This window comes from Oceanobacillus senegalensis, assembly GCF_900176885.1.
Classification (GTDB): Bacteria; Bacillota; Bacilli; order Bacillales; family Amphibacillaceae; genus Oceanobacillus; species Oceanobacillus senegalensis.
In genome coordinates, this window is the sequence record NZ_LT839648.1 from 1,922,174 (window position 1) to 1,979,844 (window position 57,671).

The following is a 57,671-nucleotide window of genomic DNA, read 5'->3' on the forward strand; positions in this document are numbered from 1 at the left end:
AATAAAGGTTCTAAGTCAAATGTTGGGGTGGGGCTATTAGCTCCTACCCCTTTAACCTATTGAATTGGCTACGGATTTAAATTGATGGTGTAATAATACCCTTAATCTCAATCGATCATATCTCTTGAATCCAAAGGCATTTCTCTTGATAACCTTTGTTTGATTATTCAATCCTTCAATAAACCCATTACTATACCCAAAGGCAAAGCTGTTCAATATTTCAGGTTGCCAATTTTGTAGCGTCTGTATCGCTTTTTCAAATTCCTCTAAACCCGCATCTTTTACTTGCGTATAAAACTGATACAGCCCTTCTTTAACCTCTTTCATATTATCTTTTCCTATTTTCTTTGCTTCTTCAAACCAAGTTCGATAAGATTCTTTTAACCCATAAGCTGTTCTCAAATCTTCTGATAACCCTAAATATCTTTCTAAGTACCAATGTTGTTTTGCGCTAAGGGCTTCATAATGCTTATAAAATACATGCTTCATTCGCTTGCACTTTTTACGATCATAAGGGTGGAATTCTTTTTGAACTCGTCTTCGCACACGTTCGAGTGCCCAATAAATATAACGACAGAAATGAAATCGATCCGCTATAATAATAGGATTCCCCAATGCTTGTTGAACAGCTGATTTAAAGCTATGACTCATATCCATAATGACTATTTCTACTTTTTCTCCCTTTTCCTGTAGATACTTTTTCACCGTTTTTACGGACCGATCAGGAAGAATATCCAAAGGCTCACCTGTCTCACCATTACCGATAATGGTTTGATATTTACCTTTATTTGTATCGCCCTTATATTCATCGATCGCTATTACCCGTGGCAGAGCTTTAACCTCACGTAATTTACCAGCTGATACGTTATCAAAACGTCGCATAGCTGTATTGGATGACGTATGAAATTGGGCAGCAGTATCCTTGAAATTCTTCCCCTTTATCACTCGAAAACCTAACGCCTGATTCCATTCCACCGTATGTCGCTGATAACGATAGACAATATTATTGTTTTCTACAAACCTCTTTCCACACTCACACCTATAACGACGCTTACGATAAAAAATATAGGTTCTACGTTCAAACAATTTTAAATGCTGAATTTTTTGCACTCGATAATCATGAATACGCTCTGTTATCTCCCCACAAGAAGGGCATTTATGAGGTTTTTTTGGCAACTGAACATGAATATGAAAGGATCCCTCTATCTCCTCTGTTTTCGTTATTTTCATTTCTTCTAATCCAGGTAATTTCATGTTAAAATACATATACACGCAACTCCTATCCACTTGTTTCTCGTCAATTCAAGTTTAAAGGATATAGGAGCTTGCGTGTTTTTTTATGCTTAAATTTTACTAAAACCCCAACATATATTTTAGAGCCATAATAAAGAAGATAACCCAGATGACTCTTGGGTTATCTTCTTAATTTAAATTACATTATATGAATTGGAGAACCTAACGCTACTTCTGCTGCCTCCATTGTAATTTCACCTAATGTTGGATGAGCATGAATAGTAAGTGCTAAGTCTTCTGCAGTCATACCAGCTTCAACAGCTAGTCCAATTTCAGAAATCATATCACTAGCGTTTGGTCCAGCGATTTGACCTCCTAGAATTAATCCATCCTCTTTACGAGTAATAAGTTTTAAGAAACCGTCTGTATTATTTAAGGATAATGCACGGCCATTTGCCGCGAATGGGAACTTACCAACCTTCACGTCATAGCCTTCTTCTTTTGCTTGTGCTTCAGTAAGACCAACCATAGCCAATTCTGGCTCAACGAAAGCAACAGCAGGAATACCAATATAATCAACTTCAGATTTTTCACCGCTAATTGCTTCTGCAGCAATCTTACCTTCATAAGAAGCTTTATGCGCTAATGGAGCACCTGGTACAATATCACCAATAGCATAGATGTTCTTCACAGTTGTACGGGATTGTTTATCAACTTTAATAAGACCTTTTTCATCTAATTCGATACCCACTTGTTCCAAACCAATTTCACTTGTGTTTGGACGACGGCCTACAGTTACTAAGACATAATCCGCCTCAATTATTTCTTCTTTCCCTTTTACTTCATATGAAACTTTTACACCATCTTTTGTTTCTTCCACGCCTTTAGCCATTGCTTCTGTAATCACTGTAGCGCCTTTTTTCTTCAGACCTTTTTTAACTAATTGAGTCATCGATTTTTCAAATCCGCCTAAAATATCTTTTGCACCTTCTAGGAATGTAACCTCTGTACCAAAGTTAGCATAAGCAGTCCCTAGTTCTGTTCCAACATATCCAGCACCAATTACAACTAGTTTTTTAGGAATTTCTTTCAAATTTAATGCTCCAGTCGAGTCTAGAACACGATCAGAGAATTTGAAAGTTGGAATTTCAATCGGTGTAGAACCTGTAGCGATAATACAGTTATTGAATTTATAGGTTTGAGAATTTTTCTCATCCATGATTTTTGCTGTATTGGCATCGACAAAGTATGCTTCACCTTTTACAATGTCAACTTTATTTCCTTTAAGAAGTCCCTCAACACCTGATGTAAGCTTATTAACTACTGAACCTTTCCATGCCTGAACTTTATCAAAGTCCACAGACACTTCTTTGGTTGTAATGCCGATATCTTCACTTCCATGTGCACCCTCAACCATGTGTCCAGCTTGAATTAAAGCTTTTGAAGGAATACATCCAACGTTTAGACATACGCCTCCAAGCGCACCTTTATCGACGATTGTAACTTTTTGTCCCAATTGCGCAGCACGGATTGCAGCAACATAGCCACCAGGTCCTGCTCCAACAACAAGAGTATCTACTTCTACTGGAAAATCTCCTACTACCATTACTTACGCCTCCATCATAATTAATTGTGGATCATTTAATAATCGTTTGATTTGATTTAGAGCCATTTGAGCTGTTGCACCGTCAACAATGCGGTGATCAAAGCTTAATGAAACGGCAAGTACTGGAGCAATCGTTACTTCCCCATCTTTTACAACCGGTTTTTCAGCAATACGACCAATACCTAAGATTGCTGCTTCTGGATGGTTAATGACAGGGGTAAACCATTGTCCGCCAGCAGAGCCGATGTTAGAAATTGTGCATGAAGCTCCTTTCATCTCATCAGGTGCTAGTTTACCATTTCTTGCTTTATCTGCCAATTCATTAATTTCCTGAGAAATTCCAAAAATAGATTTTCTATCCGCATTTTTAACAACAGGAACTAATAATCCTTTATCCGTGTCGGCAGCAATACCAATATTATAGTAATGTTTTTGTACAATCTCATCTGTTGCATCGTCAATAGAACTATTTAGAATTGGATATTGTTTCAATGCAGAAACTAATGCTTTTACAACATAAGGTAAATAAGTCAATTTAATACCTTGATCTAAACCAACTTGTTTAAATTTCTTACGATGTGCTACTAATTCTGTTACATCTACTTCATCCATTAATGTAACGTGAGGAGCTGTTCGTTTCGAATTAACCATCGCATTAGCAATTGCCTTACGAATACCAGACATTTTCTCTCTTGTTTCTGGGAATTCTTCTCCAGCAGGTACATAAGGTTTCTTCGGCTCTTCTTCTTTAATAGCATTTGCGGATTGTGCAGTATCTGCCGCTGAAGCCTGCCCACCATTCACGAAGGCATCAATATCTTCTTTAAGAATACGTCCATTTTTACCTGAGCCACTGACCTCAGTAATATTCACATTATTTTCACGAGCATATTTTCTAACGGATGGCATAGCAATAACTCGTTTACCATTATCCGCTGTATCAGCTGCAGTAGATTCTGTTTTTGCTTCTGATTTATCTGCAACTTCTTCTTTTGGATCCTCTTCTGTAGATTCCGTTTCTTCTGATTCATAACCTTCCGCATCAAATGTTATAAAAACATCACCTACAGTCGCTACTTCCCCTTCTCCTACATGGATTTTTTTAACCGTGCCATCTACTGGTGAAGGTATCTCAACAACTGCTTTATCATTTTGCACTTCACAAAGTACGTCGTCCTCTTTGACTTCGTCTCCTTCTTTATAGAACCATTTTACAATTTCGCCTTCTGCAATTCCTTCCCCGATATCTGGGAATTTAAATTCGAATGCCATTATATTGTACCTCCTAATTTTAGAAATTCATTACTGTGTTTACTTTTTCTACGATGTCTTTATGATTTGGAAGCCAAACTTCTTCAGCATCAGAAAATGCGTATACAGTATCAGGCGCTGTCACGCGCAGTACCGGTGCTTCTAGATGAAGAATAGCTCTTTCTTGAATTTCTGATACAACATTTGCAGCAATACCAGCTTGTTTCTGAGCCTCCTGTACGACAACTGCTCGATTTGTTTTCTTAACAGATTCAATGATTGTGTCTATATCAATCGGAGAAACTGTACGAAGGTCTATTACTTCAGCTGAGATACCATCTTTCTCCATTTCTTCTGCTGCTTTTAGACATGAATGAACCATTGCACCATAAGAAATTAATGTGACATCTGTTCCTTCTCGTTTTACATCAGCTTTTCCTATTTCAACTGTATATTCTTCCTCCGGTACTTCTTCACGGAATGAACGGTAAAGCTTCATATGTTCTAAGAATATAACTGGATCATTATCGCGAATTGCTGAAATTAATAAACCTTTTGCTTCATATGGTGTTGAGGGAATTACCACTTTAAGTCCAGGTTGTTGTGCCACAAGACCTTCTAGTGAATCGGCATGCAATTCTGGTGTATGAACGCCACCACCAAATGGTGAACGTACAGTAATTGGCATATGCCATCTTCCACCTGAACGATAACGCATACGAGCCATTTGTCCACTAATGGAGTCCATTACTTCATATACGAAACCAAAGAATTGAATTTCAGGAACTGGACGAAAGCCTTGAGTTGCTAGACCAATTGATAAACCGCCAATACCAGACTCAGCTAACGGTGTATCAAATACTCGATCCTCACCGAATTCATCTTGTAATCCTTCTGTAGCACGGAATACCCCACCATTTTTACCAACATCTTCACCAAAGACAAGGACATTTTCATCATTTTTTAATTCCGTGCGCATTGCATCCGTAATCGCTTGGATCATTGTCATTTGTGCCATGTTTTATTTCGACTCCTTCTCTTTGTATTCTTCCATTTGCTCCTGTAGGTGACTTGGAAGTTCTTCAAACATATTTCCAATTAAGTCTGTTACTTTTTGTTTTGGATATTTTTCTGCATCTTTAATTGCTTGTTTAATATCTTCTTTTGCTTCTTCAATAACCTGATTCTCTTCTTCTTCTGACCATAATTTCTTACTTTCTAAGAACTTACGGAAACGTACTAATGGGTCTTTTTTCTCCCATTCATTATCCATTTCCTCTGAACGATAGCGAGTTGGATCATCACCAGACATAGTATGTGGTCCATAACGATATGTTAATGTTTCAATTAATGTTGGCCCTTCACCAGCTACCGCACGATCACGAGCATGTTTAGTAGCAGCATATACCGCTAATACGTCCATACCATCTACTTGAATTCCCTCAATACCTGCAGCTACGGCTTTTTGAGCTAATGTTTTTGCATTAGTTTGTAATTCACGTGGTACAGAGATAGCAAAACCATTATTTTGTACAACAAAAATTGCTGGTGCTTTATAAGCTCCTGCAAAGTTAATCCCTTCATAGAAATCACCTTGTGAAGTACCACCATCACCTGTATACGTAACCGCTACAGTTTTCGCTCCACGCTTCTTCATACCTAAAGCAACACCAGCAGTTTGTACGTATTGTGCACCAATAATAATTTGCGGGCTTAATGCCTGTAGGTCTTCAGGCATTTGATTTCCGTGGAAATGACCTTTTGAGAATAAGAATGCTTGATATAGTGGTAGCCCCTGCCAAATTAGCTGAGGAACATCACGGTATCCCGGTAATAGAAAATCATCTTTTTCAAGCGCGAACTGACTTCCAAGCTGAGAAGCTTCTTGTCCTGCTGTTGGCGCATAGAATCCTAAACGGCCTTGACGGTTCAACGCAATGGAACGTTGATCTAATATACGTGTATATACCATACGACGCATTAATTCCTTCAACTGATCATCTGAAAGCTCAGGCATAGCATCTTTATTAACAATTTCCCCATCCTCATTAAGGATTTGGAACGTTTCGAACATACTTTCAACACTTTCTAATACGTGTTTCAAAATAGTTCACCTCTTCCTTTCTTAGCTAAAATTTTATTTTCACTTATTAGCTTTTCCCAAAATCGGAAAAACTGTACTTATAATTTATAATTCTTGTACCCATTTTATTGTAATTCAAACAAAGGAATCATAAATTATGTATCTCTGTTATATTAATTAACACAATTTTTATTGGTACAATCATTAACTAAAAACAATATATACCATTTTAAATTAAAGGTCAATGACTTTGTTTTATTTTATTTCCTTAGTTTAATTGGGTTTCTCTAATCATTACAATCTGTTGTAGTACTACCACCACCATGTATAACACAGAATTATAACAGCGTTTACATATATGTAACAGTAATCGGAAATTTATGAAACATAAAAAAATAAAAAAAGGTCAAATTACATAGGTAATTTGCCTTTTCTCAAATTATTTCATTACTATTTATTAATCTGAAGGAGGGTTTTCATCAAAAGTAACCTCTAACCCTGCGGCCTGATAAAACTCTTTTTTTAATTCGTTATATTCTACCGTATATTGATTAAACTCTTTATTTGCATCTAGTACTTTTTGATAACTATCGTTTATTTTATTAATATGATCTGTTAATTCCTCCTGTTTTAAATCCTCTCTTTGTAACATTTCATATAATTTTTTTCCAATTGTAACGAAGTAACATAAGAATTGTTTAATTTTTCATACGTTGAATACCTATTATTCATAACCCTATACATTTCTTCTACTTTACTGCGAACATTCTTATCTTCAATATTTGTTATAAGTTTTTCTATGTTTTGAAACTCCTCTTTAGATTTAAGAATACTTTCCTTTTCTAGAGCCATTAAATCGGATCGTTCGTCAATTATTTCGATAGCTTGTTCAGATAAATTTACTATTTTTTCAAATTCATCCATCCCTAAGTCAATAATTTGTTTATAAATTTCTTGTTCTTTTATTTCCAATTTAGTAATTTCACTTTGCTGTTCTTCAAAATCCTCTTCTAATTTTACTGCTTTTTCTAAATGCTTATGTATCTTTTCCTCGGTGGTTTCGCCGATACATGCACCTAAATAGGTACACATGCATAAAAATATAAACAATAAAAGTGCCCTTCTTCGAATATACACGTACTTCCCTCCTCTAACCGTACACTATATAGTTAATATCTTTTACATTATCCCATTAATAATACTTTTCTTTCTTAGTATTAGTTTGTCCCAATAACAAATATATGATTTATTTTATGTAGTTATGTTAGAATAATTTATTGATATGATATATGACGATAAATATTTTTATTGTTTTCCAATATTAATTTCTAAATTAAAGGAGTATATAAAATGATTACAATGAAAGATATTGTACGTGAAGGCCATCCTTCTTTAAAGAAGGTAGCAGAAGAAGTTTCCCTTCCTATAAGCGATGAGGAAAAACAGCTCTTAAAAAAAATGCTCACATTTTTAAAAAATAGCCAGGATGAGAAAATGGCTAAAAAATATGGTTTAAGAGCAGGTGTTGGCCTTGCTGCTCCACAGCTTGGAATTGAAAAACGTCTAATTGCTATTCATTTTGAAGATGTTGATGGGAAGCTATATAGCTATGGTTTGGTTAACCCAAAAATCATAAGTCATTCTATTGAGGGGGCCTATTTAGCTGGTGGAGAAGGCTGCTTATCTGTAGACCGTACTGTTGAGGGCTATGTACCACGCCATCGCAGAATTACGGTAAAAGCTACAGATATAGAAGGAAACTCTGTTAAATTACGTCTAAAAGGTTACCCTTCCATCGTTTTTCAACATGAAATAGATCATCTAAATGGAGTTATGTTTTATGATCGTATCAACAAGGAATTTCCATTTAAAGTACCAGAAGATTCGGTTTCTATTGAATAGTTCCCAATTTCAAGTGTCCTATTAGGGCACTTTTTCTTTTTGCTTTGTATTCTTGTTGCATTATTCGTAGATAAATTATTTCACCTTTTCTACTACATATATAAAAATGCATAATTATTGTACCTTTGTAAAACCTAAGAATAGAAAAGAACTCTTAAGTATTAATAACTATTTTTTTCCATAAATAAGAGATTTTTATTTCAATATTTCTAGAAACATACTATACTATAGAATAAGAGGGATTGGAACGGTAGAAGTTTTTAGCGCTTTTCTTGAATCTTTGAAAGGAGATGTGCGTCATTATGCTTAAACGCCTAAAAGAAAAGCTAAAGAAACGTTGGAAAGAATTTTTAGGAAAAGAAGGACGTGTACCTACTACTTTTGAGAAGGACTACCATTAAAACTGACCAATCATAAATGCTATATTTACGCCCATTATACATGGAGAAGCATTTCAGCATTGTAACAGCAGGTTAACCTATAGTCATGGAATTACAGAACGGAAAATTATAATACACATCTTTAAATGTTAATTAGAAATGAATGAAGTAAGGAGAGAATAAAAATGATTTTTAAAATTTTATACCAAGAAATACCAGATGAGATTCCTGTACGCGAGCGGACAAAATGTTTGTACGTAGAAGCAGAAACCGTACGCGAAGTACGTCAAGTTTTAATTGATAAAGGCTATAACATAAATATCGAATACATCCAGCAGTTAGACTCAGCACACTTAGATTACGAAAAACAATCCGAAAAATTTAAAGTGGAGAACGCCTAGCCGATGAAATTTGTAAAAAATGATCAAACTGCAGTATATGCACTAGGCGGATTAGGTGAAATCGGTAAAAATATGTATGCCGTCCAATTCCAGGATGAAATCATTATTATAGATGCTGGAATTAAATTCCCAGAGGATGAACTCCTTGGAATTGACTATGTAATTCCTGATTACACCTACCTCGTTCAAAACCAAGATAAAATAAAAGGATTATTCATAACACATGGACATGAGGATCACATTGGTGGAATACCATATCTCCTACGTGAGATAAACGTACCTATTTATGCTGGGAAATTAGCAATTGGATTAATTCGAAATAAATTAGAAGAACATGGATTATTAAGAAATGCAAAATTAAATATTATTCAAGAAGATGATGTAATAAAATTCCGTAAAACGTCTGTAACATTTTTCCGGACTACTCACAGTATTCCAGATGCATTTGGCATTGTTGTCAAAACACCTCCTGGAAATATTGTTCACACAGGTGATTTTAAATTTGATTTCACACCTGTTGGTGAACCTGCTAATTTAACGAAAATGGCTGAAATCGGTAAGGAAGGTGTACTCTGCTTACTATCTGACAGTACAAATAGTGAGGTCCCAGGGTTTACAATGTCTGAAAGAGTTGTAGGTGACAGTATTAATGAAATCTTTAATCGTGTGGATGGAAGATTAATTTTCGCCACCTTCGCATCTAATATATACCGCCTACAACAAGTAGTTGAAACTGCCGTTAAGCATAATCGGAAAGTTGCAGTATTTGGTCGTAGTATGGAATCAGCAATCAATCTAGGTCAGGAATTGGGTTATATTCAAGTACCGAAAGAAACGTTTATTGAAGCAAACCAAATTAATCGCTTACCAGCAGATGAGGTAACCATCTTATGTACTGGTTCACAAGGAGAGTCAATGGCTGCTCTTTCCCGAATTGCAAATGGTACACATAGACAAATTCAATTAATACCTGGTGACACTGTTGTATTTTCCTCTTCTCCAATCCCTGGAAATACAGTAAGTGTTTCACGAACAATAAATAAACTATATCGTGCCGGAGCAGATGTAATTCATGGTAAATTAAACAATATTCATACATCTGGACATGGTAGTCAAGAAGAACAAAAGCTTATGCTACGTTTGATGAAGCCGAAATATTTCATGCCTATTCATGGTGAATACCGCATGTTAAAAGAACACATTAAACTAGCTACTGCCTGTGATGTTGAATTAGATAATTGTTTCACAATGGACAATGGCGATGTTCTGGCATTGGGCAAAGATAGTGCCTCTGTAGCAGGAAAAATTCCATCTGGCTCGATTTATGTTGATGGAAGTGGAATTGGTGACATCGGAAATATCGTGCTACGAGATAGAAGAATCCTATCTGAAGAAGGACTAGTAATTGTGGTTGTTAGCATAAATATGAAGGAATTCAAAGTTGCTGCAGGTCCAGATATTATCTCTCGAGGCTTCGTATATATGAGAGAATCTGAAGATCTTATAAATGATGCGCAAAAATTAGTTTCCAAACACTTGGAAAAGGTTATGGAGAGAAAAACCAGTCAATGGTCTGAAATTAAGAATGAAATTACGGATACCATTGCACCTTTCTTATATGAAAAAACAAAACGTAGACCAATGGTTCTACCGATTATCATGGAAGTATAATTAAAAGGCATTGTAGATGAAACTACAATGCCTTTTAAATTGCTCTTTATTTGTTCATTCCACGTTGTTAGTAATACGACACAACTTGAGTTCTGAGGTGTTGATTACCGTCCAGCCAGTTACGTGCTATTAGAACAATTATATTATATGTATGGGGATTCTATATTCTACTACACAGGACATCAGCCTTATTTTGCTATATTAGTCATCAATTACTAAACGTTTCTCAAATCGTGATAAATCAATATCTGCTCCAATAACGATTAAAATATCATCTGGTTTTAACGCAATATCCGCCTGTGGCGAAACATTAATATCCTTCCCTTTTTTAATAGCTACCACATTACATCCATAGTTTGCTCGGATATCCAATTCAGCTAATGACTTTCCTATCATCTTGTGACCAACCTTCACTTCAGCAATGCTATGTTCCTCCGATAACTCTAAATAATCTAATATATTATTTGATATAAAGTTATGAGCTAATCTTTTTCCCATATCTCGTTCTGGATGAACAACCTGATCTGCACCAATTTTATTTAATATTTTTTCATGATAATCATTCTGTGCCTTGACTGTAACCGTAGTAACTCCTAAGTCCTTTAATATTACCGTTGTCAGGATACTTGCTTGTATATTTTCCCCAATCGCCACGATGACATGTTCGAAATTAGATATTCCGATTTCCTTTAATGAATCCTCATCCGTAGAATCAAGAATAACCGCATGCGACGCAATGTTTTTAAATTCATTTACCTTATCTTCATCATTATCAATCGCTAATACAGGCATCCCCTCTTCACTCAACTCTTTACAAACACTTCCACCAAAACGCCCCAATCCAATTACGGCAAATTCCTTCTTTTTCATAAAAATTTCCTCCGACAATGATGTAGAATGTTATTACTATGTAAATTATTCTACCATAAACCATTCAGCAAAAAACAGATTCGGTATTCCGAATCTGTTTTAATGCCACTGTTTTAGATATCCTCTTTATGATAATTTATCATTAACCATTTGTACTATATCTTGTGCTTGATAACCACGAGCATTAATGACAGAACCTTCTATAGTTGTATCAGCCATGCCCATTACATCTTTATCCTGTCCGGAAATGATGCAGCAATCACATCCACTAGCATCAGCCTCAGAACGAAGGTCAACAACTTCATGTCCCATTTCCATTAACGCTGCTTTTACATCCGAAAGTGTTCCTTCAACACCAATACGTGCCATACGTATTTCCTCCTCTACATATGAAAATTCTACATATGTAGTTTCACCAGTTTTGTTTAAAATATACAAATTTCCGGACGGAGTACTTTACAATACTTAGCTATAGTAATTTACAAAGTAAACATAAATTGAATCTTCAAATTGTTAGATGAACGAATCGGGCTTTCAGGGGGCAATTTTTGCCCCTCCTAAGGATTCGTTATTCCTCCATTTTTGAGGTGGGGGGTTGAGTGCCCCCTTAACCTGCGATAAACTATTTCTCATTTTGGAGGACCAATTATCTTTTAAATAGCTTTGAGGTATAAATTTCTTTTTTCAACTTTTTTAAAATTGATCTTCTTGTAAGAATTCCATCAAAATAACTTTGTTCGTCAACAACACATACAAAAGCATGGTCAATCATTGCGTTTAACCCATCTAATAAGTTATTTTCCTTTGATAGTCTAGGTATACTAGTATTCATAACATCCTTGACACGTAATTCTGAAAGTTTCTCTGTTTCAAATCGCTCCATACCTAATATTTGATTCAAAATTACTGTTTTCCCAATAATTCCTGCTAATTTATACTCAGAATCTAAAACCGGTACAGCAGCGTAACCTGATTTAACCAGAACTAGTAAAGCATGTTCTAACGGGTTGTTTACTTGAACATGAGCAACTTTTTCAGAGGGAATCATCAACTCATTTACAAGTATCTCTGAAAGGCTTCTTTCTTCTTGAATCATACTCATATTAAACTCCCCTTTTAATCATGATAAACATCTTCAAATGTACACGTTGTCTCTACCTATATATATATTTTATCATAATCTAACAAAAGAAACATTAAGGGTGAATGTAACTCCCTATATAGGCACCCTATAGATTTTAATTGATTAATTAATGCACACTATTGTTATAATACGAACATATGCTAACATATCATTATAGTGTGGACGTATATTGAACCTATTAATAAACAGGTAGTCAAACGTACCGCCACACAGAGAAGATTTTTGACATCAATGAATCATAAGCCTCCATAAAGCTTATCTAAACATGAACCCATACTTAAATGAAATTTTATTAGCGTGTTATGAGATGACACGCTTTCTTTATTCGTATAAAATATAACCATTGCCATTAACATGGCTTATTACATCCTATACAATATATGCAACAAAACAGAAAAGTATGAAAGATTTTATCTAAATATAGATATATAACACTGATTACGGGAAAGGTTTGTTTTTATGAATCGACGCACCTTTTTAAAACAAGGGGTTGGAGGTTTATTAGCTGTCCTGGGGCTAAGTGGTGGTGGATATTATTATGCAAAGGATATCGAACCTTCCATGCTCCACACTCAACAAGAAGTAATTACTTCTAAAAAAATCCCCTCCACCTTTAATAACTTTAAAATTGTTCAATTTTCGGATACACACATTGGTTTTCACTATTCCCTTGAACAACTTCATCAACTAATTAATAAAATCAATGCACTAAACCCTGATCTGATTGTTTTTACCGGAGATCTAATTGATAAACCTAATCAATATAATAATTTGTCCAAAGTTCAGAACAAATTATCATTGTTAAATGCACCGTATGGCAAATACTGGATATATGGTAATCATGATCATGGGGGATATGGAACAGATATCATCCGAAATACAATGGAAAAAGCTGGTTTTGTTTTATTGCAAAATAATCATTCTATTATTGAAAAAGAATCAGGCCGATTTATCCTAGCTGGAATTGATGATGTCATGTTAGGTAAACCAAATTTACAAAAAACATTACATCAGGCGAATAAGGAATTATTTACCATTTTATTAGCTCATGAACCAGATTTTGCAGATGAAACTGTAAACTCTACCGTCGATGTACAATTATCCGGTCACAGTCACGGAGGACAGGTACGTCTTCCCTTGATTGGACACTTGTATACACCAAGTTATGCTGAAAAATATGTTCAGGGAAAATACCAACTACGGAATGAAACCTTTACACTTTATGTAAATAGAGGGATTGGAACAACTCGTCTTCCATACCGTTTCCTTTGTACACCAGAAATCCATGAATATATACTTCAATCGACATGATCGAATAGGTTACCTCCTATAGCCTTTTTTGTTCACAGCAAAGTCAATATTCTTTCATTTCATTCCATACGTAAAATGGTATACTATTATTATACATAGTATCCATAATGAAAGGAGTGATGGAATGAAGTACTTACCACTTATTCTCTTAAGTTTGATTCTTTTTTTAACAGCATGTGGTGGATATCCTATCGATACAACGATGTCAGAAGAAGTTAGTGATTTTACATTTACAACACAGGACAATGAACAATTTAGTCTAAGCGATTTAGAAGGAGAATGGTGGATTGCTGACTTTATCTTCACAAATTGTACAACAGTTTGCCTACCCATGACTTCGAATATGGCAACCTTACAGTCTAAATTGAACGAGGAAAATATAGATGTTCATTTGGTATCATTCTCTGTTGACCCTGAAAATGATACACCTGAAGTATTAAAACAATACGGAGAAAGCTATAATGCAGATTTTTCTAATTGGACTTTTCTAACGGGTTATGACTTTGAAACGATTAAGGAATTGTCAATTAAATCCTTTAAAAACTTCGTTGCCGCAGCACCAGAGGGTGACGATCAGGTATCCCATGGAACAAGTTTCTTTTTAGTAAGTCCTGAAGGTGAAGTTATTAAAAATTATAGTGGAGTTGATTCGAATCAACTCGATTCTATTGTATCCGATTTAAAACAATTGAATTAACTATAACATCGTCCTTCGTCTACATAGATGAAGGGCATTTTTCCTCCTCATTCTAGTATTCTCTATCTCAATTTAACGACATCTATTCTGTTTTTCTCTTGCTTATAGACAAGCTTTACGATACGATAGAATTGATATTACTTCACTTTGATGAAAGGAGGACACTTTTATGGAACAACAGAAAGACTTCATAGCGGACCTTGCTAGAGCCCTATATACGATTAATCGTCACGCTAAAACTGCTCCACAACCTAAACATCTATACTTTATTAAGAAAGAAACCATTAATAAATTATTAAAGGAAAAACGAGCTAAAAAAGTGGGATTACATTTTTCTGATCACCCAAAGTTTAGTAATCAACACTCCACATTATTGGTAAAAGTAGACAAATATTATTTCCATATTCCCCCAACTAAAGAAGACTTCAAAGAACTTGAGCATTTAGGGTCACTTGACCAAAATTATCGGAATCCTCAAACAAAGATGTCTTTATCAAAAGCAAAAAGTATCGTTTACCAATATATTGATTGGAGACCTGAAAAAAAACAAAGCTCCATAAAAAGAAGATATACTTCTAGGTATTACACCCCTTCTTCCCTAGGGAAAATGGAATGGCCGCCAACTCGTAAGTCAAGGAGAAAATATTAATATTTATACCTACTATCATAAAATGAACATTTTTTGGTAAACTTGGATTAAAAAAGCTTAGGCACTGTCTATGCTTTTTTTGTACCAAAGATGATAGACTCCCTCCATCTTTTAGATCTTCCCCATAAACTTACGTACACAATAGTACAATATAAGTATTATACCGAACCATCCTAATACTTGTAACATGGTATCAAGCAAATTAAATAGGATAGATGCGATTCCTTCCATATACATGGCATTAATAAATAAAACAATAATCACAAGCATGCTACTGACTACATAGCTTAATAATTTTGCAGATTTCAATTCTATAAACCAACTGATTACAGGATGAACAATAAGATAAGTAATAATCGCCCCTAAGGAAAACATCAGAAAATAAACCTGCTCAGTTTCTAAACCAAGTGCATTTAAATGGGATACTTTAATAAAACTATAGATGGTATTTTCCATTCTCTCCCCCTCCTTTTCATCTTTACCATCATTTTTACCATCCATCCCCTAATCTATACGATTCTTCTAACAAATATTCTGACATCTATTATAACTTACTTAGAAGAGAGAAAGACAGTTGCAATCATCAAGATGTATGTGCGGTAAAGTGAATCACCTAAATTCCAATAAAAGAGGGAAGCGAAAATAAGAAATTCTTATTTCTGCTTCCCTCTTAAATTAAGTGCACAGATTTATAGATTGTTCCTAGACGTTTAATTTATCAGAATCAGAACGTTTTTTTTGTAGCAAATATTTATTATGTTTCTTTTCTAAACGTAATTCTATTTGCTTTATACTCATTTCATCCTTTAATAATTCTTGCTTATTTTGTTTTACTAATTGTTCGAAATTTAATGTCTTTGGTCTCATAAGTTACACTCCTTATTATGTTCTACTACCATTATACCCTATTTTTCGACTTTTAGACAAAATTATTTGAACATTTTAGTAAAATTCTATAATTCGTAAAAAGGTGGTTATTTCAAAACAATCACGTTATTAAAAAAGGGATAAATAAATCATGCATAATGACATAAATGGTAGGATAAATCCAATTAAAAGTGAATTTTTGTGCATATCATTTATCTACTAAAGAACTATATATGGAGTATGTCAAATGAAAGTGGACAAAATTCATAGAATTTTCCGAATAATAAAACCAAAATGGTAGTATAAAATAGCCCCAATTGGAATTTTTGATAAAGCAAAATAATATATATGTTAATGCATTATTTTAATGCTTTACCAATGGATTTGTTTCATCAGCATTCTACAAAATGGAATGAAAGGATTTTGAAACACCGTTTCCAAATGGGGCTAGTTTTACAATACTAGAGGGAACATTTCTTATTTTTCTTAATTTCCGACATGATTTTACATGGTATAAGGGTTTTAGTTAGAGCATAGTGGAAAAAAACATTAGTTCCTGAAAGACATTCTAACTTTTGGGCAAACCTACATGCGATTATCCTATGCATTTAAATAAATATTCATTTCCGAAGACGAGCTTGATTAGAAGTTAACTAATATCCCATATATTTATTCCAAATCATCTTTACCCTTTAAGCTATCGTAAAGGTTTAATAGTCTATCTAACTCTTGACTAATTGCAACGGATTCTGAATCAGAATACCCTTTCTCCAGAGCAACCTTAGTCATTTTTTTCCGTACTAATTCTATTTTTATCAACAGATTTTCAGAAGCAGTCATTATCTTGTTTTTAAAGCCTCCTTTTTATAAAGGGAATAATGTATTATTTATATGTCACATTCATTATACGCAATTGCCACACGTCTATCTTCAAAAGGTACTTCCATTTTTCAACATTCCTTTAATAATGTAGCATATGGAAAATTCATTGACAAGCTTTTCTATCAATTTAATTTATTCAGTAAATTATTTAAAATTTGATGCGAAAAAATAATGGTCGATTCCTATGACTGACTATGCTACTATAAATATATATTCTTATGGGAAGGGATGTCTTTTTTGGCGGATACAGAAACAAAAAAGAAAAACGAATGGCTAGAATGGGGAAAAGCAATTATTATTGCTATAGTAATTGCATTTTTACTACGAACATTTATCTTTGCCACCTCTATTGTTCAAGGAGAAAGCATGGATCCAACACTTGAAAATGGAGAAAGAGTTATTTTTAATAAATTAGTTTACTTACTTGATGAACCTGAACGTGGTGATATTGTTATCATTCAGAGACCAACCAAAAATTACGTTAAAAGAGTGATTGGTCTTCCTGGAGAAACTATTGAAATTGTAAACGGTGAGTTATTTATAAACGGTGAAAAGTATATTCAAACATTTTTAACAGAGGAAGCTAAATTACAAACTAATAATTTTGGACCTGTTACTGTTCCAGACGAACAATACTTCGTTATGGGAGATAATCGTGCTATAAGCAAAGATAGTAGAAATGGACTTGGTTTAATACAAGAAAGTGAAATTATCGGGAAATCGGAGGTAATTATCTATCCATTAAGTGAATGGGAAAGAACTCAATAAAACAAGGAGGAAAGTCATTGGGCTTCCCCCTTGTTTTATATCCATGAATTACTTCTCACTATCTAATACACTATAGCCAATATTTAATGCTAATATTCCAAAACAAACAATTCCGAATACAACGTCCACTGATGTCACACCCCTTTCAAGAAAACTACAAATAATCTTATCTCCAAATATTCCTCTCTTTTATCATATAACATCCCTACATATAAAAAAAGTATTTATATATCACCACTTGAATAAAGGACCTAAATTTTAGTTGGTTCTATTCATCATGTAAAAATGATAAAAACTAGTGAAAATGTCCAAACACTTTCCAAAATAATACATATTGTATTAGTGAATCCTTTTGGGAGGTGAAATTATGGGCTATTGTGGAGGCTATGGATACGGCGGTGGCTATGGTTATGGCAACAACTTTGCTTTAATCGTAGTACTTTTCATTCTTTTAATCATTGTAGGCGCAGCTTTTTATTGCTAAATAAAGGCAAATAGCTTGTGCTATCGGCTTTGATAGCACAAGCTATTTATTTTCAAAAATTGATTACAAGCGTTTATCCAATAATGATTTTTTCTTTTGGATAATGTACATCTCCACTTTTCTTCTTTCTTTCGAACATTAACAAGAATGTTAAAATCCCTACCCTACCTATAAACATAAGCATCATTAAAATCACCTTGCTTAACGTGGTCAAATCACCAGTTATTCCTAGCGACAACCCTACTGTTCCGAATGCAGACGTTACCTCAAAAAGCACTTCCATAAATGAAAATGGCTCTAACTTAAGGATGACCAATACAGAAAGAAAGATAATAATTCCTGCCATAAATGTGACGGTTACAGCTTTAGCTATATCCCCTTCATATACTTCTCGATTAAAGATACGTATGTTTTTTACTCCACGGGCATAGGAAAGGACATAAATGACAACAAGAGCAAATGTTGTTGTACGAATTCCCCCTCCTGCACTACTTGGGGAAGCCCCAATAAACATTAGGAAGGACATAAATAGATGATTTTCCTCTGTTAGTAAACCAACGTCCATCGTGGAGAGTCCTCCACTTCTCGTAGTAACAGATTGGAATAAAGAATAAAAAAGTGATTCATGCCAGTTTTTTCCAGCAAAAAAGTAGTTAAAATCAAGCAGGTAAATTCCGAAGGCACCTACTACTACTAAAATAAAAAAAGTAAATGTTGTAACCTTCGTAAATAAACTAAATCGCTGTGTATTTCTCTCATCGCTTTTCGCAAATATGTATTCTTTGGCTTCGATTAAAACAGGAAATCCTATTGCACCAAATACGATTAACAAAATATTAATAAATTGTACAAAGTAATCATGATGAAATGGTCTAAGAGAAGATCCTGTAATATCAAATCCCCCATTAGAGATTGCGCTGATAGTTCCAAATAACCCATGTAAATACGCTTCCTCCGCGGTCGGGTAAAACTGTAAAAAATAAGTCCCTAAAACAAGAAATCCAATCAGTTCTATCACTAAAAGGACATAAATAATTTGTTTAACTAGATGAACCATTCCTTGGAAACTGGTTTGGTTTTGATCCGTCATAATTAATCGACGTTCTTTTAAACCAATCTTTTTCCCAATCAAAAGCCATATTAGTGTACCAATAGCCATTATTCCAACTGCACCAATTTGAAGTATTACTGCCAAAATAATATATCCTGTTGTACTTAATGTATCTACAATGGAAACCGTACTTAAGCCCGTTACACTGACTGCACTAACAGCTGTGAATAATATATCAATAAAAGCAAATTCCACTCCATCCTTATGCGAAATTGGTAATGCAAGAAGGATTGTTGCTAAGGCTACGGCTAACATATAAAAGACAATTAAAATTTGAACCGGAGATAGTTTGTTTATCCAATTAATTTTTGAATGGTATAATTTCATATTGTACTCCTAAAGTTAAAAAGTCGATATATAGTATATAATTTTACCATAAGTGCTAAAAATAGATAATTAGATGATTTATTTGGTTATCGAATCATTTCCCCTTTAAATAATACATTAATGTTTTCACCGATATCATTTACACTTATTATATTTGCTCTAAAAACAACAGGTTCATTCTCTACCCTTGTTATCTTTACTAGAAGAGATATTTCCTTTTCTCCCCACTTTTCAAAAAATACCTTATGCTCCTTTTCTAAATATGCTTCTATAGCCCATCGGTTTTGATCCAATTCATCTTCCTGATTTATAATTAGACCATCCAATAAAGGAAAATTTATTTCTTTATCTCCAGCATTCAATACCTTTAATAATTTTAATTTAAATGTTTTCATCCTCTATCCCCCTATTTTCTATTATAGTACCTAGAGTCTACAATAAACCTTACATACTTACAATGAATCGAATATACAAAATACATTAAACCCTTAAAACACAATAACCTAACATAATTTCTGAAATTAATGTATAATCGAAATAAACCTTAAAATTATAAGGAGCGTTCCGGATGACAAAGTATTTCTTTATCTTCTCTTTTCTTTTAGTTATTTCCGTTGGTTGTTCAAACAATTCAAATCAGCCGGTCATTCAGAAAGCCGATAATAATGCTACCTCTTCCAAAGAACCCACTATCCAAGAGGAAACGATAGAAGATGAATATAAAGAATTTATAGAGTTTCAGGTTGAGAAAGATCATGTAAGAGTTGATGTTCAAGCAATACCCATTTTAAGTCAATATCTAACAGCAGTTAAACATCGAAAATCAGCTGTAGAAGAGATGAAACTTGAAAAATTACCAATTACCGAACAACCTATTTACTTATTAGAATTTTCCTGTAAAAAAGAACTATGTTCCTATCTTTTATTAAGTCAAAATAAGGATAAACGTTCCTATCTTGTAGCAGATTTGGCTAGATATGAAAACGTAATTCCATCGCCAGATCAAACAAAATTCATAATCGAATTCAGCAGATCTTCAGACAACCTACAGTCTGGTCATCACCTTATTGCTTTTGATATAAAAGGATGGTCACCACTATTATTACAAACAAACACAGGTAATTCTGATATTTTAAATTATCATTGGCCGTATAAAGAAGTGGAATGGCTGGACGAAAGTAGCTTATCCATTAAGGTTTCAGACACGGATAGTCAGCCTACAAAGGAAAACAAAGATATAGAAAATAAGACGATACAACAAACGACGATTTTACATGTAAAGGAGTAGATTAAATCATGAATCAAACAATAGAAACAATTTTAAACCACCGGTCTATCCGAAAATTTAAAGATAAAAGATTGACAGATGAACAAATACATACGCTAGTAAAAGCAGCACAACAAGCTCCAACTTCTAGTTATGTTATGGCATACACCATTATTGGAGTAAATGAAATCAGAATAAAGGAACAATTAAAGGAAATATCAGGACATCCTCATGTAACAAATAACGGACATTTATTTATTTTTTGTGGAGACCTTCATCGTGTACGTATTATTGCATCTGAAGAAGAAAAACAACAAATGAATGATAGTATTGAAAGCACTGAACAATTCATAGTCGCAACGATTGACGCAGCATTAGCAGCCCAAAACTTAACGATTGCCGCTGAATCAATGGGATTAGGAACCTGCTATCTTGGTAGTATTAGGAATAATATATATAAGGTGAGCGAAATTCTAGAGCTTCCGGACCATGTCATTCCATACTTTGGATTAGCTGTTGGATATCCTGATCAACAACCAAACATTAAACCCCGTTTACCATTTGATGTAATCTATCATAAAAATAAATACGCTAATGATGATAAACAATTACCATTACTGTCGAAATTTGATGAAGAGCTAAAAGAATATTATCAAAGTCGTTCTAGTAATAAACGAATAGATACATGGAAAGAACAAATGATGAGAAAATACACGACATCTCTTCGTATGGACGTTACTCCTTTCGTCCATAGTAAAAATATAAATAAAAGATAAAGTGTATCTGAAACATAGGAACAAGGCTAAAGCCACAACGCCCATTGCAACACTTCCTCTAGACCTATGTCCTGTAGGGCCCGAACGAATCGGGCTTCTAAGGGAAGTTTATACCTCAAGGGTATGAAAAAGGCCCTCCCTCACCTAAAATGATGAATGTTTCCTTCATTTTTAAGGTGGGGGTATAACCCGCGATAAAAAAATCAGAGTACGACACTCTGATTCCTTTAATTAAACATTAAATTTTCAACATGCTGGATATCAACAATCTCACCATTTGCAATAAATCTCGCTTTTATATATAAATTACACTCCCCTCTCTGTTTTCTTGGAAGTGATATCGTATCTTGATAGTAAATATTTCCACGATGAAGCTCTCTAGTGACTAAACTACCAGTAAAGTCATGATTTTGGTTATCTAAGGATACAGAAATTAATGGGGTTTGGTGTTTTATTTCAATTGGGTTTCTCCCAACATATTGAAGGGATTGATGTACATATATTCCACGTGGTGCCTGCTCTACTTTCATATGTAATATAAAGTCTTCAAACTTCTTATCAATTGCTTTTTCTTCCTCTAAAGTTACGCCTTTTCCATAAGTCGAATGAAAAATAAAATAACCAGTGATACCCACACCTAAAATAACAAAAGCGAAAAATAATTGTCTTTTCATTCTAAATTCCTCCCGATAATTCCCCTACTATTAAGACGAAATAGACCCTTGAAATGTTTCAACTATTTCTTCCCTTATTTAACATTTAGATTCTAAGTAATTAATACTAAGGAAAATTATAGAAAGTATATTTCTTCTTCCATCATCAAAAACTTATATAGAAAGTATTTAATTGAAGGAGGAGTTCAGTTTGACTGTTGCTACACAAGTGAAACAAACCATCGCTGGTCTGAAAAGTGCTCAAGCGAGCTTTGAACAATTCGCTCTAGAAACTGAAAACAAACAAGCAAAACAGATGTACCAAAATGCCGCACAACAAGCTCAAGCAATTGTTGATAGTGTTGAACCAAGAATGCAACAAATAGAACAAGAAGAACCTCAATATAAACAGTAAATTTTTTCAACTGAAAAAGTTTCATTCCTAACAAATTGGAGGAGGTTGGAAATCCAACCTCCCATAGTGAATAATGCGACAGTCGTCAAGAAGCAAAATTTTAATGCTTCAACTTTAACCAGATAAACTTATACTTTCTTATGAGTAAGAAGGAAATGAGGGAAATGATGGGGAATAATAAAATTCTTTTCACGATTTTTATTTGTCTGTTTCTTATTGGATGTGGAAATGGAACTGCTACTGAGCAACCGAATGATTCAACCATCGAAGTTAAAAATATATCTGCAAATAAATTAATTGACCAAGAGCCTTCGAATGAAGTGAAAAAAATTTTAAAAAAACATGATGAAATCTTGGGTATTAAAGCAGCAAATACATCAAAAAATATAATCGTTGCAGTAAAGGTTAAACATAACAAACGCTTTCAACTAAAAAAAATTAAAAAGGATTTAACAAAAGAACTTAAGAAGAACTTAAAAAATTTCCATATTGAGTTAACGACTGATAAAAAAATCTATTTAGAACTAGATAAACTGGAGGATAGGATTCAAACTAAATCCATAAAACCAACAAAATTAGGAAAGGAAATTGATCGAATTACAAAATTATCAAAAGATAATGCATAGAACTTTAATCAAATCTTTTATTAATTATTATTTTAAATTAATAAGAAAGAGTGAGCCAGCATGTCAGATGAAAAAAAGAAAAATTTGCCACCTCAAGCACAAGAATATCAAAGCTTTCAACAGCAACGAGAGGTTAAGCGACCGGTATTAAAAAATTGCCTAAAAGCTTTTCTTATTGGTGGTTCCATTTGTTTAATAGGACAGGCAATAACCACCTTCTATATATACTTTTTCAATTTTACAGAACAAACTGCAGGAAACCCTACTGTTGCTACTTTAATATTTTTTACTATGATTTTAACAGGTTTGGGAGTATACGATCACCTTGGGCAATTTGCAGGTGCAGGTACTGCTGTTCCTGTTACAGGATTTGGAAATGCTGTCATTTCTTCTGCAATCGAACACAAGACAGAAGGCTATATTCTTGGTGTTGGGGGCAGTATGTTTAAAGTAGCAGGACCGGTTATTGTTTATGGGGTCTTTTCTGCATTTGTTGTTGCATTAATAAAAACCATTCTGATTCAATGGGGTGGATTATAATGTTACAGGGACATCAAACATGGGTTTTTGACAAAAAGCCAGTAATTCTTTCTACCGGAACTGTAGGTGGTCCATTTGAAGCAAATGGTAATATACCCAGGGATTTTGACATTCTTCATGATGATATGTGGCTTAAACAAGAATCATTTGAAAAAGCGCAACAAATAATGATGGAGGAAGCGTGCCAGGTTGCTGTTAAGAAAAGTCCTATTCAAAAGGAGCAAGTTGATTTTTTCATTAGTGGGGATTTAATCAATCAGATCACCCCAACCACATACGCAGCTAGAACCTTGGGGCTCCCCTATTTTGGGTTATTTAATGCCTGTGCAACATCTATGGAGAGCCTCGCATTATCTGCGGCTATTATTAATGGGAATGGCGCAAATTATATCTTAAGCGGGGCATCCAGTCATAATGCAGCAACTGAAAAGCAATTTCGTTACCCAACTGAATACGGGGGACAAAAACCACCAACTGCTCAATGGACAGTAACTGGTGCTGGCTGTGCATTGGTTGCCAAAGAAGGGGAAGGTCCAATGATAACATCAGCAACGATCGGAAAAGTTGTCGATATGGGAATGACAGACCCATTTAATATGGGTGGAGCAATGGCACCAGCAGCTGTTGATACCATAGAAGCACATTTAAAAGAAAGAAATATTGATCATTCATACTATGATTTGATTATCACCGGTGACCTTGCCCATGTCGGTAGAGAAGTTTCCCTTGACCTTCTTCATAAACGTGGCATTAATATTCCTCCAGATAAATATTTGGATTGTGGTCTAACTATCTATCGGAAAGAACAGCCAGTATTAGCTGGAGCAAGTGGGGCTGCCTGCTCAGCAGTGGTAACATATGGACATTTTCTAAACTTAATGAAACATGGGAAGATTAAACGAATCCTTATTGCTGCAACAGGGTCCCTGCAATCACCGCTTAGTGTCAATCAAGGCGATTCCATTCCAGGTATTGCACATGCAGTATCGATAGAATCAGGAAGTGATAATTGATGATTTTTTTCTGGGCATTTGTTGTAGGTGGGATAATATGTGTTATCGGTCAAATTATGTTTGATGTTTTCAAGCTAAGTCCTGCCCACACTCTAACAACCTTGGTTATTTTAGGTGCCATTTTAGATGGATTTGGCCTATATGAACCTTTAATCGACTTTGCTGGTGCAGGAGCGACTGTCCCCATAACTAGCTTTGGCAATAATTTAGTTCATGGTGCTATGCAGGAAGCGGAGCAGCATGGGATTATTGGTGTTGTAACAGGTATGTTCGAAGTAACCAGTTCAGGTATTTCTGCTGCTATCGTATTTGGTGTTATTGGAGCCCTTCTCTTCAAGCCAAAAGGTTAATTTCTAAATCAAAGGAGAATCGAAATATGACGGTCGGATCTCAAGTAAAAGGCTGTTATGCTTCAATAAAAAATATTGAAGCAAGCCTTGAAACCTTAGGTAACAAGGCTCAGCATGTGAAAGCTCAAGAGGCTTTTAAGGAAGTCCAACAAATCATTGCGGACATAAAAGATGATTTAGGGAAACAAGTCATCTTCCTATCCCGAGAGGAGTCTCAATATAAATAAATTCAAGGAAAGGATATGGATCCTATGCCAGATTGGGTTATAGTGATCATTAAATCACTTGTGCTCATAGTTGTCCTATTTACATTCACCAAAATACTTGGTGCAAAACAACTATCTCAAATGAATGTTTTTGAATACATTACCGGAGTTGTATTAGGGGGAATTGTAGCCATCCATACCTTTGACCCTCAAGCAAATATTTTTCACGGAATTCTAGCTTTGTTTATTTGGTTTATTATTCCATTTATGATTGAAAAAATTAACTTAAAAAGCAAAGTGTTCCGTGATTTTACGGAGGGTAAAAGTACCGTTTTTATTCAAGACGGGAAAGTGATGGAAGATAACCTTAAAAAAGAAGGCTATTCTACGGATGATTTACTTGAAAAATTACGTGAAAAAGATGTTTTCTTAGCATCTGATGTTGAATTTGCCTTACTTGAACCAAATGGTACTCTAACAGTATTACCAAAAAGAGAAAATCGTCCATTAACAGCAAAAGATTTAGGAATCACATTAGCGCCACAAAAAGAACCACAAACAGTCATAATGGATGGCAAGGTCATTCATGAATCATTATCAAACCTAAACTTAAATATAAATTGGCTTGAAACGGAATTAGAAAAACTAAATGTTAGCATAGAAAATGTGTTTCTAGGTCAGGCTGATACAGATGGACAGCTATATGTCGATTTATTTGATGATAGTATTACTGTTCCTTCTCCTACCGAAAAACCACTACTATTAGCAACCATGAAAAAATGCCAGGCAGATCTAGAGTTATTTGCACTGTCGACAGAAAATCAGCAATCCAAAGCTATATATGAAAGAAACAGTAAAAAACTAGAAACCGCTATAAACAAAATTGAAGCATATTTATCTTAGAGGGCAGTCCCGTACCTATATGGACCGCCCCTATTCCAATATATTAATCTTTCCACCACAACGTAGGATAAAATTCTAGAGATAAATTCTCTTAATGATTCCATCCCCTTAGTATTTTTTCTTTCCCTAATTTCTTTTTTTAATGTAATATAGTGTCATTACATACTTAGGTAGAGGAATGACGCAGTATGAAAGAAAAACTGAAAGCATACCGGTTTCCGATTCTTCTTCTTTTCTCAATCATTATAGGAGCAATCATTGGGATTATCTTCGGACAGGATGCAACGTTAATCAAACCCCTAGGAGATATTTTCATAAATCTGCTATTTATGATTGTCGTTCCACTTGTCTTTTTCACCATATCTTCAGCGATTTCTAATATGGATAGTATGAAGAGGTTGGGTAAAATTATGGGTTCTATGATTACTATTTTTGTTGTGACCGGTATTATTGCATCCATCATTATGCTAATTACAACCGTTATATTTGACCCGGGCTCAGGTACAAATATAAGTTTAGAACAACCGGAAAAATATGGAAGAGGTTTCTGTGGGAGAACAATTAGTCAGTACGTTAACAGTCCCTGACTTCTTAAATATACTCTCAAGAGAAAATATGTTGGCTTTAATTATTTTTTCGATTCTTGTAGGAGTCGCAACAGGACTAACAGGAGAACAAGGTAAACCATTTAGTCGATTCTTAAACAGTGCTTCTGAAGTATTTATGAAGCTCATTCAACTTATCATGTATTACGCACCTATTGGATTAGCTGCCTATTTTGCAGCATTAATTGGACAATTCGGTGCAGACATAATTGGAGATTATGCCAAAGCAATCATTATCTATTATCCTGTTTCCGTACTATACTTCTTTATCAGCTTTACATTATATGCATTTATAGCTGGAGGAAAAACAGGAGTTATACGTTTTTGGAAAAACATCCTTGCACCAGCTGTTACATCATTGGGAACGGGTAGTAGTGTCGCATCTATTCCCGTTAATCTTGAAGCCTCACGGAAAATCGGTATACCAAAAGACATTAGGGAAACCGTCATACCATTAGGAGCACAGATTCATATGGATGGTTCCTGTTTATCTGCGATGCTTAAAATTGCATTTGTCTTTGGTGTCTTTAATATGGACTTCTCTGGAATTAATACATTCCTTACTGCTATCGGTATTTGTTTACTTTCCGGTATTGTTATGAGTGGAATTCCCGGTGGTGGCTTTATTGGTGAAATGATGATTATAACACTATACGGTTTACCAATCGAAGCTCTTCCAATTATTTCAGCCATTGGCGTGGTTGTTGATGCACCTGCAACAATGGTAAATTCAACAGGTGATACCGTATCAAGTATGCTTGTTGCAAGACAATTAGAAGGTAAAGACTGGATGAAAAATACAGAAGCTCATGCATAAATAATGTTAAAAAGTAGAGGTTGTCTAATTGCCATCCTCTACTTTTATGTTCATTCATTAAGATTTTTCGATTATTTTAATACAAAATTGAAAGAAAATACTTGCTGACAATGTTAATTAATGATATATAAAGCTAGTTTTCCAAATTGGTTTCCTTCACTTAAATAATCCAGTGCTGTTTGTGCTTCAGAAAGATTAAATGTTTGGTCAACAACAGGATGAATTCCATTTTTCTCAACAAATTGGAGCATTTCCCTTAACTCCTCTCTACTCCCCATTGTTGTACCAAATAAATGATATTGACCATAAAAGAAGCTTCTTAAATTAAAATGAATTTCATCATTTGTCGATGATCCAAATGTAACAATTCGTCCACCTTTTTTTAATACTTCTAATGAACGATTAAAGGTTGCTCCTCCAACACTTTCTATTACTAAATCAATCGTCTCGTTAACTAGCTTCTCTTTCCAATCACTGTTTGTATCTAAAACCAAATCCGCACCAATTTCTTTAGCTTTTTGGCGTTTTTCTTCACTTCTAGAAGTAACTATTACTTTTGCACCTAAAGCCTTAGCAAATTGGATAAGATAGGTAACAACTCCACCACCTGCACCAGGAATAAATACTGTATCAGTTGATTGAATTTGTCCCTTCGTAAACAATGCACGATAACCAGTTAAGCCAGCTAATGCTAATACACCAGCCTCTTCCCATGTTAAATGCTTTGGCTTTCTCTCCAATTGTTCCTCAGAAATGACAATCTTTTCTGCAAATGTTCCGTGATCAGGCATCCCTAAAATATCAAATTCTTTTGGTGGAGCATCTGTCTTTTCATACCATCTAAGAGATGGATTGATGATTACTTCATCCCCTACTTGAAATCTCGTTACATTCTCCCCGATTGATTCTACAACTCCCGCACCATCTGAACCAATGATTAATGCTTCCTTGTCATTTCCTCTTCGTCCGGATATGTAGGTATCACGTCGGTTTAACCCTGCTGTTTTTAAGGAGATTAAAACGTCTCCTTTTTCAACAACTGGATTTTCCATCTCTTTTATTTTTTGTTCTCCATATTCTATTACAAAGGCTTTCAAGTATATTCTTCCTTTCTATAAATCATTATTTTTTCTATTTATCCTTCGCAATATTATTATCTCTAGAATAATAATAGAAGATTATGCTCGAAAATAGCGGAGGAAATGCACGGAGACTCCAGTGGGATGAAAAGCCTAGGTGAGACTTCGGAGAGCGTTAGCTCGGAGAAGGCTCAGCAGCGCCCACGGAAAGCGTAGTGTATTTCCGTAGCGGTATTAATGCACCGATTATCTTTATCTGGTTACTGCGCATTCTATAGATAATATGTACTAATCCATTCTAATTGTTCTTCACTTGTAATATCTTGTGCAAATAATGGGACGTATATTAACTCTTGGTGTTTAAATGTGTCTTCAATCATTTCTACATATTGACTCTCATATGCTTTCCGTTGCTGTAAAAACTTCCCATCTACATCGTCCGGAAGAAGTTTATTAACGATTAATGTTTTTACATGAAGATGATACTTATCTAATAATTCAATAGCTTTTCTTGTTTCCAGAATAGGCAAGCGCTCAGCATTTAACACAAATATAAAACCTGTTCGATCATGATCTAGCAACACTTCACGCGCCTTATGAAAACGGTCTTTTCTCTCTTTCAAGACATCATAAATTGGGTCCTCAATAGGTTCTCCGTCATTTAACAATTGCGTGTAGTTGTCATTTGTTTTCTTTCTTCGTTTTAACAATCCTTCAATCCAAACTCCCATTAATTCCGGTAGAGATAATAGTCGTATTGTATGACCTGTAGGTGCCGTATCAAAAACGAGTTTATCAAAATGCTCTCTTTCTTCAAGAATAACGGAAATCAATTTATCAAATAATGCCGCTTCATCTGCCCCTGGTGATGCTTTTGCTGTATCTAATTGGCGATGAACTTCCTCCATCATTCTAGTATTAACCGTTCCCTTTATGTTTTCTTTTACACTATTAATGTATTTTTTTGTTTCTATTTCAGAGTCAATCTCTAATGCAAATAGATTTTCAGTGAGCTTTATTGTTTGTCCGCCTATACTTTGAGAAAAAATATCACCTAAATTATGCGCAGGATCAGTAGACACAAGTAATGTTTTTTCTCCGGCCTTTGCAGATTTCCATGCAATTGCAGCTGCAGATGTAGATTTACCAACCCCGCCTTTCCCACCGACAAAGATAATCTGTTTACCTAATTCTTGCATTATGTATCCCCCTCCCCTCTTTATATTAACAACAACGGATTCCTGTTAGTGGGGATTTATCCATACCCATCCTTAAATGCCAGTCATGGAACTCTTCAATCATATAAGGGTAGAGCTCAAGTGTATAGTAATAGACAGGATTAGGTATTCCAATCATTTCGGAGTAAAGCAAAAGAAGAAATAAATCATCTTCATTTCTAAGTTCCCTTGCTATTTCTGTTCGGTGTGGCATACTTATTACTTCTTCATAATAGTTAATGAGCTTTTTTAGTTTATCCAACAATTGGAACGCCACCTTTTAAATTGGTTGGTATGTAGAAAAAGGGGCCATATCCTATGACCCCCACCTATACTTATTTTATTATTAGTTTACAACGCTTTCAATCTATTTTATCCTACCTTATTCTTATCAATTGGATTATCGTATTTTCCAGTTAGAACGGAATACGAAGTTAGTGCAATCCAAAATGCAAAGACAAAAATAATTGCCCCAAGAACAAATAATAATGTACTAGAGTCTGTTCCCCACCAAGCCCATTCTAAGAAGACCTGCTGGAACAAAGCTACCATTGTCATGATCATTAGGAAAATCATTGGAATCAATGTAACTGCGTAATTTCGACCTAGTCGTTTTAGCCAAATGGATATCAACATTAAACTGATTCCTGCAAGTAGCTGATTGGATGTACCAAATAAAGGCCAAATCAAATATCCACCGGAACCAAAGCCATTTGGTCCTTCCGGGATTAAAACTAATGCAGCACTTGAAAGTACTGCTACAGATGTAGCAACATGTGTTTTCGTTAATGCCGGAATTTTATATTCCTCACCTAATTCTGCAATAATATAACGCATTAGTCGTACTGCAGTATCAAGCGTTGTAGCTGCAAAACTTACTACAATGACGGAAACAATTGTTGCTGCAATATGTGCTGGTATACCTAGTCCACCCGCTAAAACTGCAGCACCTTCTACGAATACACCTAAACCAGCACCATTTGCGGCTGTAAAGCTATTATACGTAGCAAAGAAATCATCTGTCGTTGCAAAGAATGTAGCAACCGTAAGAATAGAGATTAATGCTAAAATCCCTTCCCCTACCGCTCCAAAATAACCAACAAATCTAGCATCCGTTTCTTTATTCAACTGTTTTGAAGATGTACCCGAAGAAACAAGACCATGAAACCCTGAAATAGCACCACAGGCTACAGTAATAAATAATAATGGCAACCAGCTTCTGTCTGGATTCTCATTATAAACCGGTGCCGTCATTTCTGGATTGGTAAAAAGTAATCCAAGATATAAAATACCTAGTCCTACAACTAATTGGTGGGAATTAATAAAATCTCTTGGTTGTAATAATTTCCATACCGGAAGTGTTGAGGCTATATAACAATACACCATCAAAAACGCAATCCAGATCATAAATGCTGTGGAAACTGCTCCAAGACCAAATAACCCAGCACCATCTTCCCCACCCATATAGCTTACTAAATCAATTTGTAGTACCTCATATTGAGCAGCAATAACCGCTGAGAAGTACATGATAGCAAGTACAATAAGCGATGGAACTAGCATTCTAACATTCTTTTTATACACAAGATAACCAATCGCAATCGCTAAAGGAATTTGAAGCAGTACTGGAAGTACACTTGATGGATAACTAATAAATAGATTGGCAATTACCCAAGCAAATACTGCGTTTACCATTAGTACTAAGATTAATATAATAAATAAAAACAATACTTTACCTTTTTTTCCAATTAATTTATCTGCAATGGTACCGATTGACTGCCCCTTATTTCGTACCGATATAGCCAATGTTCCAAAGTCGTGCACACCTGCTGCTAATATTGTACCGAAGACCACCCATATAAAGGCGGGTAGCCACCCCCAATAAAGAGCAATTGCTGGTCCAAGTATTGGAGCTGCACCAGCAACCGATGTAAAATGGTGCCCCCATAATACAAATTTGTTTGTCGGTACAAAGTCCACTCCATCTTTATATTTATGGGCTGGTGTTTCATAGTTTGGATCTAATTTAAAAATCTTCTCTGCTACAAACTTAGAATAATAACGATAACCCAGTGCAAACATAACAAGACCAAAAATAGCAACTAAAACAGCATTCAACTTTTCCAACCTCCCTTTATATTTATCTAGCTCCTCTGAAATTGATGTCTTAAGTACTTTCACTTATTCTATAACAGTTTTATACAATTGTAAATATCTGAATAATCAATAATAATTATTTTTTCTAATTACTTTTTTGTATAAAAAAAGTCAAACCCCTTTTGGGTCTGACTTTTTGACAATCCCACCATATACAATCTTCTAATAAAGTTTGCCCTGTTTAAATAAAACGGTTGATAATTTCATTACGGCATGAATATAACAATTTTCTCTTAGTGAAAAAGGGTCACTAAAATATGGTGGATATACAACTTCAAATGTGTGCTTCATTTTTTCGTAAAGCCGATAATTTACTTCCTTCTCTGTATAAAATTGGGTATCCTTTCCTTGAAGCCATTCTAAGTAAGATACAATTACACCACCTGCATTTGCTAGTATATCAGGAATGATAATCTTACCTTTATCCTTCAAATAATCATCTGCTAACCCTGTAATTGGTGCATTTGCACCTTCAACGATAACCGTAGCATTTATATTTTGCATATTTTTTTGATGAATTTGGTCTTCCAAGGCCGCTAAGAACAAAACATCAGTATCTAAGGTCAACAATTTTTCACGTTCTAATGGTGTTGCATCCAACCCGGCAGCATCGATTTCCTTTTTATTTTTCGGTAAATCTCCTCCATTACTTTTGGTATATTCCATTAATTTCGGAATATTTAATCCTTCAGAATGATATAACGTTATATTATGATCACTTACCGCTATTACTTTATTATTTATTTTACTACAAGAGAAAGCCTCTAAAGCAACAATAGAACCAACATTTCCAAAACCTTGAATAGCCATTGTTAAAGGCTTCTCGTAATTTCCCAATAGGTTTTTAGCATACATATTACCACTTTTTTCTAGCCAGGTTTTATTCGCTAGCAGAAAGTCATGGAACATATAACGAAATGAATAATAGACTCCTTTTCCTGTCGCAGTACGTCTCCCATACGATCCACCATTTATAATACTCTTTCCCGTAAAACTACCTAAATAACTTTGTCCGGGGTGTATACTTTTATATTCCCCCATCATCCAATCCATCTCTCTTTCACTTGTTCCCATGTCCGGTGCTGGTATATCCTTATCAGGTCCAATAATACCACTAAAATACTGTACATATTTTTTACAAATTATATGAAGTTCTCTAACCGTATAATTCCTTGGGCTAAGGATCACCCCACCTTTTGCTCCACCAAACGGAACGTCATGTAAAGCATTTTTTAATGTCATTAATGTTGCAAGGTTGACAACCTCATTTTCATTCACTGATTCATGGAACCGAATTCCCCCTTTATACGCTCCTAGTATATTATTGTGCTGAACACGAAATGCAGGTATTCTAACTACTTCACCATTCTCCAAAGGAACGCGTAAAAAGGATTTATGAACCTGGTTCGGTGTTGAAAGAATAGAACGCAAAGAACGCAAAGCCTTTTCCCTCGTTTCATCTTGTAATTCGGGTAAAAATCTGGAATCATTAAATAAAGCGTCAAGGGAAGCTTGAACGATTGCCCCAGTATTTTTTGCCATTCATTAACCTCCTAAATACCTCTATACCTATAAATATGCAACAAGGGAAAAAGCTAGCATAGATTCGTTAAAACTACGAAACATTGGATAATTTTAAAACAAATATTTCTTTACCGTTCATAACTTTATAAAATAAATACAGCAACCAATGCGGTGACAAATAAGCCGGCTATGACGGGAATGAAATTCTTACGTACAAGTTCCATAACCGATACTCCACACAAACCAGCAATGGCAATCAATGATGACCATGCAACAAGTGTACCTCCACCAGTCCAAATCGCACCTAACTGTCCAAGTGCTGCTAGTGTTGATACATCAATCGAGGAGGTTTCTAATGTCGCAGCTAGTGCACCAGTTAATGGTAGCCCTGAGAAACCTGATCCATCCAGCCCAGTGATAATACCAATGATCAATATACTAAATGCTGCAAATAAAGCACTCTCTGGCAGGTATTCCTGTACAGATTCTATCAACCCGAACAATAAAGATGGGCCATTTTCTACTCCAAGAATAGAGCTGGAAAAATCCGGACTACCTAAAAAGAAAAATCCTGCAATTGGAATGACGGGACCCATTGCTTTAAATGCAAACACAAATCCATCTGTAATATGATTACTTATATAATTAAGTGCATGGTGTTTTCCAAACGCTACCGTTGAAAGTAATAAGAGAATAGCGGCAACACCACCAACAAATGCTGCACCATCGCCACCTACCAATCCTCCACTACGAGTGAAAAGTTTACCGTAAAGCATGACGACTACTACGGCTAGAAGAGATAAGGGAACTAATATAGAAAAAACCTTACTCCAAGTTGTTAAATTCGCAGTTTGTGCTTTATTCTCTGTCTTTTCAGAGCTATCAATATTTGCTAATTCTTCCTCATTCAAACTATCTCCTCTAGAACGAATCGTATTTCTATAAAGGAAATACGCCAGCCCAATTGCGACTGCACCAGCGACAAGCGAAAGAATAAGAGCCTTATCTGCTACCAAAGAGCCATCTATTCCGGCTGCTGTACCAGATAAACTCGGTGCAACTTGAACAATATAATCTGAGGACAGCGCCATCCCTTGCCCTGCTAAAGCAATCGCAACCGCAGCTGTCATTGCCGGTAGTCCGGCACGTATTGCAGCAGGAACAAGTAAAGCACAAATTAATGGAACGGCAGGTGTCGGCCAGAAAAATAAGGAAATAACATAAGTTACGATAACGAGGACAAAAAAGGATACATGACCATTCACCATAAACTTTTGAATGGGCTGAATCATCCTTCGATCAGCACCTAAATCACGCAAAGAATTTAGTAATGCCAACATAAACATGATAATAAGAAAAATATTGAATAGCTCTTGGGCGGCGACCAAATTTGCATTAAATATTGCCATAAATCCATCAATTATATTACCAGTGTAAACCCACCCAATAATAAACGTTCCAAGGATGGTCGGTAATACAACTCCCTTACGAAAAATCATTGTTACGATAATAACCATCGTAAACAAACCATATAGCAAATGGGATAATGTTAATTCCATTTAATCCCCTTCCTTTCATAAATTGTGCTATAGCCTATGCAAGGAAAGGTAAAAGCGCTACATGATATAAAGAACTAACTATATTATGAACGATGAGTAAATACAAACTAAACATATTAAAAAGCTTCTTGAGGGGGACATAAGAAGATAGTTTTCAAAATGGTTTATATGTAAAAATAGATGCAAATCCTGTTAACAGGACTGCATCCATTTTCCTTTTATCTAGGCTGGCATTCATTTTCCTTTTTTTCTTCAGCACATGGACGGCATAATAAATTTCCATTTATCTGTTCTCCATCAAAAAAACCACTTTCACAATAGACATCTTTGCCACAATTAGTGCATGAACCAATTATTTCTCGCAAAAAATCCCTCCTAAAAAAGTAATCCCTAAATTAGAGATTACTTGATTATGTGTAGAGTACTATCCATTAAGTTGTACCATTTAACAACGTTCTAGGTTGTTTGTGAAATAGAAAGGAAACAATAACCGTACTTAAAATAAAGGATGGAACCATATATGAACCATTATAAATAAGTGAATATAACCAAGCAGGTTGGCCCTCAACTGCGGAACCAAAGAAGATTATTCCAGCAATATAATGAGCAAAAAATCTTAGTGCAGAACCTAGTAATACACCTAGGCTAATATATGTTAGGTACACGGATGTTTTTCCTTCTTTAACATTTCGTTGAATCTGCTTCGCAAATACGCCAGCGAAGCCCAGTACAGTAAAGGCTAGTGCATAATCAATCAATCCTTGAATAGGATGCATAATCCACGCTGTTCCTGTAGCTATTTGTAACACACCCCAGAGGAAACCAGAAAGTAAGCCTCCCTTTAATCCCCAACGAAATGCGACAATAAAAATGGGAATCATTGCAAAGGATACAGATCCACCCTGAGCCCATATTTTAAATGATATCGGTAGAATATCCAGTACTAATGCAAACGCAGTAAAGATAGCTACCTCTATTAAGAATAAAGTACGCTTTGATTTCAATTCATTCTCCCCCTATTTTAGCTATCTTAAGCAACAAAAAAAGCAATGCCTAGGGGGAGCTTTCTGATGGGACCTGTTGAAAACAGGCCTACTCCGCTGCGCATTGCAAAACTTTTATCCATCAAAAAAACCACCAATCCCTACACTAGTATTAGCTAGCAGGTTCAAAGGGTCTGAAAATAATAGAGAAATATTTATCTATATTTTCACTCTCAGCCTATTGGCTCCCCCAGTTGGCTTTTATTTAAATGCTTTATTTTCATTTTACGATTTTTCGTATGCAATTACAAGCCATAAACATATAATATCACTTGTTCTAAAAAGATTTAGTTTGCTTTTTTCTAAAGTAACTGAAGAACTAACAATTTGTGAACTAATAAACCATTACAGTTGATATAACCTTTGAATGAATGAGTAAAGACTCGATGAATGGTAATATGGAGACAGGATTCAGTCGATAAGAAAAAAATAAAACCTGTGATAAACACATGATAAGACCCTAGTTCCCAGTGAAGTGTTCAGCTGTCTCCGCTGTATAAATTTGAACTATCATTTTCCCATGTTCTGCTCTTGCTCGAATTAAAATAGGCTCATTATATAAATTTTTAAAGACAAAATCAGGTCCCCACCAACTTACTGTTGCATCACGCCCCGAAGGAACATAAGGTACATTTCTACTATGAGCATAGCGCTCAATAATTTGGATTCCTTGAAGGTCCACTGCATTAAATAGGGTGGATGATACTTGACATATACCACCACCGATATCTTCAGCTAATTCTCCTTTCACAATGACTGGTGCCTGTTTATATCCTTTTTCTTTTGTACGCTCACCAACTACCTCATTAAATGAAAATCGTTCACCTGGAAATATGACTGTATTATCAATTGCTTCCGCGGCTAGTTCAATATTGTTAGACCTTTCCTTGTTTGATTGCCGAAAGAATGTTGCATAACTTCCGAGTTGCCTGGTACTAATCTCCTTTAATAATCCACTATCCACTTTAGGATAAACCCCTGTTACAGGAACTCTTAGTTTTTTGGATGAATGGTTATAAAAGCGCTTACGAAACTCGATTTGAAATTTATTTCTGTCTAATGTAACCCCAGGCTTTCCTGGTACTATTGTGTTCGTTTCATCAAATTTAGCATTCACTGGTGGTTGATATAATTCTTCTTCCAAATCATTCATGAGTAAATCCAACTTTTGCTCATCAATAAAAATCTGATCAAAATATGATAAATAATATTGATCAATTTCCACTTTTTCTAATTTAATTTTATAATCATCCTCTATTTGGAATACTTCTGTGTCTATGGAGGAAATAGAAAATAGCAGTGATAATAACACAGTAAACATTACATTCACCTCACTCCAACCATAGTATGGGATAAACGAGTAAAAACATGTACTAGTTCATGTTTTTATATCAATTTTGCTCATTGAATAAAGCTTTTATACCTAAAATAAAAACCATCTACGTCCACAAGAACTAGATGGTTTAAATCATGTTTATACAAATATTAATGGAAATCTCTCGTATCTTCTAAATACTCACTAGCAACCCTATACCCAACTAATGCAGCTAGGACAAACAACAAACCATATAAGAAATTTTTCATTAATAATTACCTCCTCAATTTGCTAGAAATTTATCGAGTAATGAATCACATCCAGCTTTAGCATCCATCGACTAACGCGACTTCCCTTCACCTATAAAAGGACTTGCCGATCGTAAAACCAGAGGATTAGTCGCACGTATAGCCTTGTAGTGAAAGGCAACATCGACTTAAGAAAGGCCAACTAAAAACGGGTTAACACTTAGGCATCAGAATCCCCTTTGAAGGGCATGTTTGCTTTTCGCTCTTCTAGCATAAGATTCACTATGATTTTTACATCCGCAAAAATCAAGTTTATCTAACCTCTTAAGGCTAAATGTCCATTCGTGATGAAATGGGGACTGCTGCTTTTAATGTTAAAACGGACGGAATTTACCTTTTTTAATAACTGTTTTTGGTCCACCAACTAAGAATAGTGTACGATCATCTACTACTTTCTTCATTGCTGCAGCTGATTTGCCTTTTAGTTTTGTTCCTTGGAAAATATTACCTATACCATCAGTTACACCTAGTGACGCTACCGTACCTTTGTCACTGAATACAAATTCTTTTAATGGCTCATTGCGGATTAGAGATTTAATATTTTCCGCCGCGATTACACCTTCTTGAGTAGCCAGTTGTCCTGTTGGAGGGTATGGTCTACCAGCTTCTTTATCCATTACCCAAGAGCAATCTCCCAATGCAAAGATATTTTCTTCACCTTGCATTCTTAGGTCAGCATCTGCATTTACCTTTCCTTTTACAAGTTCGAATCCAGATTCACTAAGTACAGGATTTCCTTTTACTCCACCAGTCCAAACCACTGTTCCACCTTTAATAAGTTCTTTATCGTCTCCAACGACAAAGCCTTCTGGTGTACATTCTGAAATGGCTGCACCCATACGGAACTCTACCCCACGTGCTTCTAGTGACTGAATGGCATAAGATACTAAGTCCTTATCAAACATTGGTAAAATAGATGGTGCCGCTTCCACATTAATAATGCGTACTTTATTACGTGGAATATCATATTTTTTACACAGTCTAGGTACTTCTTCAACAAGCTCACCAACGAATTCAATACCTGTGAAACCACCACCGCCAACTACAATATTAAGAGCGTCGTCATCCGTAATTTCACCAGCACTATATTTAGCAAATTGATACTCAATATGTTCTGCAATCAAACGGCTTGAGTCAATATCTTGAATGAAGAACGCATTTTCTTCCATCCCTTTTATACCAAATGTATTTGTAACGAATCCTAATGCAATAACTAGGTAATCATAGGAAACTTCACTATTTTCTAGTACTACACGTTGCTCATCTTTATTAATTTTAACTACTGAATCATAGATAAGACGTACACGGTTTGGATTGACAACGTCACTAATCATGAAACGTGCTTGGTTAGGTTCAAGCGTACCAGCAGCTACTTCATGTAACCAAGTACTTTCGTAATGATAATTGTGTTTATTAATGAGCACAATTTCCGCTTCTTCTTGTGATAATTTTTTTGTTAAATGTCTGGTTGTTACTAATCCAGCGTAACCAGCGCCAAGTACAACAACTTTTGGCTTACTCATGAAACATCCACCTTTCATCTTCTTTATGTACTTAACATAGTTATTATATGTATAAGCATTCACACAATAGTTTACAAATTAATTAAAGCGCTTATACGAATAAATGTAAAGTATATTTAAATTACATTAATATAATAACAAAAATTTCACAAATAGGCTAATAAATCTCATACCATAACGAAAATACTAATTTTCGCAAAAATAAATGTGTAAACGTGTTACTTTCATCCTTTTTTTCACAAAGTGATGCGAGAAGTAAAAAAAAAAAGTCTTAATAGGTATTCCCCTACTAAGACATTGGTTTAAAACATATCGCCTCGTTCTTGTTTTCTCTGACGCATTTCCTCTTTCCATTTATCTACTTGTTCCCTAATTTCCTCTGCATCTTTATCGATTTCCTCTAGTTTTTCTGAACGGAATTCACTCATCAAATCTAGTTTGACACGAAATTCATCCGTGACAATTTCGGCTACATCATCAATCACATCCCGATCAACTAGTTCTTCTACTTTCATAATTTGTAATGCTTGATCGAAACGAGACTTTTCCGATTTTATAATTTCCCTCACCCTATTTAAGTCTTCATCAAACCGATCATATTCATCCAATATTTCCCAAGGACCGGGAGCTTTCGTATGCGCCCAAGCTAAGTCTGTATAGGATGGCAACCATTCATCCTCCATAGTAGAGTTTAACTCATCCGCATTATCAGCTGAATAAAAGGAGCCATTTCCAGCTTCGGATACTTGTTTTAATTGTGTTTCAGCATCTTTATCCACATGAAAGCCAATTATATTGACTTCTCTTTCTTGACTTTCTTGCACAAATGCTTCTGCAGCTTTCACAGGATTTCCGTCACATGTTTCTACCCCATCACTTACAATATAGACGGTAACAGGTTCTGTGAATTCCTCACTCATCTCTTTCGCCTTGTTAATGGCACCAGCTAATGGTGTATACCCTTTACTATTAAAGGTTTCTAAGGAAGCTTCAAATTTCTCTTTGTTATATTCCCCTAAAGGATAGACTTCCTCAATTCCGTTACAGGATAGTTCTTTATCGGATTCCGATTCCGAACCCTTATGACCATAAACAACTAAGGAAACATCATTATTTTGACCAATAACTTCCCCGAATTGTTTTACTGCCTCTTTTGCAATATCCATTTTCACCCGTCCATCTACTGGTAAAAGCATGCTTGAACTAGCATCAAGTAAAATAATAGATTTTCCCCTTTGTGCCTCTGTAGCTGTATCTGTGTCATCTTCAGAAATATCCGTATAAGGCAATTCAGGTTCTTCAAAGCTAGATTCAAACTGTTCAGCCTTTTCAATAGTTTCTTTATAATGTGGAGACCCTAACAAGTATACAAAACCTTTATAAAGCATAGGAGGGTCCTGTGTATGGTTAATTAGATTTTCTAATTCTTCCTTAATATCTTGAGTTTTCAAAGAATCTAAAGATGTACTTTCCTCATGTGAAATTTCTTCTTCTATGGTGATATTCTCAACCAGTATTCCACCTTGCTGTTCCTTCAAGGTTTCTCGAGAATCAATGAGAGAGATACTATCCAATTCACTGATATACCCTTCCACTTCTTCATCTTCAAGTGACCTTTCAGGTTTCTCTTCCACCTCTGGATTAACTTCTTCGTCATCTTTATTACCTACCGAAGTAGCATTTTCATTATTACAAGCTACCAAAACTAATACGAATAGAAAACAAATAATTGCTAATATTTTTTTAATCACTCTTCCCTCCAATCTTAATCATCATCCAAAAGATTGAATAAACATACTTTCTTGTCAATATTACAAAACTACCATTGATGATGCAACTTTAGTTCGCAGGAAAACGAGCAGAGAGAATCATATCTTTTGGCAAATTAGTCCAAATATTTGTTACGAAGTATATTCTTAAAATAGCAACTTTAATATTCTATTATAAGAAAATAAAACATGCAATATGATTAGAAATGGTAAATCTTAAAATCAACTTTATTTATTTTTAAATTCCATTTTCCAGCTGTAATAATTTTTTTCTTGATCTTTTACATAGCTTAAATATGCATTAAATTTCTTTCCATTCTTACTTGTTAACCCTTTAACATATGCCTGATTATTTTTCAGTAACTGTCTTACCATTGTTTTGGTAGCCTTTTTCTTCATTGCCTTTAAATACTTATCGTTTTTCCAAATCGTAAATCTACAACCGTTTTTCCAATTCTTACATCCAAATGCTTTGTATCCCTCTATAATATCATTTCCACATTCTGGGCACTGACCTAGCACCTCATTGGAGGATTTATTCGCAGTTATATGGTTAATGATAATATCTTCAGCCTGTTTAATGGTTTTTACAGATTGGTCTGTATATTGAAAAATCATTCTTAAAAATTCCTGCTTATTTGCCTCTCCTTTTTGGATATCGGATAATACCTTTTCTAACCTTCCAGTGAATTCCAAATCAAATAGACTTCGAACTGGAAATATCTCTACTAACTTACTGCCCAAACCTGTACAAAATAAATGTTTCCCTTTACTAGCGATATAACCAACATCTTTTAGTTTCTTTATCGTATCTGCTCTTGTTGCTGGAGTACCTATGCTAAATCCCTTTAAAATATTACCCAGACCTTCGTCATCTTCCTCCTGATAACTTTTCCCACATGTTTCCATTACACGGAGTAGTGTTTTTTCGGTATGTGGTTTTGGAGGAGTCGTAACATGACTGGTGACTTCCGTCTTTTCAATATCAACCGTTTCCCCCGAAGAAACGAAAGGTAAAAGTATATCCTTTGATTGAATCTTTTCTACCTTTTTCCACCCATCAATAAGCTGCACTTTTCCCTTGGAATGGAATACACCCTTAATTTGTTCATTATCAACCTTCGTTATTAATTTTGTTTCCTCATATTCAGCAATTGGCATAAATTGCATAATAAAACGATTTTTTATGGCGTTGTAGACAATTTCTTCTTCTTTCGTTAAACGTTTCGGTTTTAAGTAGGTCGGAATAATTGCACTATGACTGTCTACTTTTGCATTATTAAACACCCGTTTTGTCTTCATGAATTTAATTTCATTCTTATAGGGTAGATCCTCCGAATGTGTTTTTAAAACATGCGCTGTTTTCCCTACTAAACTCTCATCAAGGGCGACACTGGATGTTCTTGGATAAGTTATAAGTTTTTTTTCATAGAGTGACTGAGCAATCTTCAATACTTTTTGAGATGTCCAACCTTGATATTTATTTGTTATATATCCTTGAAGGTTCGATAAATTGAATAGAAATGGGGGGAACTCTTTCTTCTTCTTCATTTGTTTATCCATAATCTTCCCTTGTTTATTTTTCATGAACCTACGAATCTCTTCTAAATAATCCTTTTGTTTAAATTTCTCGTTATTCACCTCGGTATATATACCATCATATTTTTTGCCATCCTCTGTATGAAAGACAGCTTTTAGTTTGAAATAATCCTCTGGAACAAAATTTTCTATTTCTTTATCACGGTCATATATGATTTTTAAAGTAGGTAGTAACACTCGTCCAATATTTAGAGCTTTTCCTTTTCCTTGTTGATATTTTAAGGTAGCGACAGAGGTAAGATTAATTCCAATAACCCAATCCGCCCATTGTCTACTAATTCCGGCATCTCTTAATGGCTTCATAGATTGATTTGGCTTTATATTTTCTAGCCCCCGCTTCACTTCCTCGGGCGTCCATTCATTCAGCAATAAACGATAGACCGGTTTTGCCTGTCTTCCACCACGATAAATGATGCTATCCCCTATCAGCTGTCCCTCCCTATCATAATCACACGCTGATATAATTGTATCAACATCCTGACGTTTAATTAAATGATGGATAATTTTCAGTTGTTTGGCTGCACCACCATCAGCCTGTTGTCTATTTCTTGGGTTACTTTTTATTTTGTATTTAAACTCCGATGGAATAAATGGGAAATTTTCCATTTTCCATCTGGCCATTTTACTGTCGTAATCCTTCGCATCATAAAGTTCTACTAAATGGCCAAACGCCCATGTTACAATATAGTCATTCCCTTCAAAATAACCATCTTTTTTCGTTTTTATTTTTAAGGCATCGGCAATATTTTTTGCAACTGAAGGTTTTTCAGCGAGAACTAATTTCAATATTATCACCTATTCTATCGTTTAATTCGGATATATTTTCTGTGAGGAAAAAACGTAGAAACTATTCGAGATTTTATATTATTCTATCACACCTTTTAATTATTATAATAGAAGAACGTAGATTATCAGGTTCAAATCGACTCTTTAAATCCACCTCATAATCTAAAAATACACACGCTACTTCCAATGAAGAAGACGTGTGCATTTTATTTCACTATTTATACCCCCACGAACACAATTATCTCATATTTTCTTAACTTGATTCATTATAAACCTACTCTTTGGCAGACTCGGCATTCGTGTCATACTATAACGTAACTCCTGCTTAGGTATGTCGTAATCCATATGATTAACAAGTAAATCAAGGCTAGCTTTCATAATCTCAACTGTCAACCATTCTCCTGGACACCGATGCCCCTTACCATAATCTCCACCACCTTGTGGAATAAAATCATATGGATTCTCTTCTCTATCTAGAAAACGTTCAGGGTTAAATTGATCAGGGTTATCCCATAAATCAGGATGATGGTTCGTTCCATAAATATCTAATAAAACAAGATTCCCCTTTTTAAAATCATGCCCTTTCCAAAGAAAATCATCACGTACTCTTGCAGTTGCAAATGGAAAAAAGGGATAATAACGACGCACTTCTTGAATAAACATTTCATAACCATCTGCTTCAGCATTTACAAACTTTTCCTTTTCATTTGGATTTTCAAATAATGCTAATGCAATAAAGACAATATATACGGATATAGCCACTATAGGACGTATAATATTCAAAACCTCTACTGCAGTTACATGGGCATTTAAAAGTATGCCATCTGAATCTCGATACCAAGCCATCTGATGTAGTGCTGTTTCCTCTGGAATTTTCAATTTACCACTTCGAACATCATCAATGATTTTTTGGAGCCACCATTCTAGAGCATTACGAGCTTGTCTTCCTTTCCAATGCCGTGGACCAACAGCTGCAGCGGAATCAAATAAAGCCTCTAATTGACCTGCTCTTACGTTCACACCGTTTTGATTTAATGGTACACCCGCCCATTTACAAGCAGTGACAGTTAATATCTTAATCATCTCATCATATAAAATGACTTCATCCTTATTCTCCCATTTATCAATAGCTGATAGGCCTTCCTTTTTAAAAATCTCTACACAATCTTGTAGTCGTTTTTCCGTCATCAACGACATAAATAATTGTTTTCTATGTTTATGATTGGCATCATCCATAGTTTGTATCGCTTTTTCACCGAATAATGTTTGCCTGACCCTTTTTGGTGCTACACCATTTCTCATAAATTTTGACTCATCATAAAAAACCTCAGCAGCCTCTTCGCCAGCGATACAAATTGCTTTTTGGCCACCTAAAACCCGCGTTTCAAATATATCGCGACCAAAACGTTTCCGTCGATTCGATATGTACAAATAGCCTTCACTCAACATTGCTAAGCTATTATCCAAGCCTTTATCAATTGGAATTTGTTCTCTATATGGCATCATTACTCACTCCGTCTTGTGTTTTACTTTCATTGTTAGGATTCGTTTAAACATCTTGAAGTATTCAACTTAAAGTAAATCCCTTTTACTTTTGCTGAAAGTCTAGGTGGCGTGGAAAGCTTTATAACCAATCTATCCACACAAACACATGCGGAAATTCCGAAAGTGGAAAGAGAAAAACGTGGAGTTAATGACAAGCTCTTACGTTTCTCTGTTAGGGATTGAAAAATCGGAGGATTTAAAAGAAGATGTAGAGCTAACATTTGATAATCTGCATGAATAGACTCTTATAATAGTTGTAATCTTTTCCATTCTTACTCCTGTAAAAAGCGAGAAAATCTACTACTTTCTCGCTTTTTATCTCCACCTCACTGAAATTTGTAATTGACAACACTCATCGCCATCTACCTGTGACTTGAATTCCATCCGAATATTATCCGGATTAAAACTTATGTCTACATCTGAAGATATACCTGTTGACTGAATTAGGCGCTTTACTTCTTCCTCATTGGATTCTTGTGCAGCACTCATAACTGCTTCTCCAAATTCTACTGAATCCGCTAATTGATTTAAGACGATACTTGCATCATTCATTAATTTTCTCATTTCATTTGATGATTTATGGAACAGTTCCGGATTTACTGGCGGATACTGCCGAACTGGAAAATAAGACGGATATGGAACTGGGTTATAGTACACCGGATAATGATAATAGTAATAATACATACCAAATCCCCTTCCTATTAACATACATATTATCCTATGAAAGAATGCCTGATTTGGATAATGGATATATTTCGTTTTGTTAAGATTTTTCAATTAGTTTGTTTTTACAGAATTATGATGTTGTATTATGATATTCATATGACAACTGAAGGAGTGAACATAGATGCATCAAACTATAGAAGAAATTGCAACAAAACTTATGAAAGCCTATGAATCAAAAACACCGATTGCGTTCATTCGTAACGACTATTCCCTTGATGAACATACTGCATACGCTGTACAGGATGAATTAATTAAAAAGCTATGTGCTCAGAATAAAGAGGATTTTATTGGATATAAAATTAGTATGACGAGTACTGAAACACAAGCTATTGCTAGTACCCATGAACCAGCATATGGTACATTATTAAATTCCAATCTTGTAAAAAGTAATGAAAGCATTACATTATCTAGCCTTTTTTCTCCTTTAGTAGAACCAGAGCTAATGTTTATTTTGACAGATGATCTTTCACCTGATGCAACAGAAGAGGAAATCCTACATAAATCAAAAATTGCTGCAGGAATGGAAATCCCTGATTCTAGATATGTAGATTGGTTCCCCAATTTCTCTTTAGCTGACCTACTTTGTGACAATACAGCTACAGGTCTAGTTATCGTTTCTGAAGCAGTCACTCCTCCATCCTTTGAGGAATTAGCCAATATAAGAATGGAACTCGTTCATAATGGAGAAAAAGTTAGTGAGGGTGTATCGTCAGCAGTTTTAGATAACCCTGTTTCTTCGGTAGCTTGGCTTGTTAAAAAGCTTTCTAGTCACAATAAAACATTAAAAAAGGGAATGGTTATTTCATCTGGTACTTTTATTTCTCCTTTACCAGTTAAACCGGGGAAGTATGAGGTTACTTATTCTAATATCGGAAAAGTGGAAGCTACTTTTGTTGAATAATTTGTTTGAAGATGCTCTTTCGTATTTAGAGCATCTTTTTCTATGCCTATATATGGAAGTATCTTTTTTATTCATGCCACTTCTATGAACTTTTAATTTTTTCTTCTCTCCTAGTTTGTAGCCCTTCCTTAGCTATCCTAATTCCATATACTATTACTAAATGAAAAGGAGGTGTAACTATGAGCTTTGATGGCGGAAACAGCTTTGCGTTAATTGTAGTTCTCTTCATCTTATTGATTATTGTAGGAAGTGCTTATGTTGGCGGTGGCTACGGCGGTTATTAATCCAAAAATTTAGTTTCACAAGCTTACCTTCCTCCTCTTACGATGTCGGAAAATATTTTAGGGGATGCATGATGCATCCCCTAATTTTTTATGTTCCTATATGTTTATGCTTGAGGTGAAGACGGTGTAGAAATACTGGACAATGCTTGTTCAGCTTCATTCGCATATTGGTTTTGTACAGCAAGGTCTCCTAATGCAACCATTCCTACTAATTGTCCATTTTCAACAACGGGTAAACGACGGATTTGTTGCTGAGCCATTAAATTAGCCGCTTGATGTACATCCATATCAGGTGTCCCTTCGACCATTTTTTGTCCAGTCATAACCTGAGATACTGGAGTCCCAGCATTTTGTCCTTGTGCGGTAGTACGTAACGTAATATCACGATCTGTTACGATTCCCACCATTTGTCCACTATTATTTACAACTGGGACAGCACCAACATTATATTGACTCATTATACCTGCTGCTTCTTGTACAGACTGTGTTTCATTCACCGTCATAACATTCTGTGACATGATATCTCTTAAGTATTGTGACATTTAAGCAACATCCTCCTTGTTTTTTGTTTCACTTTTAGGTTGCCTACTTTTTCCGTTGTTATGCATTGTTCTTCCTTTACTTTTTAGTTACTTTGTTCACCTCGGAATAAATTCCCATTGATATTTTTATCCATACTACCTATAATAAGAACAAATGTTCCTGTGGATATAAATAAGATACTGCTTTTCGCAGGTCTTTCATTAGGTGGTGAACTATATTGGATTATTCCTCCTATCCTAGAAATGATGTACTTTGTATTGATATGCGTTCTTTTTACGCAAGTGTAGAAGCAATAAAATTAGGTCTAGACCCGATGCAAACATTACTGGCGGTTGTTGGTGATCCAAATCGTTCGGGCAGTATTGTCTTAGCTGCCTCGCCAGCATTAAAAAGGAAGCATGGTATCAGTAATGTTAGTCGTTTTTTCGAATTACCAAACGATCCTGAAATTCATATCGTTCCGGCACATATGGCTGACTACATACAAGTATCCTTAGAAATCACCAAATTAATAAATCAATACGTACCAAAGGAAGCCATTCATCAGTATTCAGTCGATGAGGTTTGGGTTACTGTAAATGGACTAAAAAAGCTATTTGGAAATCGGTGGGATGTAGCTAAGAAAATAAAGCAAGATATTCTAAACAACTTTGGTATAACCGCATCAGTTGGAATTGGTGACAATAAATTTCTTGCAAAAGTTGTTATGGATCTCCACGGCAAAAAACTTGGTATTGCTGAGTGCAAATATGAAGATGTGGAAAGGAAACTATGGCCTTTTCCTATTGAACAAATTTGGGGAATTGGCAGTAGAATGAAGCGAAATCTCAATCGAATGGGCATTGTCAATTTAGGGCAACTTGCCAATTATGACTTGGAGCATTTGAAAAAGCGTTTTGGGATTATGGGAGAGCAAATGTATTGGCACGCCTGGGGAATTGATTTAAGTCCTGTGTATGGAAACTTTACAAAGACGGAACAAAAGGGGTTTGGACATGGAATAGCTTTATTACGTGACTATACGAAAGAAGAAATCGCAACCTGCATACTCGACCTCTGTGAAGAAGTATGTAGGAGAACACGAACAGCAGGGAAAATAGGGAAAACAATACATCTTGGCATTGCTTATTCTAAAGAAACCGGTGGCGGCTTCTCTCGTTCAAAATCAGTAGAAATTCCTACAAATGTAACAATGGATGTTTACCATGTTTGTATGCAGTTATTTAACCAGTTTTATGATGGAGAAAGTAATATTCGGCATGTTTATGTGACACTAGATAACTTATTTGATAAAGCAGAAACACAATTGGACCTATTTGAAGACCGTACTAAAAAAACAGATATTGGTTATGTAATGGATGCCATTCGGGATAAATATGGATCAACAGCCATTCTTCGTGCTTCCAGTTATACAGACGCAGGTATAACCCTGGAACGCAGCAAGAAAATCGGTGGTCATTTTGCATAAAGTGAAATTTCAATCAATGGGGTTTTACTTTCCTTTAGCCTGCGATAAATCCTTCCTATACGAGTAATATTTTTTCTGCCCCTGCTTCATAAGCATGAGGCTTTCACTTTAGCAAGTCAGTTAATAAGGATGAAATTCCAAAATTATACCAAGTATTGAAGTTTAATCGGTAATTTTAAAATCCTTATAAATATGCTTCACCTTTAGTAGGGTTTTTCAAGAAAGGCTAATTTTCGTTTGTATTTTGCAACAGGGGATCAAAAGAGAGATGAACGATACATGAGTTTAGGAAACATAAAGCAGGAAAGCTGTGTCTATGATGGTAACAGTGAATCAATCCATACAATTCTTACAAGAAACGTCCCCAAATCCAAATCAAGTCCTAGATAAAGTTATTAAACCTAGAAAATAACGAATACTAAGTCCAACTAATTGAATTTACCCCTCTCTTCATGTAAGCTGTATGGAGAATATTAAAGAAAGCGTGTTTATTATGGGTATAATCATAATAGAAGTATGTGACTATAATTTACTATCATCGGAAGAATTAGAAGAAGTATTCAATCGTCCCGAAGTAGCTGTGATGAGTTACGAATGCATGAACTATTGCGGAATGTGTGCCATGCGTCCATACGCCATGGTAAATGGAAACCGCATTTTTGGAAAAAACAGAGAAGAATGTATAGAAAAAATAAAAATAGCAGTAGAGAAGGAACTAGAAGAAATAGAAAATTTTTAAATAAAAGCTATTGGCATAACTGATCGACAATTAAAGGATTACTCGATTGATGAGTAATCTTTTTTAATTCCCCACTGTATGATTGCTAGTATTCTTCAAATCAACTAAACCACAACAGAATAGTGTTTTCTATATTGCAAAATAGCATAAACACCTAAAAAATTTTCCTAATACAGTTTTTTGAGATTGGTTATTTCATAATTAAAAAGAATCCATTTTGAGAAATGATTGAACAAAATGGATTCTTCCCCAATCAGATTCGATTTTTTCATATGATAGAGGTGACCCTAACAGATGGATAACCTCAAGTGGCCGTTCCCAGATAATGATGCTCTATCCTTTCATATCTAATTCCATTGGTGGCTTTCCTTTTTTATTCATTAATCGTATACTAATTGGATGAACCTCCAATAGTATGTAATTCGAATCTTCCGGACCATCGAAATATAGTTTCATGTCGTCATGCCAAAATTCCTTTTTCAATTCTTCTGATTCATTAAAAGTAACCTTACCTTGATATTCGACGTATGCATCACCAAATCCATCACCATCATATCCAATAATAATATGTGTATATGGATTAGCATTAATTTCCTCTGTTTTATCTGTATTCCTATCTGTCGGAGTATACAGGGTTAAGTCTCTATGGAAAAAGGTCATATATCTAGAATGAGGTTTATTATTTTTTACTGTTGCCATTGTTCCAGTATGACTTTCATTCAATATTTTACCAATGCTATCTCTGATTTCAGTTTGACTCACCTACAACCACTCCTATTTTAATGATAGTAATAGTATTTGTACGTATGTTTAAAAATATATATGGCTAACTAATTTTTTTGGTCATATTAGAAAAATTCATCTAAGAGATCTTTCTAAGTGAGAATTTGCAAGTCATTCATCGAACGTAAAACACGATGGACCTGTTGTTCACCTGCTTCCACCCACCTGCTTTTATCCAATATCTTTCCATCTTTATCAACAGGATTCTGGAATTGATTAAATCCCGTTGTAGTTAATAACGAATTTTCATCCCAATCCAGTCCTATATTCACGACATGTTTTATGACATATGGTTTTCCAAATTGAATATATGCACCAGGTCGATCCAGTTCCCCTTCCAAAACATCAAAGGGGATTCTTATGTAGATTGTCTCTCCACCCTCTTGGCATAATTTCATATCAAATTTTCCATGGTCGTATTCATAGTTACTGCAAAAGGTAAACCCATTAGCCTTAAATACTTTATACACCTCACCAAAGTATACCTTTATCCCTTCAATATCAGTCTGTAATTTCAGCATAGTATTCACTCCTTTGATAGCCAGTATTAACTTATTGAAGAAAAGAATACATGTGAGACAATCAGAATCCAGTAATTTTTTATGCAATTCTCTCTACCTAGACGTTTTTACTTTTATTAGATATAATTTACTAAAGTAGGAATTTTGTAAATAATTGAGATACTTAAGAATAGGGGAGAATTTTATGAAAATAGCTGTTGAAAATGTCGTTACAGAATTAAAATCGTTTCTTCATAACGACCAAGTTAGTACAAATCAAACCATCCTAGAACAGCATAGTAAAGATGAATCCTACCACACGCCTAGTCTTCCAGATATAGTGGTTTATCCAAAAAATACCGAAGAAGTCAGTGATATTGTAAAAATAGCTAGAAAACATGAAATACATATTACACCATTTGGTCTAGGTTCTTGCTTAGAGGGACATGTTATCCCTTATGAACATGGTATTACCATTGATTTTTCATTAATGAATAAAGTATTAGAAGTAAAAGAAAAGGATTTTATTGTAAAAGTACAACCAGGAGTTACTCGTAAACAATTAAATAGTGAACTAAAAAAATATGGATTGTTTTTCCCCGTCGATCCTGGTGCAAATGCAACGATTGGTGGGATGACGGCTACAAACGCAAGTGGTACGATGTCTGTTAAATACGGAATTATGCGTGATAACGTTCGAGATCTAGAAGTAGTGCTTGCTGATGGATCTATCATACATACTGGTAATATAGCAGCAAAATCTTCTTCAGGACTTCACTTGAATGGGTTATTTGTTGGCTCAGAAGGTACACTTGGGTGTTTTACGGAAATCACTTTACAAGTTTATGGTATACCAGAGTTCATAACCGCCACACGTGCTTCATTCCCAACTATTGAAGACGCCGTAGAATCTGTTGTTGCAATCCGTCAAGCTGGAATTCCTCTAGCAAGAATGGAACTTATAGATGAACAGTCTATCGTCCAAGTAAATATGCATTCTGATACAGACTATAAGGAAGTCCCGACCCTTTTCCTGGAATTCCATGGAAATGAAGCTGGACTAAAGCAAGACGTGGAATTTACAAAAGAAATTGTAGAGGATTTCCATTGCACGGAAATTCAATTTGAAACAGACAATGCTGCAAGAAATAAATTATGGGAAGCACGGCACAATTTAGCCTATGCATACATCCATGCTAACCCTGGAAGAAAATTAATGGTTACTGATGTTTGTCTCCCAATCTCAGAGTTGGCTGGAGCAATCCGTCATGCTAGAGAAGCTTTAAATAAGGTGGGATTACCTGGAGGAATTGTTGGTCATGTTGGTGATGGTAACTACCACGCACTTATCATGGTAGATACAGACAATAAGGAGGACATTAAAAAAGCAGAGGAATTCAATGCTCAACTTGTAGAATATTCTTTATCCCGCGGAGGAACATGTACAGGAGAACACGGTGTTGGAGTAGGTAAAACGAAATACCAGAAACAGGAACACGGTGAAGCCCTTCAACTAATGACTGGACTTAAGAAAACCATGGACCCAACAGGATTATTTAATCCCGGAAAGATATTTTCAGACTAATATTTATTGTCCCTTTTACTAACGAACATATTAAATAGGGATCCTATCCTACAATGATTAGATCTCTATTCTTTTTGTATTAGTGAATAGATATATGAGACCTATTTTTTTATCATTTTCTAAAGCCGAGGAAATTCTATTTCTTCCAGTCTTGGAAGAGATTTTTGGATTCATTAATTGGAACGCGAATGGCCAATACGGAAATCAACAGGCACATAATTACTGTACATTTTCCTACAACTGCATACTTAAAAAAACAGCAATATCTATGAAAAAAGCCAAACAGAAAAAGCAGACGTATTTTTGCGTCTGCTTTTCAGTCACTTCTATTCCGTTAATAATGGATAGTATCCTTCTTCATTGTGTGTTTCTTTACCAACTAGTGGTGGATTAAACACGCAAATCATTTGCATTGTTTTTCGAACACGTACTTTATGTTTGTCATTGTCATTTAGTAGATACATTGTATGTGGTTTTAATTGCCAAACCTCACCTGTTTCTACCTTTTCAATTTCACCTTCACCTTCTATAAGGTAAACTGCTTCGATATGGTTTTTATACCAGAAATAATTTTCTGTTCCCGCTTCGATTGTTGTATTCGTTACACTAAAGCCTACACCGTCTTTTTTTAAGACAAATCTACGGCTTGCCCAAGTTTCTCCTTTTGTTTCATCTTCTGTACCAATAATATCTTCTAAAGATTTTACAATCATGTTAATATCCCCTTTAGTAGTTAGATTTTTTCTGTATTTTTAGCTTTATCTATTTAGAAAGAACCTTAGCGATACTTTCATCAAGGATGTCAAAACCTTTATTTAAACCATCTTCATCAATAATTAATGGTGGTAAGAATTTTACAACTTCATCCTTAGGTCCGGACGTTTCGATAATTAAGCCACGATCAAAGGCTTCTGCACAAATTTCTCCTGTAAGTCCATCGACATCTATAGCAATACCTTGCATTAAACCTCTTCCACGTGCTTCTCCATTTAATTCCGGATATTTAGCAATAATGGCTTCAATACGATCTTTTACTAGGTTTGCTTTTTGTTTTATTTCTCTTGAGAAGTCATCTGTTTTCCAGAAATTTAATGCTTCTTTAGCGGCAATAAATGCTAAGTTGTTACCACGGAATGTGCCATTATGCTCACCTGGTCCCCATTGGTCATACTCCGGTTTTATAAGAGTTAATGCCATTGGTAAACCAGCACCACCAATTGATTTAGATAGGCATACAATATCAGGATTAATACCAGCAGGTTCGAAACTGAAGAATGTACCAGTTCTACCACAGCCAGCTTGAATATCATCAACAATTAATAGGATATCCCAGCGACGGCAAATACTTTCAATCTTCTTCAACCATTCCATACGAGCAGCATTAATACCACCTTCACCTTGAACCGTTTCCAAGATGATAGCTGCTGGTAATGCTACTCCACTACCATTATCTTCTAAGAATCTTTCTATATATGCAATGGAATCCTGATCTTCTACATAGTCATCAAAAGGCATAGCAACTGAATGATGTAGTGGTACTCCAGCTCCATGTCGTTTAAATGAATTACCTGTTACAGATAAAGATCCAATTGTCATTCCATGAAAGGCATTTGTAAAGCTAATTACGGTATCGCGTCCAGTTACTTTTCTAGCAATCTTTAATGCACTTTCTACTGAATTCGTTCCTGTAGGTCCGGGAAACATTACTTTATAGTCGAGGTTTCGAGGTGTTAGTATGACTTCTTGGAACGCTTCTAGAAATTCCTTTCTCGAAGTTGTTCCCATGTCGAGGCTATGAAGAATCCCATCCTTTTGAATATATTCTATTAATCTTTCTTGCATTGACGAATTATTATGTCCATAGTTTAATGTGCCTGCCCCAGCAAAAAAATCAATATATTCTTTTCCATCTACATCCCATAGTTTATATCCTTTTGATTTTTCAAAAACAGTAGGCCATCCACGACTGTAACTTCTAACCGCAGATTCTAGTTCTTCAAAAGTTTTCATTCTATCATTGCTTATCACAGCAGTAGTCATCATCTCATCCTTTAATTAATTATTTTTCAAACGGTCCAATCTTAAACAACAGTTCATCCTCATGTCCTGATTCAGGAAAATCTTCAGCAGTAAAATAGTCGCTAATTTTCCAATTCGTTTCAAACTTACGAGCAAGACCTAAAAACAAACGTTTAGACGGCGTGTTTGATGGTGATACGGTTGCTTCTACGAACTCAACATCATTACAAGCGGACCGATCTAATAATTGAAGCAACATTTTCGTTGCTAATCCATTTCCTCTTGCCGATTCATGAACTGCTACCTGCCAAATAAACAACGTATCTGGCTTTTCTGGATGAATAAATCCAGAAATAAAACCAACCACTTTTTGTGTATCCTTTCTTACAACAACAATGGATGTATCAGAAAACATTTCACACCACATTAAGTAGCTATAAGAAGAATTTAAATCAAGATTCCCCGTATGTTTAACAAGCTCCCACGCAGAAGCTCCATCTTCTTTATTTGGCTTACGGAAATGAAATTCCGTTGTCGTTATTTGCAACTTATCAACAACTTCCGAAATATTAATGCTTTCACCTCCTGGATTTCTTGGTCAAAATTGATTACGTGTATTAGCTTATATTCATTTATATGAATCGTCAAAATGGATTAAACGTGATTTATCGGCTTTAATTCCGATTGAATGGGATTAAGTAATATTAAGTGCCAAAGCCTATAAAATACTACCACATAGTATCAAATAATAATCATTTCAAAGAATTCTGTAAAGTCAAAAACCAGCAATCCCTTTCATATCAAGGGATTGCCAGCCTTTTATAAAATAGAGGAAAATTATTGAAAAAATTGAGTGACATCGCTTACATATGCATAAATTAAACTTATCTTAGATTTTTCACCTATATTCGACATAACATTTATCACTAAATATACAAAAGAGTTCTGTACCGCTAAGCCTCTATTGGATGATTCCATTTATCATCATTTTAATAAGTTCTTGTAATAAATAAGGTGTTTCTTCTAAAGCATTTTGTAAATGCAAACGCTCTGTTCGCTTATGTGGATCTTTTCCATATGGACCAATATTTAAAACAGGCGCTTTTAGTTGTTGCATTTCGTCAAACGGTATAGTATACGTATCGTTCCAAACTGGAGTATTTTCCTCAAAAGCACCCCATCCAACTTTTGATCCCTGATAATTTACATAGCTTAAATCACATATTCCATTAAAGTAGTGAATTTGCTTGATTGGAAGCTTAAACTTGTCCATTGCCTGTTTTTTTAAAGAAGGTACAATTTTTTCTATCCATTTATCTTTAGATGAGTTGACAGATGGATAGAATGGTGGTGCGAGCAGAATAATAATTGCTGGAGCTAATTCCTGGCAATATATCATTAATTTATCTGTTATTCGCAACGACTTTTCCCTATCGTCCCAATCATCACGAGAAATAATATCTGCCTTGATTTCTTTAACTTTCTCCTCGCCTAATTTATCGATTGCATAATGAAGGAGGTCCTTATATTTAATAACTTTTATCTCTCCTATTGGATTTGTATGATGTTTCTTACAGATATTTTTATAGTCATTATTACATTTCTCAGCAGCCTGTTTGGCAACCTTTTCAAATAGTTGAAACACATCTGTTATGTTTCGCTTAAAAGTAAAAATATTATATAGTGCAGTGGAACGATATGGAGTTTGGGTGGAATACTCAGGGTTTAGATCTGTTTGCAGTAATGTAAGAGGCAACGGGGTTTTCTCCCCATATACGTTTTCCTGAAAATCATCATTCCATTCCATTTCTCTAGTCAAATAAGAGCTAATAAAAGGAGAGGTTATTCCTCTTAACGGTTCTCCAGCATGTGTTTCCTTTCCATAGAATAATGAAGCTGCCAATACCTTTCCAATAGTACCGGTATATATATAATAATCATCGTTATTTGGTTCCAGTGAAAAAACTGGTTCACTATTTAAAAATAGTTTATAACGAAGGTCATGCTTTTGTGCTAACTTTAGTAAAGTAGGGACTGCAAATCGCATTCCAGCTGAATTCACTTCTTCATCTGGTACAGTTAATAACAATATATTGATTGGCCAATTCTCAGTACTAGCTTTTTCAAGTAGGCTCAAATGTAGGACTAATCCCATCTTCATATCCATGGTTCCTCGACCGAATAGGTAATCACCAGAATATAAATCTTCTATGACATCATTAGATAATTCATTTTCCTTCACCCTCAAAGCCTTAGTAAGTTCCTCGGCCTGTGTTGATAAGTGCTCCAAGTCACCAAACTCCTCTGTATTCACCGTATCAAAATGACTAATTAAACAAACTGTATCCCTGGCATTGGGATGGTTATAAAGAGCAGTTAGAAACTTTCTTCCTCTTTCGGTATCATAAATTTGGAAGTAACCAGGGTGCTTTTGGAAATATGCAAGCTCCTGTAGCTTCTCTTGTAAATTTAATGGAAACTGTCGCTCCCCTTCAGATAATGTAATACTTTTCCAACTGACAAGCTCCACTAATAAGGACCTTAGTTGTTCAGGGGTCTGCCATCGTAAGTTCTCCATTTGCTGATCCTCCCTCTTAACACGGATACTATACCTTAGCATTTTTCCATAATATACTATGCACCCTACAATAACTTTCCACTATATAGAAGAATATTTTAACTAAAAACACTACCTTGATTTCTAGAAGTGCCAATTGCTCAATCTTTACATGATATATATTTTATCCAATAGCAACGATCTTAGAAATCAGCCACAAAAAAGAAAAGATATCCGCTAAATCCAACAGCGGATACCTTCTTTATTTACTATGCTTTATTTACCTTGTAGTCTTTAACAACGGCTTTTGCGGAATTTTGTTTTCGTACAAAATGAT

58 protein-coding genes, 3 pseudogenes and 1 riboswitch (1 of these 62 cut by a window edge) are annotated in these 57,671 nt (G+C 35.1%); of the genes and pseudogenes, 24 read left to right on the forward strand and 37 right to left on the reverse strand.

Annotated elements, in window-relative coordinates; translation table 11 throughout:
- Nucleotides 1–51 precede the first annotated feature (51 nt).
- The 6 genes and pseudogenes from CAO17_RS09145 to CAO17_RS09170 all read right to left on the reverse strand — a co-directional run bounded on the left by CAO17_RS09145 (nucleotide 52) and on the right by CAO17_RS09170 (nucleotide 7,265).
- Entirely contained in the window at nucleotides 52–1,272 is a 1,221-nt protein-coding gene (locus CAO17_RS09145; RefSeq protein WP_085991018.1) for an ISL3 family transposase, read from the reverse strand.
- Between the two features lie 160 nt (nucleotides 1,273–1,432).
- The gene (lpdA, locus tag CAO17_RS09150) at nucleotides 1,433–2,839 is read right to left on the reverse strand and encodes a dihydrolipoyl dehydrogenase (RefSeq protein ID WP_085992520.1); all 1,407 of its coding nucleotides are present in this window, start codon (nucleotides 2,837–2,839) and stop codon (nucleotides 1,433–1,435) included.
- A 3-nt stretch (nucleotides 2,840–2,842) separates the two neighbouring features.
- Nucleotides 2,843–4,111 (reverse strand): dihydrolipoamide acetyltransferase family protein, encoded by a 1,269-nt coding sequence (locus CAO17_RS09155; RefSeq protein WP_085992521.1) that lies wholly within the window; start codon nucleotides 4,109–4,111, stop codon nucleotides 2,843–2,845.
- Between the two features lie 19 nt (nucleotides 4,112–4,130).
- Entirely contained in the window at nucleotides 4,131–5,108 is a 978-nt protein-coding gene (locus CAO17_RS09160; RefSeq protein WP_085992522.1) for an alpha-ketoacid dehydrogenase subunit beta, read from the reverse strand.
- A 3-nt stretch (nucleotides 5,109–5,111) separates the two neighbouring features.
- Entirely contained in the window at nucleotides 5,112–6,164 is a 1,053-nt protein-coding gene (gene pdhA, locus CAO17_RS09165; protein WP_179152021.1) for a pyruvate dehydrogenase (acetyl-transferring) E1 component subunit alpha, read from the reverse strand.
- Nucleotides 6,165–6,630: 466 nt separating this feature from the next.
- Nucleotides 6,631–7,265: pseudogene (locus CAO17_RS09170) on the reverse strand (YkyA family protein).
- A gap of 258 nt (nucleotides 7,266–7,523) precedes the next feature.
- On the opposite strand from CAO17_RS09170, the gene def reads away from it, so the two are divergent.
- The 3 genes from def to rnjA all read left to right on the forward strand — a co-directional run bounded on the left by def (nucleotide 7,524) and on the right by rnjA (nucleotide 10,527).
- Nucleotides 7,524–8,075, forward strand: a complete 552-nt coding sequence (def, locus tag CAO17_RS09175) for a peptide deformylase (RefSeq protein WP_085992524.1) — start codon at nucleotides 7,524–7,526, stop codon at nucleotides 8,073–8,075.
- A gap of 565 nt (nucleotides 8,076–8,640) precedes the next feature.
- Nucleotides 8,641–8,856, forward strand: coding sequence for a DNA-dependent RNA polymerase subunit epsilon (locus CAO17_RS09180; protein ID WP_085992525.1), 216 nt, complete (start codon nucleotides 8,641–8,643; stop codon nucleotides 8,854–8,856).
- Nucleotides 8,857–8,859: 3 nt separating this feature from the next.
- The gene (gene rnjA, locus CAO17_RS09185) at nucleotides 8,860–10,527 is read left to right on the forward strand and encodes a ribonuclease J1 (protein ID WP_085992526.1); all 1,668 of its coding nucleotides are present in this window, start codon (nucleotides 8,860–8,862) and stop codon (nucleotides 10,525–10,527) included.
- A gap of 201 nt (nucleotides 10,528–10,728) precedes the next feature.
- Here the strand turns inward: rnjA and CAO17_RS09190 are convergent, their stop codons facing one another.
- The 3 genes from CAO17_RS09190 to cbpB form a co-directional block, all read right to left on the reverse strand.
- On the reverse strand, nucleotides 10,729–11,397 hold the full coding sequence (locus CAO17_RS09190) for a potassium channel family protein (protein ID WP_085992527.1): 669 nt from the start codon (nucleotides 11,395–11,397) through the stop codon (nucleotides 10,729–10,731).
- A gap of 126 nt (nucleotides 11,398–11,523) precedes the next feature.
- On the reverse strand, nucleotides 11,524–11,766 hold the full coding sequence (locus CAO17_RS09195; RefSeq protein WP_085992528.1) for a YkuS family protein: 243 nt from the start codon (nucleotides 11,764–11,766) through the stop codon (nucleotides 11,524–11,526).
- A gap of 277 nt (nucleotides 11,767–12,043) precedes the next feature.
- Nucleotides 12,044–12,499, reverse strand: coding sequence for a cyclic-di-AMP-binding protein CbpB (cbpB, locus tag CAO17_RS09200; RefSeq protein ID WP_085992529.1), 456 nt, complete (start codon nucleotides 12,497–12,499; stop codon nucleotides 12,044–12,046).
- A gap of 501 nt (nucleotides 12,500–13,000) precedes the next feature.
- Here cbpB and CAO17_RS09205 point away from each other — a divergent pair.
- The 3 genes from CAO17_RS09205 (at nucleotide 13,001) to CAO17_RS09215 (ending at nucleotide 15,198) form a co-directional block, all read left to right on the forward strand.
- The gene (locus CAO17_RS09205; RefSeq protein WP_085992530.1) at nucleotides 13,001–13,852 is read left to right on the forward strand and encodes a metallophosphoesterase; all 852 of its coding nucleotides are present in this window, start codon (nucleotides 13,001–13,003) and stop codon (nucleotides 13,850–13,852) included.
- A 124-nt stretch (nucleotides 13,853–13,976) separates the two neighbouring features.
- Nucleotides 13,977–14,549 carry an SCO family protein gene (locus CAO17_RS09210; RefSeq protein WP_085992531.1) on the forward strand — a complete coding sequence of 191 codons (573 nt, stop codon included), beginning with the start codon at nucleotides 13,977–13,979 and terminating at the stop codon, nucleotides 14,547–14,549.
- Nucleotides 14,550–14,718: 169 nt separating this feature from the next.
- Nucleotides 14,719–15,198 (forward strand): YkyB family protein, encoded by a 480-nt coding sequence (locus tag CAO17_RS09215; protein ID WP_085992532.1) that lies wholly within the window; start codon nucleotides 14,719–14,721, stop codon nucleotides 15,196–15,198.
- A gap of 111 nt (nucleotides 15,199–15,309) precedes the next feature.
- Here the strand turns inward: CAO17_RS09215 and CAO17_RS09220 are convergent, their stop codons facing one another.
- The 3 genes from CAO17_RS09220 to CAO17_RS09230 form a co-directional block, all read right to left on the reverse strand.
- A complete protein-coding gene (locus CAO17_RS09220; RefSeq protein ID WP_085992533.1) occupies nucleotides 15,310–15,654 on the reverse strand; it encodes a hypothetical protein in 345 nt (114 codons plus the stop codon).
- 246 nt (nucleotides 15,655–15,900) lie between these two features.
- Nucleotides 15,901–16,065, reverse strand: a complete 165-nt coding sequence (locus CAO17_RS09225) for an FbpB family small basic protein (protein ID WP_085992534.1) — start codon at nucleotides 16,063–16,065, stop codon at nucleotides 15,901–15,903.
- 669 nt (nucleotides 16,066–16,734) lie between these two features.
- The gene (locus CAO17_RS09230; protein WP_085992535.1) at nucleotides 16,735–16,905 is read right to left on the reverse strand and encodes an aspartyl-phosphate phosphatase Spo0E family protein; all 171 of its coding nucleotides are present in this window, start codon (nucleotides 16,903–16,905) and stop codon (nucleotides 16,735–16,737) included.
- A 270-nt stretch (nucleotides 16,906–17,175) separates the two neighbouring features.
- Between CAO17_RS09230 and lepB the strand changes: the two genes are divergently transcribed.
- Both lepB and CAO17_RS09240 read left to right on the forward strand, forming a co-directional pair.
- The gene (lepB, locus tag CAO17_RS09235; RefSeq protein WP_085992536.1) at nucleotides 17,176–17,715 is read left to right on the forward strand and encodes a signal peptidase I; all 540 of its coding nucleotides are present in this window, start codon (nucleotides 17,176–17,178) and stop codon (nucleotides 17,713–17,715) included.
- Between the two features lie 367 nt (nucleotides 17,716–18,082).
- Nucleotides 18,083–18,199: a YjcZ family sporulation protein gene (locus tag CAO17_RS09240; protein ID WP_085992537.1), complete on the forward strand. Its 117-nt coding sequence runs from the start codon at nucleotides 18,083–18,085 to the stop codon at nucleotides 18,197–18,199.
- 73 nt (nucleotides 18,200–18,272) lie between these two features.
- On the opposite strand, the gene CAO17_RS09245 is transcribed toward CAO17_RS09240, so the two are convergent.
- Nucleotides 18,273–19,637: a TrkH family potassium uptake protein gene (locus CAO17_RS09245; protein WP_085992538.1), complete on the reverse strand. Its 1,365-nt coding sequence runs from the start codon at nucleotides 19,635–19,637 to the stop codon at nucleotides 18,273–18,275.
- An 86-nt stretch (nucleotides 19,638–19,723) separates the two neighbouring features.
- Nucleotides 19,724–20,032, reverse strand: a complete 309-nt coding sequence (locus CAO17_RS09250) for a YwpF family protein (RefSeq protein ID WP_085992539.1) — start codon at nucleotides 20,030–20,032, stop codon at nucleotides 19,724–19,726.
- A gap of 173 nt (nucleotides 20,033–20,205) precedes the next feature.
- On the opposite strand from CAO17_RS09250, the gene CAO17_RS09255 reads away from it, so the two are divergent.
- Both CAO17_RS09255 and nfsA read left to right on the forward strand, forming a co-directional pair.
- On the forward strand, nucleotides 20,206–20,925 hold the full coding sequence (locus tag CAO17_RS09255; RefSeq protein WP_085992540.1) for a hypothetical protein: 720 nt from the start codon (nucleotides 20,206–20,208) through the stop codon (nucleotides 20,923–20,925).
- 8 nt (nucleotides 20,926–20,933) lie between these two features.
- The gene (gene nfsA / locus CAO17_RS09260; RefSeq protein ID WP_085992541.1) at nucleotides 20,934–21,680 is read left to right on the forward strand and encodes an oxygen-insensitive NADPH nitroreductase; all 747 of its coding nucleotides are present in this window, start codon (nucleotides 20,934–20,936) and stop codon (nucleotides 21,678–21,680) included.
- 227 nt (nucleotides 21,681–21,907) lie between these two features.
- Here the strand turns inward: nfsA and CAO17_RS09265 are convergent, their stop codons facing one another.
- The gene (locus CAO17_RS09265) at nucleotides 21,908–22,354 is read right to left on the reverse strand and encodes a hypothetical protein (protein ID WP_085992542.1); all 447 of its coding nucleotides are present in this window, start codon (nucleotides 22,352–22,354) and stop codon (nucleotides 21,908–21,910) included.
- Between the two features lie 190 nt (nucleotides 22,355–22,544).
- On the opposite strand from CAO17_RS09265, the gene CAO17_RS09270 reads away from it, so the two are divergent.
- From CAO17_RS09270 to CAO17_RS09305, 8 genes and pseudogenes are all read left to right on the forward strand, one after another.
- Nucleotides 22,545–22,748 carry a DUF1657 domain-containing protein gene (locus CAO17_RS09270; protein WP_085992543.1) on the forward strand — a complete coding sequence of 68 codons (204 nt, stop codon included), beginning with the start codon at nucleotides 22,545–22,547 and terminating at the stop codon, nucleotides 22,746–22,748.
- Between the two features lie 140 nt (nucleotides 22,749–22,888).
- Nucleotides 22,889–23,374: a hypothetical protein gene (locus CAO17_RS09275; protein WP_218775551.1), complete on the forward strand. Its 486-nt coding sequence runs from the start codon at nucleotides 22,889–22,891 to the stop codon at nucleotides 23,372–23,374.
- A gap of 60 nt (nucleotides 23,375–23,434) precedes the next feature.
- Nucleotides 23,435–23,914, forward strand: coding sequence for a stage V sporulation protein AC (spoVAC, locus tag CAO17_RS09280; RefSeq protein ID WP_085992545.1), 480 nt, complete (start codon nucleotides 23,435–23,437; stop codon nucleotides 23,912–23,914).
- Nucleotides 23,914–24,927 (forward strand): stage V sporulation protein AD, encoded by a 1,014-nt coding sequence (gene spoVAD / locus CAO17_RS09285; protein WP_085992546.1) that lies wholly within the window; start codon nucleotides 23,914–23,916, stop codon nucleotides 24,925–24,927. Before spoVAC ends, spoVAD begins: the two co-directional genes overlap by 1 nt.
- A complete protein-coding gene (gene spoVAE / locus CAO17_RS09290; RefSeq protein WP_085992547.1) occupies nucleotides 24,927–25,277 on the forward strand; it encodes a stage V sporulation protein AE in 351 nt (116 codons plus the stop codon). The genes spoVAD and spoVAE overlap by 1 nt, the downstream gene beginning before the upstream one ends.
- Before the next feature lie 26 nt (nucleotides 25,278–25,303).
- Nucleotides 25,304–25,504 carry a DUF1657 domain-containing protein gene (locus CAO17_RS09295; RefSeq protein WP_085992548.1) on the forward strand — a complete coding sequence of 67 codons (201 nt, stop codon included), beginning with the start codon at nucleotides 25,304–25,306 and terminating at the stop codon, nucleotides 25,502–25,504.
- A gap of 24 nt (nucleotides 25,505–25,528) precedes the next feature.
- Nucleotides 25,529–26,386: a DUF421 domain-containing protein gene (locus tag CAO17_RS09300; RefSeq protein WP_085994446.1), complete on the forward strand. Its 858-nt coding sequence runs from the start codon at nucleotides 25,529–25,531 to the stop codon at nucleotides 26,384–26,386.
- A gap of 188 nt (nucleotides 26,387–26,574) precedes the next feature.
- Nucleotides 26,575–27,808, forward strand: a pseudogene (locus CAO17_RS09305) (dicarboxylate/amino acid:cation symporter).
- A 113-nt stretch (nucleotides 27,809–27,921) separates the two neighbouring features.
- Here CAO17_RS09305 and CAO17_RS09310 read toward each other — a convergent pair.
- The 13 genes from CAO17_RS09310 to cypC form a co-directional block, all read right to left on the reverse strand.
- Nucleotides 27,922–28,905, reverse strand: coding sequence for a zinc-binding dehydrogenase (locus CAO17_RS09310; protein WP_085992549.1), 984 nt, complete (start codon nucleotides 28,903–28,905; stop codon nucleotides 27,922–27,924).
- A gap of 254 nt (nucleotides 28,906–29,159) precedes the next feature.
- Nucleotides 29,160–30,086: an ArsA family ATPase gene (locus CAO17_RS09315; protein WP_085992550.1), complete on the reverse strand. Its 927-nt coding sequence runs from the start codon at nucleotides 30,084–30,086 to the stop codon at nucleotides 29,160–29,162.
- A 25-nt stretch (nucleotides 30,087–30,111) separates the two neighbouring features.
- Entirely contained in the window at nucleotides 30,112–30,369 is a 258-nt protein-coding gene (locus tag CAO17_RS09320; RefSeq protein ID WP_085992551.1) for a cory-CC-star protein, read from the reverse strand.
- A gap of 107 nt (nucleotides 30,370–30,476) precedes the next feature.
- A complete protein-coding gene (locus CAO17_RS09325) occupies nucleotides 30,477–32,219 on the reverse strand; it encodes a carbon starvation CstA family protein (protein ID WP_085992552.1) in 1,743 nt (580 codons plus the stop codon).
- A gap of 201 nt (nucleotides 32,220–32,420) precedes the next feature.
- On the reverse strand, nucleotides 32,421–33,800 hold the full coding sequence (locus CAO17_RS09330; RefSeq protein WP_085992553.1) for a Glu/Leu/Phe/Val family dehydrogenase: 1,380 nt from the start codon (nucleotides 33,798–33,800) through the stop codon (nucleotides 32,421–32,423).
- Between the two features lie 125 nt (nucleotides 33,801–33,925).
- Nucleotides 33,926–35,341: a hypothetical protein gene (locus CAO17_RS09335; protein ID WP_085992554.1), complete on the reverse strand. Its 1,416-nt coding sequence runs from the start codon at nucleotides 35,339–35,341 to the stop codon at nucleotides 33,926–33,928.
- A 154-nt stretch (nucleotides 35,342–35,495) separates the two neighbouring features.
- Nucleotides 35,496–35,624: a hypothetical protein gene (locus CAO17_RS21880; protein WP_281252931.1), complete on the reverse strand. Its 129-nt coding sequence runs from the start codon at nucleotides 35,622–35,624 to the stop codon at nucleotides 35,496–35,498.
- 148 nt (nucleotides 35,625–35,772) lie between these two features.
- Nucleotides 35,773–36,345: an energy-coupled thiamine transporter ThiT gene (thiT, locus tag CAO17_RS09340; RefSeq protein WP_085992555.1), complete on the reverse strand. Its 573-nt coding sequence runs from the start codon at nucleotides 36,343–36,345 to the stop codon at nucleotides 35,773–35,775.
- 119 nt (nucleotides 36,346–36,464) lie between these two features.
- Nucleotides 36,465–36,586, reverse strand: a riboswitch (TPP riboswitch).
- A 258-nt stretch (nucleotides 36,587–36,844) separates the two neighbouring features.
- The gene (locus tag CAO17_RS09345; RefSeq protein WP_085992556.1) at nucleotides 36,845–37,705 is read right to left on the reverse strand and encodes a VanW family protein; all 861 of its coding nucleotides are present in this window, start codon (nucleotides 37,703–37,705) and stop codon (nucleotides 36,845–36,847) included.
- A 616-nt stretch (nucleotides 37,706–38,321) separates the two neighbouring features.
- Complete coding sequence (locus CAO17_RS09350) at nucleotides 38,322–39,530, reverse strand: NAD(P)/FAD-dependent oxidoreductase (RefSeq protein WP_085992557.1); 1,209 nt, start codon at nucleotides 39,528–39,530, stop codon at nucleotides 38,322–38,324.
- Nucleotides 39,531–39,832: 302 nt separating this feature from the next.
- The gene (locus CAO17_RS09355; RefSeq protein ID WP_085992558.1) at nucleotides 39,833–41,281 is read right to left on the reverse strand and encodes a vWA domain-containing protein; all 1,449 of its coding nucleotides are present in this window, start codon (nucleotides 41,279–41,281) and stop codon (nucleotides 39,833–39,835) included.
- 246 nt (nucleotides 41,282–41,527) lie between these two features.
- A complete protein-coding gene (locus tag CAO17_RS09360) occupies nucleotides 41,528–43,684 on the reverse strand; it encodes a type IA DNA topoisomerase (protein WP_085992559.1) in 2,157 nt (718 codons plus the stop codon).
- A 243-nt stretch (nucleotides 43,685–43,927) separates the two neighbouring features.
- Complete coding sequence (gene cypC / locus CAO17_RS09365) at nucleotides 43,928–45,187, reverse strand: CYP152 family fatty-acid peroxygenase CypC (protein WP_085992560.1); 1,260 nt, start codon at nucleotides 45,185–45,187, stop codon at nucleotides 43,928–43,930.
- Nucleotides 45,188–45,274: 87 nt separating this feature from the next.
- Here cypC and CAO17_RS09370 point away from each other — a divergent pair.
- Nucleotides 45,275–45,470 (forward strand): annotated as a pseudogene (locus tag CAO17_RS09370) (PLP-dependent transferase); the annotation flags it as partial.
- 74 nt (nucleotides 45,471–45,544) lie between these two features.
- Here the strand turns inward: CAO17_RS09370 and CAO17_RS09375 are convergent.
- Nucleotides 45,545–45,913 carry a YuzC family spore coat inner layer protein gene (locus tag CAO17_RS09375; RefSeq protein WP_143833739.1) on the reverse strand — a complete coding sequence of 123 codons (369 nt, stop codon included), beginning with the start codon at nucleotides 45,911–45,913 and terminating at the stop codon, nucleotides 45,545–45,547.
- 163 nt (nucleotides 45,914–46,076) lie between these two features.
- Between CAO17_RS09375 and CAO17_RS09380 the strand changes: the two genes are divergently transcribed.
- Both CAO17_RS09380 and CAO17_RS09385 read left to right on the forward strand, forming a co-directional pair.
- Complete coding sequence (locus CAO17_RS09380) at nucleotides 46,077–46,856, forward strand: 2-keto-4-pentenoate hydratase (RefSeq protein ID WP_085992561.1); 780 nt, start codon at nucleotides 46,077–46,079, stop codon at nucleotides 46,854–46,856.
- Nucleotides 46,857–47,035: 179 nt separating this feature from the next.
- Entirely contained in the window at nucleotides 47,036–47,140 is a 105-nt protein-coding gene (locus tag CAO17_RS09385) for a YjcZ family sporulation protein (protein ID WP_085992562.1), read from the forward strand.
- A gap of 104 nt (nucleotides 47,141–47,244) precedes the next feature.
- Here CAO17_RS09385 and CAO17_RS09390 read toward each other — a convergent pair whose 3' ends face one another.
- Nucleotides 47,245–47,682: a CBS domain-containing protein gene (locus tag CAO17_RS09390; RefSeq protein WP_085992563.1), complete on the reverse strand. Its 438-nt coding sequence runs from the start codon at nucleotides 47,680–47,682 to the stop codon at nucleotides 47,245–47,247.
- Nucleotides 47,683–47,900: 218 nt separating this feature from the next.
- On the opposite strand from CAO17_RS09390, the gene CAO17_RS09395 reads away from it, so the two are divergent.
- Nucleotides 47,901–49,151, forward strand: coding sequence for a DNA polymerase IV (locus CAO17_RS09395; protein WP_085992564.1), 1,251 nt, complete (start codon nucleotides 47,901–47,903; stop codon nucleotides 49,149–49,151).
- 493 nt (nucleotides 49,152–49,644) lie between these two features.
- Nucleotides 49,645–49,890: a YuzB family protein gene (locus tag CAO17_RS09400; RefSeq protein ID WP_085992565.1), complete on the forward strand. Its 246-nt coding sequence runs from the start codon at nucleotides 49,645–49,647 to the stop codon at nucleotides 49,888–49,890.
- Between the two features lie 333 nt (nucleotides 49,891–50,223).
- On the opposite strand, the gene CAO17_RS09405 is transcribed toward CAO17_RS09400, so the two are convergent.
- Together CAO17_RS09405 and CAO17_RS09410 are read right to left on the reverse strand one after the other, a co-directional pair.
- A complete protein-coding gene (locus CAO17_RS09405) occupies nucleotides 50,224–50,652 on the reverse strand; it encodes a pyridoxamine 5'-phosphate oxidase family protein (protein WP_085992566.1) in 429 nt (142 codons plus the stop codon).
- 113 nt (nucleotides 50,653–50,765) lie between these two features.
- The gene (locus tag CAO17_RS09410; RefSeq protein WP_085992567.1) at nucleotides 50,766–51,194 is read right to left on the reverse strand and encodes a YugN family protein; all 429 of its coding nucleotides are present in this window, start codon (nucleotides 51,192–51,194) and stop codon (nucleotides 50,766–50,768) included.
- 184 nt (nucleotides 51,195–51,378) lie between these two features.
- Between CAO17_RS09410 and CAO17_RS09415 the strand changes: the two genes are divergently transcribed.
- The gene (locus CAO17_RS09415) at nucleotides 51,379–52,758 is read left to right on the forward strand and encodes an FAD-binding oxidoreductase (protein ID WP_085992568.1); all 1,380 of its coding nucleotides are present in this window, start codon (nucleotides 51,379–51,381) and stop codon (nucleotides 52,756–52,758) included.
- Nucleotides 52,759–53,084: 326 nt separating this feature from the next.
- Here the strand turns inward: CAO17_RS09415 and CAO17_RS09420 are convergent, their stop codons facing one another.
- From CAO17_RS09420 to CAO17_RS09440, 5 genes are all read right to left on the reverse strand, one after another.
- Entirely contained in the window at nucleotides 53,085–53,471 is a 387-nt protein-coding gene (locus CAO17_RS09420) for an ectoine synthase (protein ID WP_085992569.1), read from the reverse strand.
- A 49-nt stretch (nucleotides 53,472–53,520) separates the two neighbouring features.
- Complete coding sequence (ectB, locus tag CAO17_RS09425; protein ID WP_085992570.1) at nucleotides 53,521–54,798, reverse strand: diaminobutyrate--2-oxoglutarate transaminase; 1,278 nt, start codon at nucleotides 54,796–54,798, stop codon at nucleotides 53,521–53,523.
- A 19-nt stretch (nucleotides 54,799–54,817) separates the two neighbouring features.
- Nucleotides 54,818–55,324 carry a diaminobutyrate acetyltransferase gene (gene ectA / locus CAO17_RS09430; RefSeq protein WP_085992571.1) on the reverse strand — a complete coding sequence of 169 codons (507 nt, stop codon included), beginning with the start codon at nucleotides 55,322–55,324 and terminating at the stop codon, nucleotides 54,818–54,820.
- A 414-nt stretch (nucleotides 55,325–55,738) separates the two neighbouring features.
- On the reverse strand, nucleotides 55,739–57,355 hold the full coding sequence (locus CAO17_RS09435) for a M20/M25/M40 family metallo-hydrolase (protein ID WP_085992572.1): 1,617 nt from the start codon (nucleotides 57,353–57,355) through the stop codon (nucleotides 55,739–55,741).
- 248 nt (nucleotides 57,356–57,603) lie between these two features.
- On the reverse strand, nucleotides 57,604–57,671 hold the end of the coding sequence (locus CAO17_RS09440; protein WP_085992573.1) for a hypothetical protein. It continues 394 nt past the right edge of the window; only the last 68 of its 462 coding nucleotides appear in the window; the start codon falls outside the window, past its right edge — the gene reads right to left on this strand; its stop codon occupies nucleotides 57,604–57,606.

Excerpts from the sequence above, each read along its gene's own strand:
- lpdA (WP_085992520.1), bottom strand. The coding sequence starts at position 2,839 with ATGGTAGTAGGAGATTTTCCAGTAGAAGTAGATACTCTTGTTGTTGGA.
- CAO17_RS09155 (WP_085992521.1), bottom strand. The coding sequence starts at position 4,111 with ATGGCATTCGAATTTAAATTCCCAGATATCGGGGAAGGAATTGCAGAA.
- CAO17_RS09160 (WP_085992522.1), bottom strand. The coding sequence starts at position 5,108 with ATGGCACAAATGACAATGATCCAAGCGATTACGGATGCAATGCGCACG.
- pdhA (WP_179152021.1), bottom strand. The coding sequence starts at position 6,164 with ATGTTCGAAACGTTCCAAATCCTTAATGAGGATGGGGAAATTGTTAAT.
- def (WP_085992524.1), top strand. The coding sequence starts at position 7,524 with ATGATTACAATGAAAGATATTGTACGTGAAGGCCATCCTTCTTTAAAG.
- CAO17_RS09180 (WP_085992525.1), top strand. The coding sequence starts at position 8,641 with ATGATTTTTAAAATTTTATACCAAGAAATACCAGATGAGATTCCTGTA.
- rnjA (WP_085992526.1), top strand. The coding sequence starts at position 8,860 with ATGAAATTTGTAAAAAATGATCAAACTGCAGTATATGCACTAGGCGGA.
- CAO17_RS09190 (WP_085992527.1), bottom strand. The coding sequence starts at position 11,397 with ATGAAAAAGAAGGAATTTGCCGTAATTGGATTGGGGCGTTTTGGTGGA.
- CAO17_RS09195 (WP_085992528.1), bottom strand. The coding sequence starts at position 11,766 with ATGGCACGTATTGGTGTTGAAGGAACACTTTCGGATGTAAAAGCAGCG.
- cbpB (WP_085992529.1), bottom strand. The coding sequence starts at position 12,499 with ATGAGTATGATTCAAGAAGAAAGAAGCCTTTCAGAGATACTTGTAAAT.
- CAO17_RS09205 (WP_085992530.1), top strand. The coding sequence starts at position 13,001 with ATGAATCGACGCACCTTTTTAAAACAAGGGGTTGGAGGTTTATTAGCT.
- CAO17_RS09210 (WP_085992531.1), top strand. The coding sequence starts at position 13,977 with ATGAAGTACTTACCACTTATTCTCTTAAGTTTGATTCTTTTTTTAACA.
- CAO17_RS09215 (WP_085992532.1), top strand. The coding sequence starts at position 14,719 with ATGGAACAACAGAAAGACTTCATAGCGGACCTTGCTAGAGCCCTATAT.
- CAO17_RS09220 (WP_085992533.1), bottom strand. The coding sequence starts at position 15,654 with ATGGAAAATACCATCTATAGTTTTATTAAAGTATCCCATTTAAATGCA.
- CAO17_RS09225 (WP_085992534.1), bottom strand. The coding sequence starts at position 16,065 with ATGAGACCAAAGACATTAAATTTCGAACAATTAGTAAAACAAAATAAG.
- CAO17_RS09230 (WP_085992535.1), bottom strand. The coding sequence starts at position 16,905 with ATGACTGCTTCTGAAAATCTGTTGATAAAAATAGAATTAGTACGGAAA.
- lepB (WP_085992536.1), top strand. The coding sequence starts at position 17,176 with ATGTCTTTTTTGGCGGATACAGAAACAAAAAAGAAAAACGAATGGCTA.
- CAO17_RS09240 (WP_085992537.1), top strand. The coding sequence starts at position 18,083 with ATGGGCTATTGTGGAGGCTATGGATACGGCGGTGGCTATGGTTATGGC.
- CAO17_RS09245 (WP_085992538.1), bottom strand. The coding sequence starts at position 19,637 with ATGAAATTATACCATTCAAAAATTAATTGGATAAACAAACTATCTCCG.
- CAO17_RS09250 (WP_085992539.1), bottom strand. The coding sequence starts at position 20,032 with ATGAAAACATTTAAATTAAAATTATTAAAGGTATTGAATGCTGGAGAT.
- CAO17_RS09255 (WP_085992540.1), top strand. The coding sequence starts at position 20,206 with ATGACAAAGTATTTCTTTATCTTCTCTTTTCTTTTAGTTATTTCCGTT.
- nfsA (WP_085992541.1), top strand. The coding sequence starts at position 20,934 with ATGAATCAAACAATAGAAACAATTTTAAACCACCGGTCTATCCGAAAA.
- CAO17_RS09265 (WP_085992542.1), bottom strand. The coding sequence starts at position 22,354 with ATGAAAAGACAATTATTTTTCGCTTTTGTTATTTTAGGTGTGGGTATC.
- CAO17_RS09275 (WP_218775551.1), top strand. The coding sequence starts at position 22,889 with ATGAGTAAGAAGGAAATGAGGGAAATGATGGGGAATAATAAAATTCTT.
- spoVAC (WP_085992545.1), top strand. The coding sequence starts at position 23,435 with ATGTCAGATGAAAAAAAGAAAAATTTGCCACCTCAAGCACAAGAATAT.
- spoVAD (WP_085992546.1), top strand. The coding sequence starts at position 23,914 with ATGTTACAGGGACATCAAACATGGGTTTTTGACAAAAAGCCAGTAATT.
- spoVAE (WP_085992547.1), top strand. The coding sequence starts at position 24,927 with ATGATTTTTTTCTGGGCATTTGTTGTAGGTGGGATAATATGTGTTATC.
- CAO17_RS09295 (WP_085992548.1), top strand. The coding sequence starts at position 25,304 with ATGACGGTCGGATCTCAAGTAAAAGGCTGTTATGCTTCAATAAAAAAT.
- CAO17_RS09300 (WP_085994446.1), top strand. The coding sequence starts at position 25,529 with ATGCCAGATTGGGTTATAGTGATCATTAAATCACTTGTGCTCATAGTT.
- CAO17_RS09315 (WP_085992550.1), bottom strand. The coding sequence starts at position 30,086 with ATGCAAGAATTAGGTAAACAGATTATCTTTGTCGGTGGGAAAGGCGGG.
- CAO17_RS09330 (WP_085992553.1), bottom strand. The coding sequence starts at position 33,800 with ATGGCAAAAAATACTGGGGCAATCGTTCAAGCTTCCCTTGACGCTTTA.
- CAO17_RS09335 (WP_085992554.1), bottom strand. The coding sequence starts at position 35,341 with ATGGAATTAACATTATCCCATTTGCTATATGGTTTGTTTACGATGGTT.
- CAO17_RS21880 (WP_281252931.1), bottom strand. The coding sequence starts at position 35,624 with ATGGAAATTTATTATGCCGTCCATGTGCTGAAGAAAAAAAGGAAAATG.
- CAO17_RS09345 (WP_085992556.1), bottom strand. The coding sequence starts at position 37,705 with ATGTTTACTGTGTTATTATCACTGCTATTTTCTATTTCCTCCATAGAC.
- CAO17_RS09350 (WP_085992557.1), bottom strand. The coding sequence starts at position 39,530 with ATGAGTAAGCCAAAAGTTGTTGTACTTGGCGCTGGTTACGCTGGATTA.
- cypC (WP_085992560.1), bottom strand. The coding sequence starts at position 45,187 with ATGCCATATAGAGAACAAATTCCAATTGATAAAGGCTTGGATAATAGC.
- CAO17_RS09375 (WP_143833739.1), bottom strand. The coding sequence starts at position 45,913 with ATGTATTATTACTATTATCATTATCCGGTGTACTATAACCCAGTTCCA.
- CAO17_RS09380 (WP_085992561.1), top strand. The coding sequence starts at position 46,077 with ATGCATCAAACTATAGAAGAAATTGCAACAAAACTTATGAAAGCCTAT.
- CAO17_RS09385 (WP_085992562.1), top strand. The coding sequence starts at position 47,036 with ATGAGCTTTGATGGCGGAAACAGCTTTGCGTTAATTGTAGTTCTCTTC.
- CAO17_RS09390 (WP_085992563.1), bottom strand. The coding sequence starts at position 47,682 with ATGTCACAATACTTAAGAGATATCATGTCACAGAATGTTATGACGGTG.
- CAO17_RS09400 (WP_085992565.1), top strand. The coding sequence starts at position 49,645 with ATGGGTATAATCATAATAGAAGTATGTGACTATAATTTACTATCATCG.
- CAO17_RS09410 (WP_085992567.1), bottom strand. The coding sequence starts at position 51,194 with ATGCTGAAATTACAGACTGATATTGAAGGGATAAAGGTATACTTTGGT.
- CAO17_RS09415 (WP_085992568.1), top strand. The coding sequence starts at position 51,379 with ATGAAAATAGCTGTTGAAAATGTCGTTACAGAATTAAAATCGTTTCTT.
- CAO17_RS09420 (WP_085992569.1), bottom strand. The coding sequence starts at position 53,471 with ATGATTGTAAAATCTTTAGAAGATATTATTGGTACAGAAGATGAAACA.
- ectB (WP_085992570.1), bottom strand. The coding sequence starts at position 54,798 with ATGACTACTGCTGTGATAAGCAATGATAGAATGAAAACTTTTGAAGAA.
- CAO17_RS09435 (WP_085992572.1), bottom strand. The coding sequence starts at position 57,355 with ATGGAGAACTTACGATGGCAGACCCCTGAACAACTAAGGTCCTTATTA.